Here is a 55,187-nt window from a genome sequence, read left to right as displayed (position 1 = left end):
GCAGCGTGGTGCCGGTCGTGCTCGACGGCGACGCGCCCGCCTGGCTGGTCCTCGGCTACCGCGAGCTGCACCAGGTCACCGGCGACCCGGTGCTGTTCAGCCGGGACTCCGAGCTGTGGAACCAGTGGGAGGACATCCCCGACGACTGGCCGCTGCTGCCGATGATCGGCCGCCGTCAGCCGTCCATCCTCTACACCGTCGGCGAGCGGCACCGGGAGCGGGCCGCGATGCTGGGGAACGCGCTGGAGGCGGTCGACCCGACCGAACTGCGCGGCCACTCCGAGCGGTTCGCGGACGAGCTGATCGACGCGATCTGCCCGCGCGGGTCCGCGGACGTCATCGGCGAGTTCGCGATGCTGCTTCCGGTGCGGGTGCTGGCCCGCCTGTACGGGTTCCCCGACGACAAGGGTCCGGCGCTGGTCACCGCGCTCAACGACATGATCGACGGGCGGGAGCGGGCGCTCGCCGGTCAGACGCACCTGTTCACGTCGATGACGGAGCTCGTGGCCCAGCGGCGCAAGGAGCCCGCTCAGGACGTCGCCTCCCGGATGCTCGCCGACACCTCGGGCTTCACGGACGAGGAGATCGTCCAGGACCTGATGGTGATGATGGCGGCCGGGCACCAGCCGACCGCCGACTGGATCGGCAACTCGCTGCATCTGATGCTCACCGACTCCCGGTTCGCGGCCTCGCTGTTCGGCGGCCGCAACAGCATCGCCGAGGCGATGAACGAGGTGCTGTGGGAGGACACCCCGACGCAGAACGTGGCGGCGCGGTGGGCGTCGCGCGACACGCAGCTCGGCGGGCGCCGCATCCGGGCCGGCGACATGGTGCTGCTGGGCCTCCAGGGCGCCAACTCCGATCCGCAGGTGCGCACCGACGGCTCGCTCACCGGCGGCAACAGCGCGCACTTCTCCTTCGGTCACGGGGAGCACCGCTGCCCGTTCCCGGCGCAGGAGATCGCCGAGGTGATCGCCCGGACCGGCATCGAGGTGGTCCTGGACCGGCTGCCGGACATCGACCTGGCCGTGCCGGCCACCTCCCTGACCCGCCGCCCGTCGCCCTGGCTGCGCGGCCTGTCCGAGCTCCCGGTCACCTTCACACCCACCCCCGCCCTTGGAGGCTCGCTCGCATGACGGCTGGTACGGACCTCACCGCGACGGACACCGAAGAGACCCGCATCCCCCTCGACCCGTTCGTCTCCGACCTGGACACCGAGAGCGCCGCGCTGCGGGCCGCGGGGCCGCTGGCCGCCGTGACCCTGCCGGGCGGTGTGGACGTGTGGGCGGTGACGCATCACGCCGAGGCGAAGAAGCTGCTGACCGACCCGCGGCTGGTGAAGGACATCAACGTCTGGGGCGCCTGGCGGCGCGGGGAGATAGCCCCGGACTGGCCGCTGATCGGGCTGGCGAACCCGCCCCGCTCGATGCTCACCGTGGACGGCGCCGACCACCGGCGGCTGCGCACCCTGGTCGCCCAGGCCCTCACCCCCAGACGGGTGGAGCGGATGCGGGACCGGATCACGGAACTGACGGAGACCCTGCTCGACCAGGTGGCCGCGCAGCCCGGCGACAGCGTGGACCTGAAGGCGGTGTTCGCCTACCCCCTGCCGATGTACGTGATCGCCGACCTGATGGGGCTGGCGGAGGAGCGGCTGCCGCGGCTGAAGGAGCTGTTCGAGAAGTTCTTCTCCACGCAGACCCCGCCGGAGGAGGTCGTCGCCACGCTGACCGAGCTGGCCGGGATCATGGCCGAGACGGTCGCGGCCAAGCGGGAGAACCCGGGCGACGACCTGACATCGGCGCTGATCCAGGCGTCGGAGGACGGTGACCGGCTCACGGACGAGGAGATCGTCGCCACGCTCCAGCTGATGGTGGCGGCCGGGCACGAGACCACGATCTCGCTGATCGTCAACGCGGTGGTCAGCCTCTCCACCCATCCGGACCAGCGGGAGCTGGTGCTGTCCGGGCAGGCGGACTGGTCGGCCGTGGTCGAGGAGACGCTGCGCTGGTCCACGCCGACCTCGCACGTGCTGATCCGCTTCGCCACCGAGGACGTGCCCGTCGGGGACAAGGTGCTGCCCGCCGGGGACGCACTGATCGTGTCGTACGCGGCGATCGGGCGGGACGAGCAGGCGCACGGGCCGACGGCCGGCGTCTTCGACATCACCCGGGAGAGCCCCAACCGGCACATCTCCTTCGGGCACGGCCCGCACGTCTGCCCCGGCGCCGCGCTGTCCCGCCTCGAGGCGGGCGTCGCCCTGCCGGCGCTGTACGCGCGCTTCCCGAAGCTGGACCTGGCGGTCCCGGCGGGTGAGCTGCGCAACAAGCCGGTGGTGACCCAGAACGACCTGTACGAGCTGCCGGTGACGCTCGGCGGGTGAGAGACGCGGGTGGCGGACGGCCCTCCCCCCGGACCGTCCGCCACCCGTCCCGGTGACCTGTCTCAGCGACGCGTCTCAGCGGACGGACGAGATTGCGCCCGTGTTTCCCCCAGCCGTTAGGCTCCGGTCGTGGCTGAGATCCGGATTCCTGCTGACATCAAGCCCGCCGACGGTCGTTTCGGTGCGGGTCCCTCCAAGGTGCGGACGGAAGCGCTGGACGCGCTGGCCGCGACCGGCACGTCCCTGCTGGGCACCTCCCACCGCCAGGCGCCGGTGAAGAACCTGGTCGGCCAGGTGCGCGAGGGCATCCGCGAGCTGTTCCAGCTCCCCGACGGCTACGAGGTGATCCTCGGCAACGGCGGGTCCACCGCGTTCTGGGACATCGCGACCCACGGCCTGATCGAGAACAAGTCGCAGCACCTCAGCTTCGGCGAGTTCAGCTCCAAGTTCGCCAAGGCCGCCAAGCTCGCCCCGTGGCTGGCCGACCCGGACGTCATCTCCGCCGACCCGGGCACGCACCCGGAGGCGGTCGCCGCGGCGGGCGTCGACGTGTACGCCCTCACCCACAACGAGACCTCCACCGGCGTCGCCATGCCGATCAAGCGCGTCGCCGGCGCCGACGAGGGCGCGCTGGTCCTGGTGGACGCCACCTCCGGCGCGGGCGGCCTGCCGGTCGACGTCGCCGAGACGGACGTCTACTACTTCGCCCCGCAGAAGTCCTTCGCCTCCGACGGCGGCCTGTGGATCGGCGTGTTCTCCCCGGCCGCGATCGAGCGCGCCGAGCGGATCCACGCGAGCGGCCGGCACGTCCCGGAGTTCTTCTCCCTGCCGACGGCGATCGACAACTCCCGCAAGAACCAGACGTACAACACCCCGGCGCTCGCCACCCTGTTCCTGCTGAACCAGCAGCTGGAGTGGATCAACGGCCAGGGCGGCCTGGACTGGGCGGTCCGCCGCACCGCGACCTCCGCCCGCACGCTGTACGGCTGGGCCGAGGACATCAAGTACGCCAACCCGTTCGTCACCGACCCGGCGAAGCGCTCGGCCGTCATCGGCACGATCGACTTCACCGACGAGGTCGACGCGTCCGCCGTCGCCAAGGTCCTCCGCGCCAACGGCATCGTCGACACCGAGCCGTACCGCAAGCTGGGCCGCAACCAGCTCCGCGTCGCGATGTTCCCGGCGATCGACCCGGCGGACGTCGAGGCCCTGACGAAGTGCGTCGACTACGTGATCGAGCAGCTGTAATCCCGCTGACGTGAGAAGGGCGCCCGGTGATGATCCACCGGGCGCCCTTCGTCGTCCTCGGCGCACCGCGAGCCCCGTTCAGCCCCTGCGCCGGCGCCTGCTCAGTCCGAACAGGGCCGCGACCACCAGGGCGACCGCCAGCGCTCCTCCGACCTTCACGGTGCCGCCGTCCCCGGAGGCGCCGCCGTCCGCGCGGGAGCCGGAGCCGCCGCTGGAGCCGGAGCCGCCGTCCTCGTCCGCGCCGGGAGCCGGACGGCTCACCACCCCGCTCCGCTCCCCCTCGCTGCCGAACAGCAGCCGCGAGCCGTCGGCCGAGTACGTCACCGACTCGCCCTGCCCCTGGAGCGGCACGCTCAGCCGCCCCTTGCGCTGCAGCTTCCCGCCGTTCCAGGCGTAGTGGATGCCGCCGAAGTAGCCGCGCACCGCGAGGTCCTGGCCGTCCGGGGAGAGCGCGGCGTCGGTGGTCCACAGCTCGACGGGGGCGATGGGCCTGAAGACGTTGTCGCCCTCCGGTGAGAGCTTCGCCGGGCCCTCGTAGAGGTGCCCGCCGTCCTCGTGCTTGTCGATGAGGTACACCCGCCCGGTCTTCGGGTGGACGACCATCGCCTCGGCGTCGCGCGGGCCGTCGGAGTACTTCACGACGTACTGCGTGGCCTGGACGGTCGCGTCCTGGAGCCGCTGCGGCTCGGGGAGTTCGTAGATCCACACGTACGGCCAGGTGCCGCCGAGGTTGTCGCCGGTGTCGGCGACGAAGAGGCGGTTGCCGGGGCCGACGGAGATCGCCTCGACGTCCCGGGGCGTGCCGATGCCGGTGAGGGTGAGACGGGCGACGGTGTCGCCGGTGCCGCTGTCGACGGCGTAGAGGTAGGGGCCGTCGTCGCTGTCGTTGTGGGTCCAGTAGACGCCCGGGTGCTGCCGGGAGGCGGCCAGCCCGCTGGACTCGGTGATGCGCGGGTCGTTGATCGTGAACCCCTCGTCCCCGTCGTCGTTGTCGGCGGCGGAGGCGGGCACGGCGAGCGCGGCCGTCAGCAGGGTCGCGGCGAGCAGGGCGAAGGGTCTGCGCATGAGCCAAGACTGCCATCAGCGCGGGCCCCCGGGTGCGGGTGTCAGGGCTCACATCGCGTCGAACGCGCTGATCCACCATGATGATCGGGTGCTCAGGTTCATGCCCGTAGGTGACTCGATGACGATCGGGAGCGCGGGTGAACACACCTGGCGCTACCGCCTGTGGCAGCACCTGTGCGCCGCGTACGGCGGCCCCTTCACGCTGGTCGGCCCGCGCGAGACACTGCACGACCCGTCCACGGACGAGCCCACCTCGTACGCGTACGCCGACCCGGACTTCCCCCGGGCGCACCTGGCCGGCTGGGGCGAGGGCTGGTGCCACATGGCGCCGCTGATCGGCGACGCGGTGCGGTCCTGCCGGGCGGACGTGCTGCTGGTGTCGCTGGGCCTGATCGACCTGGGCTTCTACACCAACGCCGAACAGACCGCTGACAACGTGCGCGCGTTCGTCGCCGAGGCGCGCGCGGCCCGCCCGAAGGTGCGGATGGCGGTGATGCCGGTGGTCCGCAACATCCGGGTGGACGCGGACGAGACCTTCGCGGGGCAGGTCGACCGGTTCAACACGCTGCTGGGCGAGACGGTCGCCGACCTGGACACCGCGGCCTCCCCACTGCTGCTCGTCCCGCCGCCCGCGACGTACGACTTCCACGTCGACACCTACGACGGCACGCACCCCAACGAGAGCGGCGAGCACAAGATCGCGGGGGCGTTCGCCGAGGCGATGTGGCAGGAGTGGTCGCTGGGCGGGCCGTACAAGGCGGCCTGACCGTCCCCGACCGGACCGCTTCCGACGCCTGGCGCGTGAAGCGCTTGCATGGAGCGCACTCCAACACGTTGGCTGGACGTCCATGAGGTACACGCAGCTCGGACGCACAGGACTCAAGGTCAGCCGGCTCGTCCTCGGGACGATGAACTTCGGTCCGCAGACCGACGAGGCCGACAGCCACGCCATCATGGACGCGGCCCTCGACGCCGGCATCAACTTCTTCGACACCGCCAACGTCTACGGCTGGGGTGAGAACAAGGGCCGTACCGAGGAGATCATCGGCAGCTGGTTCGCCCAGGGCGGCGGCCGCCGCGACAAGGTCGTCCTCGCGACCAAGGTGTACGGCAACATGGGCGCGGACGGCGAGGCGTGGCCCAACCACGACAAGCTGTCCGCGGTGAACATCCGGCGCGCGGTGGACGCCTCGCTGAAGCGCCTGGGGACCGACCACATCGACCTGTACCAGTTCCATCACATCGACCGGGCCACCCCGTTCGACGAGATCTGGCAGGCGGTCGACGTCCTGGTCCAGCAGGGCAAGATCCTCTACGTCGGCTCGTCGAACTTCCCCGGCTACAAGATCGCCCAGGCCAACGAGACCGCCGCCCGGCGCGGCGGCACCATCGGACTGGTCAGCGAGCAGTGCCTGTACAACCTCGCCGAGCGGCGCGCGGAGATGGAGGTGATCCCGGCCGCGCAGGAGTACGGGCTCGGGGTCATCCCCTGGTCGCCGCTGCACGGCGGTCTGCTCGGCGGGGTCATCAAGAAGGAGGCCCAGGGCGGCCGCCGCGCCTCCGGGCGGGCCGCGGACACCCTGGCCGACCCGGCGGCGCGCAAGCAGATCCAGGCGTACGAGGACCTGCTGGAGAAGCACGGCGTGGAGCCGGGCGAGGCGGCGCTGGCCTGGCTGCTCACGCGTCCTGGGGTGACCGGGCCGATCGTCGGCCCGCGCACGCGTGAGCAGCTCGACTCGGCGCTGCGCGCGCTGGAGCTGGAGCTGAGCGAGGAACTGCTGGCCTCGCTGGACGAGATCTTCCCGGGCCCGGGTCCGTCCCCGGAGGCCTTCGCCTGGTGACGGCGGACAGGCCGTGACGGCCCGGCGGCGGCGCTACCTCCCGAGCGCCGCCGCCAGGGCCACCACGACGAACATCAGCACGAGCGCACCGGCCATGATCCGGTTCCGGGTCTTCGGGTCCACGCCGTCGAGCCTAACCGGCCGCGCCGAGTGCCCGGCGGGCGACCGCCTCGTAACGGGGCTGCTCGCCCGGAACGCCCGACCTGGGCAGGTGGCTGCGCACCAGCACCAGCTCCTCCACGATCCAGGTGCGGCTGCGGAAGTCGTCCAGCGCCGCGAGGTACGGCCGTACGTCCACGGCGTCGCGGCTGCGCGCCACGGTCAGGTGGGCCTTGTAGCGCCGGTGCTCGTCCATCTCGATGCCCGCCTTGCGCCCGGCCGCCTCGGAGCGCTCGGCCAGCAGCCGCATGGTGTGCAGGTCGCCCGACGCCCCGGTCCACAGCGCGCGCCCCCGGCCGAACTGGCCGCCGCCGGACAGCGCCAGCGGGAACGGCTCGGTCCGCGCCGCGGCCCGGCCCAGCCGGGCGGTCAGCTCGGGCACGGTGTCGTCGTCCACCTCGCCGTAGAACGCGAGCGTGAAGTGCCACCCGGCCCGCTCGGTCCAACGCAGCCCGTCACCCCCGCCCAGCGCCCGCAACCCGCCCACCTCGGCGTCCAGCGCCCCGATCACGTCCTCGGGCGGCAGCACGGCGGCGAAGAGTCTCATGCCTCCAGTGTCCCGCGTGCCCTGGTCGCCGTGCGTATCGTTGTTCTGCGCGGCTGTACGCATCGAGCGTCGGCCGGGGAGGAGCGCCACGATGACCGTCCTCGAAGACAGGATCGAGATGGCCGAGAGCGGCGATGAGCTCACGCTCGACATGATGTTTGAGTGGCTGGAGAAGATGCCCGTCCCCGAGGGTTACAGGACCGAGATCGTCGGGGGGCACATCTTCATGACGCCGCAGCGGGACACTCACTGGGACATCATCGCGGACATCTACGATCAACTGCGTGCGAAGTACCCGCGCAAGCGCCTGAAGTCCGACGTCCGCATCGATTACCCGGGGCACCTCAACGGCTTCGCCTCCGACGTGACCCTGCTGGCCGAGGGCGCCACCCAGAACAGCAAGGGACGGTGGCGCTGCGAGGATGTCGTCTTCATCGCCGAAGTGATCTCACGGAAGACCGCGGACAACGACTACGGGCCGAAGAAGGACGCATACGCCGCAGCCGGTGTGCCCGTGTACCTGATCGTCGATCCGTACACCGGCGAGTGGCACCTGCACACGCTGCCGAAGGACGGGAAGTACCACGGCAGCGTGTGCTTCGACTTCGGCATCGACATCGACCTGACCAGGACGGCCGTCGACCTCATCCTCCGAACCGACGACTTCCCCCGCGGCTGATGACGGGCCGGGGCCCGGCGGCTCATGCCGCCGGGGCCAGGGCCTTCGGGTGGTCGCGGGGGACGAAGCGGACGACCGGGTGGCCGTGGTGCCAGTGGACCGCGAGGCGCAGGCCGCCCGCGCGGGCCAGGATCAGGCCGATGACGGCGGCCGCGGTCATCGCGATCGCGCCGCCGGCCGCGAAGCCGACGCGGGCGCCGTAGGTGTCGGTGACCCAGCCGACGATCGGCGCGCCGACGGGGGCGCCGCCGAGGAACACCATCATGTACAGGGCCATGACGCGGCCCCGCACCGACGGGTCGGTGGACATCTGCAGGCTGGTGTTGGTGGTGACGTTGACCGTCATCGACACCAGGCCCAGCGGCACCATGATCAGCGCGAACATCCACAGCTCGGGCGACGCGGCGGCGAGGATCTCCAGCGCGCCGAAGGCCAGCGCGGCCATGATCAGCAGCCGTAGCCGGGCCGTGCCGCGCCGGGCGGCGAGCAGCGCGCCGGAGACGGAGCCGACCGCCATCAGCGTGTTGAACATGCTGTAGACGCCCGCGTCCCCGTGGAACACGTCGTCGGCGAAGGCCGACAGGTACACCGGGAAGTTGAAGGCGAACGTGCCCATGAAGCCGACCAGCACGATCGGCCAGAGCAGGTCAGGCCGTCCGGCCACGTAGCGCAGACCCTCGCGGAGCTGTCCCTTGCCGCGCGGGGCGCGCTCCACGGGGTGCAGCTCACGGGTGCGCATCAGCATCAGGCCGGTCAGCGGCGCGGCGAAGGACAGGCCGTTCAGCAGGAACGCCCAGCCCGTGCCGACGCCGGTGATCAGCAGACCCGCGACGGCGGGGCCGACCAGCCGGGCGGACTGGAAGTTCGCGGAGTTCAGGCTGACCGCGTTCTGCAGCTGCCCGGGGCCGACCAGCTCGGACACGAAGGACTGGCGGGCGGGGTTGTCGACGACGGTCGCGAGGCCGAGGGCGAGGGCGGCGACGTAGATGTGCCACACCTCGACGAGGCCGGTCAGGGTGAGGACGGCGAGCGCGATCGACGTGAGCGCCATCGCGGACTGGGTGACCATCAGCGTGGGCCGCTTGCGCAGCCGGTCGACGAGGACTCCTCCGTAGAGGCCGAACAGCAGCATCGGCAGGAACTGCAGCGCCGTGGTGATGCCGACGGCGGCCGAGGAGCCGGTGAGGCTGAGCACCAGCCAGTCCTGGGCGATGCGCTGCATCCAGGTGCCGATGTTGGACACGACCTGGCCGAGGAAGAACAGGCGGTAGTTCCTGATCCTCAGCGAGGAGAACATGGAGTTCTTGCGGGCGGGGGCGTCGAGGGCGGTCTTGGTGTCGTAGGGGTCAGGTGCGGGGGCGGAAGCTGCTCCGGATCCCGTACTCAAAAGGTTCGCCTCCTGTGACTGCCGGGGGTGGTCAGATGTGCGCCAGTTTCTCCAGCACGGGGGCGGCGGCGCGCAGGGTCGCCCACTCGTCCTCGTCGAGCTCCTCGACCAGCGTGGCGAGGAACGCGTTGCGCTTGCGCCGGCTCTCCTCGAGCATCGCCTCGGCCCGCTCGGTCTGCGTGACGACCTTCTGACGCCGGTCGTCCGGGTGCGGCTCGAGCCTGACCAGGCCCTTGGCCTCCAGCAGCGCCACGATGCGGGTCATCGACGGCGGCTGGACGTGTTCCTTGCGGGCGAGCTCGCCCGGGGTGGCACTGCCGCAGCGGGCCAGGGTGCCGAGCACCGACATCTCGGTGGGGCTGAGCGACTCGTCGACCCGCTGGTGCTTGAGACGGCGGGAGAGCCGCATCACTGCGGAGCGAAGGGCGTTCACGGCGGCGGCGTCGTCGCCATGGCTGAGGTCCGGCATGTTCTTTAGCGTAACTCATTACTCTCGCTAAAGACCACCCGGTTCGGCCCGCCCCGCCCGTGAGTCACGCCACTCCCGCCCCAGGAGCGACACCTCCAAGGGCCGCACCGCACGGGCGAACCGGACGGGCCACGCGAAATCAAGACAGCCCCCCGCCGAGATCACCCATATGAGTGATCGATGCACGAAATGCCACGCGCCGCACCGTGAGGTGCGGCGACTCTCGTGGGCATGGGGACCGACGTGCTCAGCCTGCGGATAGACCATGAACTGCTCGAACGGCTCCGCGACCATGCCGCCAAACGCGGCATGAGCGTCCAGGACTATGTCGTCCGGACGCTCATGCGCGATGACTTCGACCAGCGCTTCCGCGCGGCCGTCGAGGAGACGGAGAAGTTCTACGGAGTCACCTGATCCCGCGCTCCCCCGGCGGGGATCAGGTCAGACCCAGCGCCGGCATCAGGTAGTAGAAGGCGAAGACGGCCGCCACCACGTACATCGCCGGCGGGACCTCCTTGCCGCGGCCCGCCGCGAGGCGCAGCGCCACGAAGGTGAGGAAGCCCATCCCGATGCCGTTGGTGATCGAGTAGGTGAACGGCATCATCACCATCGTGATGAAGGCCGGGATCGCGATGGTGTGGTCCGCCCAGTCGATCTCCTTGATCCCGTTGGCCAGGATCAGGAAGCCCACCGCGAGCAGCGCCGGGGTGGCCGCCTGGGACGGGACCATGGTGGCGATCGGCGTGAGGAACAGCGCCACGGCGAACAGACCGCCGGTGACGACGTTGGCGAAGCCCGTCCGCGCGCCCTCGCCGACACCGGCGGTGGACTCCACGAACGCGGTGGTGGCGGAGGCGGAGCTGGCGCCGCCCGCGGCGACGGCGACACCGTCGATGAACAGCACCTTGTTGATGCCGGGCATCTGGCCCTCGCCGTCGGTGAGCTTGGCCTCGTCCGAGACGCCCATGATCGTGCCCATCGCGTCGAAGAAGCACGACAGCAGCACGGTGAAGACGAACAGCACGCCGGTCAGCACGCCGACCTTGGAGAATCCGCCGAACAGGCTGACCTGGCCGATCAGGCCGAAGTCGGGGGTGGCGACCGGGTTGCCGGGCCACTCGGGCGAGGTCAGACCCCAGGACGGCACGTCCGCGACGGCGTTGATCAGGACGGCGACGACGGTCATCACGACGATGGAGACGAGGATCGCGCCGGGCACCTTGCGCACGATCAGCGCCAGCGTGAGCAGCGCGCCGAGCACGAACACCAGCACCGGCCAGCCGTTGAGGTGGCCGTCGGCGCCGAGCTGGAGCGGGACGGTGGTCTGGGCGGCGTCCGGGATGCGGGAGACGAAGCCCGAGTCGACGAGCCCGATCAGCATGATGAACAGGCCGATGCCGATGGCGATGGCCTTGCGCAGGCCGTAGGGCACGGCGTTCATCACGCGCTCGCGCAGACCGGTGGCGACCAGGATCATCACCACGAAGCCGGCCAGCACCACCATGCCCATGGCGTCCGGCCAGGACATGCGGGGCGCGAGCTGGAGCGCGACCACCGAGTTCACGCCGAGGCCGGCGGCCAGGGCGATCGGGACGTTGCCGATGACGCCCATGAGCAGCGTGGTGAACGCGGCGGTCAGGGCGGTCGCGGTGACCAGCTGGCCGTTGTCCAGCTGGTTGCCGTACATGTCCTTCGCGCTGCCCAGGATGATCGGGTTCAGCACGATGATGTACGCCATCGCGAAGAAGGTGGCGAAACCGCCGCGGATCTCGCGGGGCAGGGTGCTGCCGCGCTCGGTGATCCGGAAGTAGCGGTCGAGGGCGCCGGACGCGGCACCGGACCCCGGCTGCTCGGGGGTGGGCGCCTTGGCGGGGGCCGACGTGGACATGTGCAGGGACCTCATCACCGGCGGGCTCCCCCCGGAGCCGAGCCTTTGGTGTTTTCTACGAATAAAAGCGGTCAGAGGCAAACGGATTCAGTATGAACATATAACGCCGTCCACACCATCTCCGCGCGTAGACAGACCGAGGCCGGTGTGATTCGCGCACCACCGCGGGGCTCACCCGGCGCGAGAGCGAGGGCCGTCCGATGCGGGGCGCCACGCCCCCGGCGCTCCTCGTAAGCTGTCCGCATGGCGAAGTGGACCCCCAAGCACGAGGCGCCGGAGCCCCTGGAGGGCCCCGTGGTCGCCACCATCACCGGCGGCACGATCGTCTGGTTCGTCCTCTTCCTGGTGCAGCTGCCGTTCTACGGCTGGTTCGACGAGCGCGGGCACACCTGGTGGGTGTGGACCTGCCTGGCCGGCGGCGGTCTCGGCCTCATCGGCGTCTGGTACGTGCGCAGGCGCGACGCCGCGATCAAGCGGGCGCGGGCCGAGGAGGCCGACGCGGCGGCGGACCGCACCTCCGCCGCGCACACCGACTGATTCCGGCCAACCCGGCGCCCTGACACGGCAGTTGTTGGAGCTACCACCGTGGTAGGACCCCGGTACGACGGCTGTCCTCCCCTGGTCGGAACTTCCCCTCTCCAGCGGGTGAGGCACCGGATCCGCACGTACCGTCGAATGCATGACGCATCTCGATGCGGGCGACCGGACCGATGCCGTCCGGCCTGCCACGGCCACGTCACCGGTGACCGGTCTGACCTCGGCGGAAGTGGCCGAGCGGGTGGCGCGCGGACAGGTCAACGACGTACCGGTGCGCAGCAGCCGGTCGGTCTGGGACATCGTCCGCGCGAACGTCTTCACCCGGTTCAACGCGATCATCGGCGTGCTCTGGGTGATCATGCTGATCGTCGCGCCGTTCCAGGACAGCCTGTTCGGCTACGTCATCCTCGCCAACACCGGCATCGGCATCGTCCAGGAGTGGCGGGCGAAGAAGACGCTGGACTCGCTCGCGCTGATCGGCGAGGTGCGGCCGACGGTGCGCCGGGACGGGGTGTCCGCCGAGATCGGCACGTCCGAGATCGTGCTGGACGACCTCATCGAGATCGGGCCGGGGGACAAGGTCGTCGTCGACGGGGTGGTCGTCGAGGCGGACAACCTGGAGATCGACGAGTCGCTGCTCACCGGTGAGGCCGACCCGGTGCTGAAGCGTCCCGGGGACCCGGTGATGTCCGGCAGCTTCGTCGTCGCGGGCGGCGGCTCCTTCCAGGCGACCCGGGTGGGCCGCGAGGCCTACGCGGCGCAGCTCGCCGAGGAGGCGTCCCGCTTCACCCTGGTCCGCTCCGAGCTGCGCAGCGGCATCTCCACGATCCTCAAGTACGTCACCTGGATGATGGTGCCGACCGCGATCGGCCTGATCGTCAGCCAGCTCGTGGTGAAGGACAACGAGCTGAAGGACTCGATCGCCCGTACCGTCGGCGGGATCGTGCCGATGGTCCCGGAGGGACTCGTCCTGCTCACTTCCGTCGCCTTCGCGATCGGCGTGATCCGGCTGGGCCGCAAGCAGTGCCTGGTGCAGGAGCTGCCCGCGATCGAGGGCCTGGCCCGCGTGGACACGGTGTGCCTGGACAAGACCGGCACGCTCACCGAGGGCGGCATGGACGTCACCGAGCTGCGGGTGCTGGGGGACGCGGACGAGTCGTACGTACGGATGGTGCTGGGCGAGCTGGGCTCGGCGGACCCGCGGCCGAACGCGTCGCTGCGGGCGATCATCGCGGCGTACCCGGACACCACCGACTGGCGGCTCACCGACACCCTGCCCTTCTCCTCGGCCCGCAAGTACAGCGGCGCCACGCTCGACGAGGGCGACGGGCGGCCGGTCACCTGGCTGCTGGGCGCCCCGGACGTGCTGCTCCCCCACGGCGACCCGGCGCTGGGAGAGACCGAGCGGATGAACCGGGAGGGCCTGCGGGTGCTGCTGCTGGCGCGCGTCCGCGAGGGGGCCGACGTCGACGACCCGGCCGCCGTGGACGGCATACGGGCGGTCGCGCTGGTGGTGCTGGAGCAGCGGCTGCGGCCCGACGCCGCCGACACCCTGCGCTACTTCGAGGAGCAGGACGTCAGCGCGAAGGTGATCTCCGGGGACAACGCGGTGTCGGTGGGGGCGGTCGCTTCCAAGCTCGGTCTGTCCGGCACGGCGGTGGACGCGCGCCGGCTGCCCGCGGAGCGGGAGGCCATGGCCGACGAGCTGGAGGCCGGCACGGTCTTCGGGCGGGTCACCCCGCAGCAGAAGCGGACCATGGTGGGCGCGCTCCAGTCGAAGGGCCACACGGTCGCGATGACCGGCGACGGTGTGAACGACGTGCTGGCGCTGAAGGACGCGGACATCGGCGTGGCGATGGGATCGGGTTCGGAGGCCACCCGCGCGGTCGCGCAGATCGTGCTGCTGAACAACAGCTTCGCCACGCTGCCGTCGGTGGTGGCCGAGGGGCGGCGGGTGATCGGCAACATCACACGGGTCGCCACGCTGTTCCTGGTGAAGACGGTGTACTCGGTGCTGCTGGCGGTGCTGGTGGTGGTGTCGCAGGTGGAGTACCCGTTCCTGCCTCGCCATCTGACGCTGCTGTCCACGCTGACCATCGGCGTCCCCGCCTTCTTCCTCGCCCTCGCCCCCAACAAGGAGCGCGCGAGGCCGAACTTCGTCCGCCGGGTCATGCGGTACGCGGTCCCGGGCGGGGTGCTGGCGGCGCTGGCCACCTTCGCCACGTACATGCTGGCCCGCAGCCACTACAGCGGCCCGGGCTCGCTGGACGCGGAGACCAGCGCGGCGACGCTCACGCTCTTCCTGATCTCCATCTGGGTCCTGGCGATCATCGCCCGCCCCTACACCTGGTGGCGCATCGCCCTGGTCGCGGCGATGGCCGGCGCGTTCCTCCTGGTCCTGGCCGTCCCCTGGCTCCAGGACTTCTTCGCCCTGCGCCTGGTCGGCATGACGATGCCGTGGCTGGCGGTGGGCATCGCGGCGGTCACGGCGGCGGTCCTGGAGTTCCTCTGGCGCTGGGTGGACCGCAGATTCCCCGTCTGAGACGGGTCGATCGGGCGTTATGCCCGGTACATGGGTGACCATGGGAGTCTGCCGCCGCAGGTGATCGGAGACGGAAGACCTCATGAAGCTGCTGTCCCGGAAGAAGTCCGACGAGTCGCAGACGCGGTCGAGCAGGGGCGAGCTCGCGGCTCAGCTGGCCGCGCCGGTGCGCCGGTTCCTGGCGACCGAGGCGGGCAGCTCCGGGCTGATGCTGCTCGCGGTGGCCGTCGCCCTGATCTGGGCGAACTCCGGCTGGTCGGAGTCGTACTTCTCCCTGTGGCACACCGAGGCGTCCGTCGCGGTCGGCGACGCGGAACTGGCGATGGACCTGGGGCACTGGGTCAACGACGGGCTGATGGCGCTGTTCTTCTTCGTCATCGGCCTGGAGGTCCGCTACGAGCTGTCCGTCGGCTCGCTGAACGACCGCCGCCGCGTCATGATCCCTGGCCTCGCGGGCGTCGGCGGCATGGTCGTGCCGGTCCTGCTCTACCTGCTGATCGCGCCCGGTTCGGAGGCCGCGGGCGGCTGGGGCATCGTCATCGGCACCGACACGGCGTTCCTGCTGGGCGCGCTCGCCATGGTGGGCCCCCGTTTCACCACCCAGCTGCGGGTCTTCCTGCTGGCCATCACGGTCATCGACGACATCGTCGCGGTCACCGTCATCGGTGTCGTCTACTCCGGGTCGATCCGGGTGCCGGAGCTGATCGGGGCGCTGGCGCTGGGCGCGGTCCTGTCGTCGCTGTCCCGGTTCGACGTGTGGCGGGCCGTCCCGTACGTGCTGGTCGTGCTGGTGATGTGGTACCTGACCCTGAACGCCGGGCTGCACGCGTCCATCGCCGGCATGCTCGGCGGTCTGCTCATCCCCGCGCGCGAGCCGTCCCGTGAGGGCGTCGAGCAGGCGGCGCGGCTGTTCCGCGCGTTCCGCCAGTCGCCGCGCGCGGACGTGGGGAAGACCGCGCGCAAGGGCCTCCAGAAGGCGGTTTCGGTCAACGAACGCCTCCAGATGTATCTGCACCCCTGGTCCAGCTACGTCGTCGTCCCGGTGTTCGCCCTGGCCAACGCGGGCGTCGACCTGCGCGGCGGCGTCCTCACCGACGCGCTGGGCTCCGCGCTCACCTGGGCCGTGGTGGTCGGTCTCGTCGGGGGCAAGTTCATCGGCATCTGGGGCGGCACACGGCTCGGCACCCGGTTCGGCCTGGGCGAACTTCCCCCTGGGGTGGATCAGGGCCATGTCCTGGGCGGCGCGGCCCTGTCCGGCATCGGCTTCACCGTCTCCCTGCTGATCGCGGGCCTCGCCTTCGACGACGAGCCGGAACTGCTCGCCCGGGCGACCGTCGGCGTGCTGCTCGCGGCGGTGATCGCCACCCTGCTGGGCTGGCTGGCGTTCCGCGTCTCCACGATGCTCGGCGGCAAGACGGACGCCGACCTGCCCCGCTACCTGGACCGCCTGGTCGACCCGGAGACGGACCACATCCTCGGCCCGGCCGACGCGCCGCTCACGCTGGTCGAGTACGGCGACTTCGAGTGCCCCTTCTGCGCCCGCGCCACCGGCGTCACCAAGGAACTGCGCAACCGCTTCGGCGACCGCTTCCGCTACGTCTTCCGGCACCTCCCCCTCCCCGACGTCCACCCGCACGCCGAACTGGCCGCACGCGCGGCGGTCGCCGCGGACGCCCAGGGCCGCTTCTGGGACATGCACGACCTGCTGTACCGGCACCAGGACCAGTTGGAGTACGAGGACACCGTCGTCTACGCCATCGACCTCGGCCTCGACATGGAGAAGTTCCTCGACGACCTGGAGTCCGACTGGGTCGCCGAACGCGTCCGCCGCGACGCCCGCAGCGCGGAGGCGAGCGGGGTCCAGGGCGCGCCGACGTTCTTCATCGGCAACCGCAGGCACACGGGGCCCTACGACGCGGAGACGCTGGCGCGGGAGCTGGAGCAACTGGAGTACGAGGGGTCGGGGGCGACGCCCACGGACCGGAGCGGCTGAAGTCAGCCCCTCCGGCGTTTGAGGAGCGGGGTCCGGGGCGGAGCCCTGGGCGGATCAGTCGAACCAGCGGTCCCTCGCCAGTTCCTCCGTCCGCGACGGATCCTCCAGCAGCGCCGCCACCTCGAACCGCCGAGGCCACTGCCCCGCCGCCCAGGCGAGACCCGCCGCCACGCCCTCCAGGGTGGACGCGTGCAGCACCCCGTCGTCGGTGAGGCGCCAGTCGAGTTCCACGCCGTCCACGACGAGCTCCTCGTGCTCGACGTACGTGGACGGGGTCCGCGGCCCCAGCAGGACCCGTACGGGCTCCGGCACCTCGTGTTCCGTGCCCTCGGAGTCCACCCGTCCCGTGACGGACTCGCTGAGCCGCCGTACCTGGAACAGCTCCGCCAGTTCGGCGGCCCGCGCCGGGCGGACCGGGAGCAGCGGTACCCCGGAGGTGAACGGCAGCAGGTCGGGCGAGTCGACGACCACCGCCTCGGAGGCGTCCACCACCTCCACCCGCCCGTCGACCACCGCGCGCAGCTCGTCCGGCAGGGTCACCTGCTCCGGGTCCAGCTCCGCCAGCGCCCCGTACAGCCCGTGCAGCTGGGCCGCCGTGACCGGGCGGTCGGGGTCGGCGAGGCGTTCCAGGAGTTCCGCCGCGCCGCCCGGCTCGTCCAGCAGCGCCGCGACCGACGTGCGCACGCCCAGCGCCCGCAGCACCTGCTCGTCGTCGAAGCCGGTCGCGTCGGCCTCGTCGTACAGGCCGCGCAGGAGCGGGTCGCCGCCCGCCGCCCGCAGTCCGGCCGGGCGGCGGCCGCCGAGCACGGGGTGGCCGCGCAGCCACCACGCCGTGTACGGCCGTACGGTCTCGTGGGTGCCGTCGTGGAGCAGGATCCGCACCGGCTCGACCAGCGCGTCCCGCAGCGGGGGCCGGGACAGCAGGGCGAGCGCCTGGGGCCAGCGGTCGTCGTCCACGAGGTCCAGGTCGCGTACGGCGACGATCTCGGTGGCGACGGGCGGGACGGGCGCGTCGGGGAAGCGGTCGAGGATGTCCTCGGCCCACACGTCGACGGCGTCCAGCAGCCCGGGATCGTCCGGCTCGGCGTAGTCGCTCTCGCGCGGCTCCAGCTCGTCCGGGTCGAGGACGACGTCGGTGGCCCGCACCAGCCCGAGGTCGACGAGCACCCCGCACGCGGCCAGCGGCTGCTCGCCCCACCTCCCGGCCAGTTCCGCGTCCACGGCGGCCAGCTCGCCCTCCCGCATGACCTGCGCGAAGGGGCCGCCGGGGAAGACGAGTTCGCAGGCCGGGGAGAGTTCGCCGTCCTCGTCGGGCAGGGCGAGCGCGCCCAGCCAGGGCTCGTCGCCGGGCTCCAGGCCCGCGTCCCGCACCAGCGTCAGGACGACCTCGACGAGTTCGTCGGCGTCGAGGGCGTCCTCCTCCCAGTTCACCCCGCCCTCGTCGTCGAGGGAGGCGGCGACGGCGGCCCGCACCTGCGGGGTGGTGAGCACGGCGCGCGGGGTCGCGGGCAGCGCGCCCAGCTTCTCCAGCAGCGGATGCGCGGCGTCCGGGTGGGCGACCTTCAGACCGAGCCGGGCCGGCAGCTCGGCGTCGAGGGTCGCGTCCGGGGTGGGCAGCAGCACCTGCCGGGGGCCGATCGTGGTGCGTCCGTCGGCGAGCGGCACGGGGAGTCCGGAGAGCCGGTCGGGGTCGACGCCGGCGAGGCTGTCGTAGAGCCGCCGCCACCAGTCGGGGGACTTCTCCAGGCCCGCGAGCCGGTCGACCGCGTCGGTCAGCGGCACCCGCGCGACCCCGAGGGTGCGCAGCTCGGCGCGCCGTTCAAGACCGGCGGGCAGCAGTGTGGGCAGCACCTCCGCCAGCACCCGTACGGTGTCGGCGCCCGCGCCCTCGGCGATCTCGGCGTCGCGCGGGCGCAGCGCCTCGGGCAGCCCGGAGTCGTCGTCGGCGACGGGCGCGGCGGCGGGCGGCAGGAAGGCGGTGCGCGGCAGCCGCTCCAGGATGGCCGCCCGCAGGGCGCCGTCCAGTTCGCCCTTGCCGAGCGGTCCGGGCACGAGGTCGATGGCGCCGGCGGTCACCGGACGCCAGTCGGCGAGGAGTCCGGCGTAGGCGTCGGCTGCGCGCTGCACGAGGAAGTCGGTGAGCGGTCCTGGCGCGGCGTGCCGGCGGGTGGAGTCCAGCGGCAGGGAGGCGATGAGCAGGGCGGGCACGCCGAGCGGCTCGTCGCTCGGCGTGGGCGCGTGCACGACGGGGGCGGTGCGCGGCCGGGCGGGGGCTCCGTCGGGGCCTACGGGGACGGCCCAGGTGACCGACCAGTGCGGGCGCAGCCGCTCCTCGACGGGCCGGTCGGCGAGCAGGCCCGGGGTGAGGTCGCCGTGCGCGGCGGCGGTGCGCCAGCGGGTGACGCCGTCGCGGGAGTCGGTGACGACGGTGAGGTCGCCGTCGGTGCGGCGGCTCACGGTGCGGGGCGCGTCGTCGCCGATCTCGACGACGACCTCCTCCAGGCCGGGCAGGGCGAGCAGCAGGGCGTCGTCGACGGCGTGCAGCAGCCGCTCGGCGAGGTCGGCGGCGGCGGTGTCGCGCAGCGGCAGGATGACGGCGGTGTCGTACGGGTCGGGGGCGGTGCCCTCGGCGGCGAAGGGGAGCCGCAGCAGCGGTACGTGTCCGTCGCGGCGGCGGATCTCGTCGCCGAGGCCGGGGCTGTGCCGGGCGGTGTCCCGCGCGAGGTCCCGCGCCTCCGCGAGGGACCAGCGCACCCCGCCGTGCCGGCCGACGGCGGCGGGCTCGTCGGTGACGGCGAGCACGGCGGCGAAGCCGACGCCGAACCGTCCGACGGCCCGGTCGGGGGTGTCCCGCTTGGCGGAGGCGCGCAGCGTGGACAGCGACTCGACGCCGGCCGCGTCCAGCGGGGCGCCGGTGTTCGCGGCGACGAGGACCCCGTCGCGGAGGGTGAGCCGGAGACGGCCGGGCACGCCGGCGCGGGCTGCGGCGTCGGCGGCGTTCTGCGCGAGTTCGACGACGAGCCGGTCCCGGTAGCCGCCGAGGACGAGGTCCTCCTCGGCGTTGGCGTCCTCGCGGAACCGCGCGGGGCTGGTGGCCCAGGCGTCCAGGACCCCACGCCGCAGACGCGCCGTACCGAACGGGTCGGCACCCTCGGCGGCGGGCCGCACGAACTTGCTCACGTTGACTCTCCTCATCGGGCCCTGATCTGCGTGAGGTCGAAGGTACCGCTCCGCGACACCACGGGGACGCGGTGTCCGGGACGCCGCCCGCCTTGTGGATGATCAGCGGTGTGCTGCTCGAATCGCTGTCCGTCGCCGCGCTGGCCGTGGTGCTGGTGTGTGCCGTCGTCCGTCCCTTCCGCTGGCCGGAGGCGGCGTTCGCGGTGCCCGCCGCCGGGGTGGTGGTCGCGACGGGCGCGATCAGCACGGACGCGGTGCGGGAGGAGGCCGGGCGGCTCGGCCCGGTGATCGGCTTCCTCGCCGCCGTCCTGCTGCTCGCCAAGCTGTGCGACGAGGAGGGCCTCTTCCACGCGTGCGGCACCTGGATGGCCCGCTGGTCGCACCACCGCCCGCGCAAGCTGCTGGGCGCGGTGTTCGCGCTGGCCTCGCTGATCACCGCGGTGCTCAGCCTGGACGCGACGGTGGTGCTGCTGACGCCGGTCGTGTTCGCCACCGCGACCCGCATGGGCGCGCGCCCCGCCCCGCACGTCTACGCGGGCGCGCACCTGTCGAACACGGCGTCCCTGCTGCTGCCGGTGTCCAACCTGACGAACCTGCTCGCGTTCACGGCGACCGGCCTGACCTTCACCCGCTTCGCGCTGCTGATGCTGCTGCCCTGGCTGGCGGCGATCGCCGTGGAGTACATGGTCTTCCGCCGCTTCTTCGCCGCCGACCTCGCGGCGGCGCCCACCGCGCCGGACACGGGGGACGAGCCGGTGGAGATGCCGCTGTTCGCGCTGGTCACGGTGGCGGCCACGCTCGCCGGGTTCGCGGTGGCGTCCGCCGTCGGGATCGACCCGGCGTGGGCGGCGGCGGCCGGGGCGGGCGTGATGGCGGTACGGGCCCTGACCCGCCGCCGCACCAGCGTCGTACGGCTGCTGCGCGCGGTGGACCTGCCGTTCCTGGCGTTCGTGCTGGCGCTTGGCGTGGTGGTGCGGGCGGTGCTGGACCAGGGGCTCGGCGACGCGCTGGACGCGGTCCTGCCCGACGGCACCGGGCTGCTCTCCCTGCTGGCGGTCGCCGCGCTGGCGGCGCTGCTGGCCAACCTGATCAACAACCTGCCCGCCGTGCTCGCCCTGGTCCCGCTGGCCGCGCCGTCCGGCCCCGGCGCGGTCCTCGCCGTCCTGCTCGGCGTGAACATCGGCCCGAACCTCACCTACGCGGGCTCCCTCGCGACCCTGCTGTGGCGCCGGATCGTGCACCACCACGGGCACGAGGTGAGCCTGGTGCGCTTCACGCTCCTCGGGCTGGCCACGGTCCCGGCCGCGCTGGTGGCGTCCACGGCGGCGCTGTGGGTGTCGCTGGAGCTGTTCGGCACGTAAGCAGGTGCCCTGCGGGCCCGAAATACGGAGACCCACGCCACATTCGGATAGGGCCCTCGGTGACATGCTCCACAGGCCTCGACGGGTGTACTACCCGGAATAGTGAAGAAATGCCCGATTTCACATCGGACATAAGGGACGCAAGCCTGACCGATCGGCTTGAAATGGGGGTTTTGCCCCCTACGCGGGCCTCCGTCAAGAGACGTGCATCTCATGCCCTTTCTACGGCCTTTCGTCGTAGGTCACACCTTTGCGGCATTTGGGCGACGGCGGTTACCAAGGAACAGCCATCACGGCACGGACCACGTTCCGGTTCCGCGGATGGCATTCCCCCGTCCCCTCCCCCATGAGGTTTCGATGTTCGAGCGCGTCACGTCCCGTTTCCCCCGTATGACCGTCACCCGCACCCGCGCCGCCGTCATGGCAGCCGGTCTGGGCTCCACGGCCGTCCTGGGAGCCGGGGTCGCGGTCGCCGCCTCCGGCAACTCCGCCGCGTCCGGCACCGCCACGTCGGTCCAGGCGCAGGCCGCCGCGCAGGCCGAGGCCGCGAAGACGCAGGCCGTGAAGGGCTCCGCGGTGAAGAAGGCGACCGAGTCCGCCAAGAAGTCCACCGCGTCCTGGGTCTCCCCGGTCAAGAGCTACAAGCTGTCCGCGAGCTTCGCGCAGAACGGCGGCATGTGGGCCTCCAAGCACTCCGGCCAGGACTACGCCGTCCCGACCGGCACCCCGGTCGTCGCCGCGCACGGCGGCACGGTCGTGAAGGCCGGCGGCAACGGCGCGGGCGACGGTCCCGCGTACGGCAACGCCATCGTGATCAAGCACGGCAACAAGACGTACTCCCAGTACGCCCACCTGTCGTCCGTGAACGTGAAGGTCGGCCAGGTCGTGAAGACCGGCCAGAAGATCGCCCTGTCCGGCAACACCGGCAACTCCAGCGGCCCGCACCTGCACTTCGAGATCCGCACCACCCCGAACTACGGCTCCGCCGTCGACCCGGCGAAGTTCCTGCGCGCCAACGGCGTCAGCCTCTGACGCAGACGCCCGCGCGACACACGCCCCCGAGAGCGGCTCCGGCCGCCCTCGGGGGTTGTCGTGCGTTCAGCCCCGCTGCACGTAAGGAAGGAAACGCGCCCACGCGTCGGGGGCGAAGGCCAGCCGGGGGCCGGTGGTGTCCTTGGAGTCCCGGACGTGGACGGTCCGGGGGGTGAGGGCGAGTTCGACGCAGGAGTTGCCGTCGGTGCCGTCGCTGTAGCTGCTCTTGAACCAGTTCAGCTCACTGCTCATGTCTCTCCCAGCAGTAGGTGCTCGATGAAGGCCAGCGACTCCCGGGGCGAGAGCGCCTGCGCGCGGATGGTGTTGTACCGCAGCTCCAGAATGCGCAGCTGTTTCGGATCGGAAGTCGGCCGGCCGTAGAACGCACCGTCGGATCGCCCCGTCGCCGCGCCGTCCGCGAACTTCAGCACTTCGATCCTGCCGTCCACCCCCGGGTGGGCTTCGGTCTTCGTCGGCATCACCTGAAGCGTGACGTTGTGCAACTGCCCCACTTCCAGCAGGCGTTCGAGCTGGCGTCGCCAGACCATTGTGCCCCCGACCTCCCTCTGGAGCGTCGCCTCTTCCAGCACGAAGCTGATCGAGGGCGCCGGGTCGCGCTCGTACACCGACCGCCGTGCCATGCGGGCGGCCACCATGCGCTCCACGTCGTCGGCGGCGTACGGCGGCTGCGCCGCGCGGAAAAGCGCCCTGGCGTGCTCTGGCGTCTGCAACAGGCCGTGGATGCTGGTGCACACGTACACGCCGATCTCGACCGCGCGCTCCTCCAACTTGGCGAGCGCCCTGACCGTTTTGGGATACCGGACCTTCTTCACGTCCTCCCACGCGGCCGACAGCAGGCCCCCCGCCTCCAGCAGTTCGTCCGCCCGGTCCAGGAACTCCTGGCGAGGAATCCGCTTCCCGCTCTCGATCTTGTAAATCATGTCCTCGCCGTACCCGACGGCCCGCCCGAAGTCGGGCACCCTCAGCCCTGCCGCCTCGCGGCGCAGCTTGATCTGGCGGCCCACGGTCGTGATGACCGCGACGCCCCACTCGTCGTCCGGATCAACCTCCCAGCCCGGCTCGTCCGCCTCGTCGTCGTGCCGACCCGGCCCCGCCTCCACCGCCGTCATCCCGCACCTCTCCCTCGGAACCGTCCGTGACGCACCCCGGCGCCCTACCCGCACCAACGGCGGGTACGGCGCCGACGGCTACGGACAACCTCCGGACAGTGACCGGACACACACACCGTGTCAGCGGGTGAAGAAGTTGACGAGGTTGCCGTCGGGGTCGCGGAAGAGGAGGGAGCGGTTGCCCCAGGGCATGGTGGCGGGGCCGTTGACGACGTCGGTGAGGAAGTCGTCCAGTTCCTTGTGGACGCGGTCCACGTCGTCGACCTGGAACTCGACGATCGCGCTCGCGTTGGCCGCCGGGCGCGCTGAGCCGGGCGCGAACATCGGGACGGTCGCGGTGCCGGCGATCGCGAGGGTCGCGCCGTCGGCCCGCAGCTCGGCGAAGTGCTCGGTGGCCCAGGCGGCGGGCACGCCCAGGACGCGCTCGTAGAAGGCGACGAGGCGGGCCACGTCGGCGGTGACGATGCGGACGGATGCGAACTGCATGGGGTGACTCCTCGGCCGTACGACGATGACGTGCACGGCCGACGGTAGAAGCAATACCGGACAGAACCCGCCCGGTATCGGAATTAACGTGGTCCCCATGCCCCGACCCGCCGCCCGCGTCCTGACCCTGCTGGAGCTGCTGCAGTCGGGCGGCACCCGGACCGTGGCGGAGCTGGCCGGCCGGCTCGGTGTGGACGGACGGACCGTGCGGCGGTACGTGGACCAGCTGATCGACCTGGACGTGCCGGTGGAGTCGGTGCGCGGGCGCTACGGCGGGTACCGGCTGGGCCCTGGCTACCGCGTGCCGCCGCTGATGTTCGGCGACGAGGAGGCGCTGGCGGTGCTGCTCGGTCTGGTCGCCGGGCGCAGGGCGGGGCTGACGACCGCGCAGCGCACGGCGAACGAGACGGCGGCCGCGAAGATCCGCCGCGTGCTGCCCCGGCATCTGGCCGGCCGGCTCGACGCCCTGCTGGAGTCGCTGTCCTTCACTGAAGGGCTCGGGGACTTCGCGAGCCCGGACGCGGGCGTCCTGCTCACCCTGGCCGACGCCGTACGCCACCGCCGCCCCGTCTCCGTCCGCCACACCGACCGCGAGGGCCGCGGCGGCGACCGCACCCTGCACCCGTACGGAATCGTGGCGCACGCGGGCCGGTGGTACGTCACGGGGAAGGACGCGGACCGCGACGAGGACCGCACGTTCCGGCTGGACCGCATCACGGACGCGCGCACGCTGCCCGGCGCGTTCGAGGTGCCGGAGGACATGGACCCGGCGGAGCGCCTGGTGACGGGCTTCGCGACGGCCGCGTACCGCTACGAGGTGACCCTGCGCGTCCGGGCGACGCCCGAGCACCTCCGCACGCACCTGCCAGCGACGGTCGCGACCCTGGAGGACGACGAGCCCGGCTGGCAACGGGTCGAGATCCACGCGGAACACCTGGACTGGCTCCCACCCGTCCTGGCCGCCCTGGACCGCCCCTTCGTCATCGACGGCCCAACCGAACTCCGCACCCTGACGCGCGACTTCGCCGCCCGCCTCACGACGTACGCCGCCCGGACACCGCCGACAGAAGATCACCCGGGCGAATGAACGTCCCCAGCTCGGACGGAAGTTCGCACCCTGGCGCTCCTACGCTCGACGCCCCGGCCCTGAATTCCGTAGGAGCCCAGGAACCCCATGGTCAGCCCGCCCCACGAGGCAATGCACCGGATCTTCCAGCACGACCCGGGACTCTTCAGCCGCGTCTCCCGCTATCTGGGGGTCGACATACCTCGTCCGGTCACGGCAGCTGCCCTGCCGACCGACCTCACCGAGGCGAGTCCCGTCGAACGTCGGGTCGACACGCTCCTGCGATTCGACACCGCGGAGCAGGGCGCTTTTCTGCTCGCGATCGAGGCACAGGGCAAACGAGATGCGCACAAGCCCGCGAGCTGGGCGTATTACGTCGCCTATCTGTGGACGAAGTACCGCCTGCCTACCGCTCTCCTGGTGGTCTGCCAGGACCACGCGACGGCCAGGTGGGCGCAGACCGCGGTCAACAGCGGTCCTCGCGGACTGCCCACCCTCACCCTGCGACCCATGGTCGCCGGCCCGCACAACCTGCCGGTGATCACCGATCCGGACGAGGCCCGCGCCGACCTCGTCCTGGCCAGTCTCGCGGCCATCACACACGCTGCGGAACCCGAGGTCGATGCGATACTGAAGGCCCTGTCCACAGCGTTGCGGGACGCGCCCGAGGACATCGCGAGTCCCCTGATCGAATTCACCGCACAGGGCCTGGGCAAGAACCCGGCCCAGCACCTCTGGAGGAACCTGGTGGCCGTGGACCTTTCCTTCTACAAGTCCTACCTCGCGGAAGAGATCCGGGACGAGGGCCGCGCCCAGCGTGCCGCCGAAGACGTGCTGCTCGTCCTGGAGCAACGCGGTCTCGACGTGCCGGAGCACGTCCGGAGCCGTGTCGAGGACTGCCAGGACCCCGACGTACTGCGCCACTGGCTCACCCGTGCCGTGACCGTCCCGAGGGCCGAGGACATCTTCGGCGACGCGTGACCGCGCGGGCGCGGTGAGCGGCGGCACGCCCCCGTGGCGTGCCGCCCCCGGGTGGCGCTACGAGTGCCCCAGCTCCGCCGACGACGCGTCCTCCGTCGCCGGGACCGAGCCCGAGTCCGGGGAGGGGCGGAGGGGGAAGGGGTCGACGCGGGTCTCGTCGATGACCGGCGGGGCCGGCTGCGGGGGCTTCGGCATGACCGCGGCCTCCGAGTGGCCGCCGCAGCCGTAGGCGAGGGAGACGACCCGGCCGTCGGCCGGGGAGAACTCGTTGGCGCACACGCCGAACGCCTGGCCCAGCGAGCCGCCGATCGGGACGAGGAAGCCGCAGGACTCGCAGGAGGCGGGGGCGGCCTGCGCCATCGGGGTCTTCGGGCCGAACGCCTCCTCCCAGCGGTCGGCGGCGGAGTGCAGCCCGTAGCGGGAGAGGACGCGGGCGCGGCGCATGCCCAGTTCCTCGGCGACCGCGGTGATCGAGCCGCGGGACGGGGTGACGGTCTGCTCGGCGGGGCTGCCGCCGGTGACCTCGGCGTCCTCGGCGTCCGTGAGTTCCGCCAGGTCCTCGGTGAGCACCGAGTTCGGCGGCGGCTCGTCCGCGCCGGTGTAACCGGGTTCCAGGCGCGGGTCGTCGGCCTCGGTGGGCAGCAGGTCGCCGGGTCCCAGGTCGCCGGGGCGCAGCCGCTCGCTCCACGGCACCCACTCGGGTGCCAGGACGGCGTCGGGGCCGGGCAGCAGGACGACCTCGTCCACCGTGACGATCTTGGCGCGGGAGGCGCGGGCGACGGTGACGGCCCACCGCCATCCGCGGTAACCGAGCTCGCGGCACCCGAAGAAGTGCGTGACGACGCGGTCGCCCTCGGAGACCATCCCCTCGTGCTCGCCCACGACCCCGGGCGCGGCGGCCTCCTCGGCTGCGGCACGGGCGAGGTCGACGGCCTCGGCGCACAGACGGTCGGGGGTGCGGCTTCGCGTTGTCGCTGCGCTCACAGGTATCGCTTCTCTCCTACGCCGTCTCACGAGTGCGCCACTCCCAGCGCGGGGGGCGGACGGAGCGGACCGGGGGACCGCGTCGACGTCCGCGCCGCATCGTGCTCGGGCGCGCCCACCATCCATTCTGCGGGATGGCTGAGATACGCACGCTACCTGCTCGCGTGCGCTGGGCCTACACCGACGGTTGTTACGGAACGGCGCGCGCCGGTTTCGCGGGCGCGCGCGGGGCGGCGGCGGACGGTCCGCCGGGGCGCGCACCGCCCGCCCGCGTCCCGGCGCGTTCGGCCGTACAGTGGCACCGAAGGCCCCGTCCCCGGTGTTACGGCACTACGCACCGCCAACTCGGGGCACTATGACGTCGTGGCTACCGCGAGGACACCCCAGGACGCCACCGGTGCCGGTGGGACCCCGGGGGGCAAGGGACGCGGCCGGCGCCTCGGCTCGGTCCGGGCGGGCGGCCGTCTTCGTGCGTTCGGCCGGGCGCTGCAGTTCCCGGTGACCAGAACCGCTCGCGGCATCCGCAAGGTGACCCACGCGCACGGCGCGGGAGAGTCCGGCCTCGGCAAGCTGATCGAACTGCACGGGGTGAACGGCGCGGGCGACGTGATGATCACGGTCGCGCTGGCCTCCACCGTGTTCTTCTCCGTCCCCACCGACGAGGCGCGCGGGCGCGTCGCCCTGTACCTGGCCATCACGATGGCGCCGTTCACGCTCCTCGCCCCCGTCGTGGGACCGCTCCTCGACAAGGTGCCGCACGGGCGCAGGGCCGCCATGGCGGGCGCGATGCTGGCGCGGGCACTGCTCGCGCTGGTGCTGTCGGGCGCGGTGGTCAGCGGCGGCCTCGAGCTGTATCCGGCGGCGCTGGGCGTCCTGGTGGCGTCCAAGGCGTACGGGGTGGTCAGAAGCGCCGTCGTGCCGCGGCTGCTGCCGCCCGCCTTCTCGCTGGTGAAGGCGAACTCGCGGGTGACCCTCGGCGGGCTGCTCGCCACCGGCATCGCCGCGCCGATCGGCGCGGGGCTCCAGCAGATCGGGCCGCGCTGGCCGCTGTACGGGGCGTTCGTCCTGTTCGTGACGGGCATGCTGCTGTCGTTCCGGCTGCCGCCGAAGGTGGACTCCGCCAAGGGCGAGGCCGTGGCGCTGCTCGCCGCCGACGAGCGGCATCTGCACGGCCCGCACCGCAAGGCCGAGAAGCCGGGACTGCGCACGGTCGGCCCGGCGGTCACCCACGCTCTGGCCGCCAACGCGTCCATCCGCTGCCTCACCGGCTTCCTCATCTTCTTCCTGGCGTTCCTGCTGCGCGAGCATCCGATGACGGGTCAGAGCGCGGCGGTGTCACTGGGGATCGTGGGCGTGGCGGCGGGCGCGGGAAACGCGCTGGGCACGGCGGTCGGGGCGGGGCTGAGGTCCCGCGCGCCGGAGATCATCATCGTGACGGTGGTGGCGGTGGTGCTGGGGGCGGCGATCACGGCGGCGGTGTTCTTCGGCGCGGTGCTGGTGGCGTGTCTCGCGGCGGTCGCCGGGTTCGCGCAGGCGCTGGCGAAGCTGTCGCTGGACGCGCTGATCCAGCGGGACGTGCCGGAACAGGTGCGGACGTCCGCGTTCGCCCGGTCGGAGACGCTGCTCCAGATGGCGTGGGTGCTGGGCGGCGCGATCGGCATCGCGATGCCGCTGATCGGCGGTCTCGGGCTCGCGGTGGGCGCCGCGATCGTCGGCGCGGGCTGGCTGACGACCGTCCGCGGGCTGCTCCGGTCGGCCCGTCAGGGGCACGCCGGGCGCCCGCGAGTGGCGTAACCAGGGGCCACGCCGTACCCCGCGTGGCGGGCGGGGCACACCTGACCGATAGCCTTCCGCCATGACCACGTTGCAATCCGCTGTGCGACGCCGCCGCGCCGTCGCCGCCGCCGGCGCCGTATCCGCCGGACTGCTTCTTCTGTCCGCCTGCGACAAGCCCACGGCGATCTCCACGATCACGGTGGGCAGCGACTCGGTGAGCTCCGAGGCGACCTGCGGTGGCGAGGGCAAGGCCCTGACCACCGAGGCCCTCAACGAGTGCCTCCAGGACAAGGGCATCGACGAGATCAAGGTCGACCCGACGGAGACCGTGCGCTTCGGCGTCGACCCGGACATCGCGAAGAACGGCTGGACGATCCTGCTGAACGGCCAGCCGCTCGTCGAGTCCAGCAAGAAGACCTACCAGGCCATCCCGGGCAGCGTGTTCTTCAACGCCCAGTACGGCGCCCAGGGCGACTCGACCCTGGTGTCCGTGAAGGAGGGCGAGGACGAGGCCACCGGTCTGTGGTCCTTCCGGCTGAAGAAGGACGAGGACTGATCACGTCCCTCGCACGCGTTCTCGTGGCCACCGCGGTCCCCGCCGAGCGGGACGCGGTGGCCGAGGCGTTCCCGGGGCCGGTACGGGAGCGGGAGCTGCCCGGCGCGGTCGTGCACCGCGTCGCGGGCGGACCCGACCTGCTGGCCGCCGGGGTCGGCCCGGCGCTCGCCGCCGCGTCGACGGCCGCCGCGCTGACCGCCGCCGCCCTGGAGGGCCGCCCCTACGGCCTCGTCGTCTGCGCGGGCATCGGCGGCGGCTTCGCGCCGGACGCCCCCCTCGGGTCACTCGTCGTCGCCGACGCGATCACCGCGGCGGACCTGGGCGCCGAGACGGCCGAGGGGTTCCTGCCGGTCACCGAGCTCGGCTTCGGCACCGTCACCCACCATCCGCCCGCGCCCCTCGCCGCGGCGGCCGCCGCCGCGTCCGGCGCGCGCACCGGCACCGTCCTCACCGTGTCCACGGTGACCGGAACCGCCGCCCGCGCGGACGAACTGCGCGCCCGCCATCCCCGCGCCCTCGCCGAGGGCATGGAGGGCTTCGGCGTCGCCGAGGCCGCCGCCGCGCAGGACGTGCCCGTCCTGGAGGTGCGGGCGGTCTCGAACCCTGTCGGCCCGCGCGACCGCGCCGCCTGGCGCATCGGCGACGCCCTGGCCGCCCTCACCGAGGGCTTCGGGAAGCTCGCGCCCGTCCTGGAGAGTTGGAACACAGCATGACCCCCAGTGAGCAGCAGCGGCTGCGCATCGCCTACTCGCCCTGCCCGAACGACACCTTCGTCTTCGACGCCCTCGCCCACGGCCGCGTGCCGGGCGCGCCCGCCCTGGACGTCACCTTCGCCGACATCGACATCACCAACGGCATGGCCGAGCGCGGCGAGCTGGACGTGCTGAAGGTGTCGTACGCGGTGCTGCCGTACGTCCTGGACGCGTACGCGCTGCTGCCCTGCGGGGGCGCGCTGGGCCGGGGCTGCGGGCCGCTGGTGCTGACCCGGGAGCCGGGCGTGGACCTCACCGGCCGCACGGTGGCGGTGCCGAGCGAGAAGTCGACGGCGTACCTGCTGTTCCGGCTGTGGGCGGCGGACGTCGTGCCCGGCGGGGTGGGCGAGATCGTGGTGATGCCGTTCCACGAGATCATGCCCGCCGTGCGGGACGGGAAGGTCGACGCCGGTCTCGTCATCCACGAGGCGCGCTTCACGTACCAGAACTACGGGCTGCACAAGCTCGCCGACATGGGCGAGCACTGGGAGGACACCACGGGCCTGCCGATCCCGCTCGGCGCGATCCTCGCCCGGCGCGCGCTCGGCGAGGAGACGCTGACCCGGCTCGCGGACGCGGTCCGCGCGTCCGTGCGGGCGGCCTGGGACGACCCGGAAGCCTCCCGCCCGTACGTGATGGAGCACGCCCAGGAGATGGACCCGGCCGTCGCCGACCAGCACATCGGGCTGTACGTCAACGAGTTCACCGCCGACCTGGGCGAGGACGGCTACGCGGCCGTGCGCGGGCTGCTCACCCGCGCGGCGGCCGAGGGGCTGGTGCCGCCCCTCGGCCCGGACGCGCTGCGGTTCCCGTAGGCCGGTGGTCCCAGGGGGCCTGCCGGTGGCCCTGGGGGTCCCGGGGGTCTGGCCGGTGGTCCCGGGGGTCTAGACGTCGAGCTGGTCGGCGACCGCGCGGAGCAGTCCGGCGATCTTCTTGCCGGCCGCGCGGTCGGGGTAACGGCCCCGCTCCAGCGACGGCGTGATGTTCTCCAGCAGGGTCGTGAGGTCCTGCACGATCGAGGCCAGCTCGTCGGGCTTCTTACGCTGGGCGGCCGCGACCGACGGGGTCGGATCCAGGATGGTCAGGGAGAGGGCCTGGTCGCCGCGCTGTCCGGCGACCACGCCGAACTCCACGCGCTGCCCCGGCTTCAGGGCCTCGACTCCGGCGGGGAGGACCGAGGAATGCACGAAGACGTCGCCGCCGTCGTCACGGGAGAGAAAGCCGAAGCCCTTCTCGCTGTTGAACCACTTGACCTTGCCGGTAGGCACGTCTGTCCCTCGTCCTCGTACTCGTCGGGAAAACTGCATCGGAAAAACGGCTCTTGATAGCACTCGGGCGGGCCCGATGACCCGCCGGTACCAAGGCTAATGGTCTTCGAGCCGGTGACAAGACGTCACCGCGTCGTTCCCTCGCGCAGGGAACTACCCTGGTGCGGTGCGTGACAAAACCCAAGCGAATTCCGCCCAGCCCGGTGACGGTCTGGTCCGTGCAGGTGCCCTGGTCTTCTTCGTCGGCGCCGTGGCCACTCTGGTCACGGTCGCCCCGCTGTTCCTCGGAACGACGCCCTTTCCGACGTACATGTTCGGATTGAGCATGCTCATGGGCGTCGGATTCGCCGTCGCGGCCGCCGGTGTACTGCGTTCCGCCGCCGTGGGACGACGGCGGGCCCGGGCCGCCCGCGCGGTTTCCGGTCAGTTGTCCGAGCAGTAGTCCGAAAACCAGCGGGGGAATTCCGTCAGATCGGTGAGGACCGCGTCCGCGCCGGCTTCCCGGAGTTCCGCCGCGTCGCACGGTCCGGTGGCGACCGCGACCGACACCGCGCCCGCGGTGCGGGCTCCGCGCACGTCGCCGGTGTGGTCGCCGACGTACACGGACGCGCCGTGCTCGCGCAGCGCCAGCGCCTTCTGCTCGGCCCACAGGTCACCGATCACGGCGTCCGGCTCGATACCGAGGTGCGCGAGATGCAGCTTGGCGTTGGGCTCGTACTTCGCGGTCACCACGATCGCCCGCCCGCCGCGCGCCCGCACGGCGGCTATCGCCTCCGGCGCGCCGGGGAGGGCGAGGGTGGGGGTGATCGCGTACTCGGGGTACATGGCGCGGTAGAGGTCCGCGACCTCGTCGACCCGGTCGGCGGGGAACCAGTTGGCGATCTCCTCCACGAGGGGCGGGCCCAGGCGGCTGACGGCGAGATCGGCGTCTACGTGGGTCCCGGTGCGGGCGGCGAGGGCGAGGTAACAGGCGCGGATCCCTGGCCGGGAGTCGATGAGGGTCATGTCGAGGTCGAACCCGACGGTCGGAGCGGCGGTCCTGCCGGACGGGGCGGGTGGGGTCGCGTTGGCCATGTCCGCCATTGTCCGCGACGCGCTCCGCGGGGTCGGGTGCGGGCGGTCGGGGGCTGGTCGCGCAGTTCCCCGCGCCCCTGAAGGGCGCTGAAGCGCCCCACCGCCCCTGGAGGACCTCTGCGACGCCGGGTGCGGGGCGTCCGTGGCCGGTCACGCAGTTCCCCGCGCCCCTGGGGGCGTCGCCGACGCAGGTGCGCTGTAACGCTCTCAGCGTTGTCGCTGGGAGCGCCACACCAGGAACAGCGCCGACGTCACCGCCGCCGTGCGGATCACCCACGGCCATGTCTCCGTGAGCGCCGCGTTCATCTGGCCCTCGGCCACCGGCTCGCCCCAACGGCCCGCCGCGCGGCCCCAGAGCCAGACGATGCCGCCGGTCAGCGACAGCCCCGGCAGCACGACAACCGCCGCCTTCACCTCCCCCGGAGTCAGCCGTCGCGAGGCATACGCGATCAGCCACCCCAGGATCAGCGCGAACCAGTTGCCCAGCACCGCCCCCACGACGAGAGACGCCGCCGCGATCAGCAGCAGCGGATTTCTCCACCGCCGCGACGGCAGCCGCAGCAACCTCCGCCGTGCGGGGACCTCCTCGGTCGCCTCGGCAGCAGGCGCCGCCTCGGCCGCCGGCTCCTCCTCCTCCTTCGGCACCGGCCGCTTCAGCAGCTCAGGGATCTCCACCCCGCCCACGAACCCCGGCACCTCGTCCCCCACCCCGAAGGGACCGCTGTCCACCCGCCACCAGTCGGGCTGGCTCCCGCTGTCCCCGACCTCGTCGAGCCCGGCCCGGTGCGGCGGCGTCGGCGCTTCCACGGGAGCGGCGGGCGGAGGCGCAGCCGACGACCGAGGCCGGGGGACCACCTTCCGGAACACCCCGCCCGCCTTCGCCTCCCGTTGCACGGGAACAGCTGACGGCTGGTCCGCCGACGCGCCCGGCGCAGCCCCCGGACTCGCGCCCTCCGCCTTGGACACCACTTCCGTGGGCGTCCCCATCCGCGCGATGATCCGCCGCACCGCGGCGGGCGAATCCACCACCGCCTTGGCCCGGCGCCGGTCGATCTCGTCGCGCAGCTCCGCGACCAGCCGCATCCGCGCCGCCGACGGCAACTGCCGCTGCTGCGCCACGTCGCCGACGCGGCTCAGATACTCGTAGACGACCTGGTCACTCTCGATACCCACGAAGTCCCCTCCGGGACGGATGCGTCGGGACACCGTCGCCCGACGGTACCGCGAGAGCGGCGACCCGACCCAACTCCCGGCACGCCACGGCCGTACCCACCCGCTAACGTGAGGCGGATGAGCACCGAGGAGAACCCCGCGGCGGCCCCCCGATCCCTCGCCGAGGCGCTCCGGGGGCGGGACGACGCCTCCCTGGCCGCGCTCCTGCGCAGCCGGCCGGATCTCATCACGCCCGTGCCCACGGACCTGACCCAGCTCGCCACCCGGGCGGGCACGCGCGCCTCGGTGGTCCGCACGCTGGAGCGCCTCGACCGGTTCACGCTGCAGACCGCGCAGGCGCTGGCGGTGGCGTCGGACCCGGCGACGTACGACGAGCTGCTCGGGCTGATGGCGGGCGACGACGGCGACCCGGCGGTGTCCGCCGCGCTGCCGCGCGCCCTCGGCACGCTCCGCGAACAGGCCCTGGTGTGGGGCGGCGACGACCGGCTCCGTCTGGTCCGCACGGCCCGCGAACTGCTGGCGCCGTCGCCCCAGCACCCGTCGCCGACCGGTCTCGGCCCGACCGTGCGGGAGGCGGGCGCCGGCATCTCGCCGGGCCGGATCCAGGAGATCCTGACGACGGCCGGGCTGCCGTCGACGCACGACTCCGTCTCCGCGCTGACCGCGCTGGCGGACCTCTTCAGCGACCCTGAGCGGATGTCCGCGCTGCTCGACCAGGCGCCGAGCGAGTCGGTGGAGGTGCTGGAGCGGCTGGTGTGGGGCCCGCCGTACGGGCAGGTCACCGCCGATCCGGCGCCCCGGCTGCGCTGGCTGCTGGACCGGGGGCTGCTGCTGCCGACGGCGCCCGGCACGGTCGTCCTGCCCCGTGAGGTGGCGCTGCGGCTGCGCGCCGGGCGGGCGCACCGGACGACGGAGCCGGTGCCGCCGCCGGTCGAGGCGGCCGCCGCGCACAGTCCCCGGATCGTGGACGCGACGGCGGCCGGGCAGGCGTACACGGCGCTGGCGACCGTCGAGGAGCTGCTGAAGGACTGGCACGAGGGCGGGCCGGCGGTGCTGCGGGCCGGCGGGCTGAGCGTGCGGGACCTCAAGCGGACCGCGGTGGCACTGGACGTGCCCGAGCCGGTGGCCGCGTTCTGGGTCGAACTGGCCTACGCGGCCGGGCTGCTGGCGTCCGACGGCGAGGCCGACGAGCGGTACGCGGCGACCCCGGCGTACGACGAGTGGCGGGAGCGGCCCTCCGGGGAGCGGTGGGCGCGGCTGGCCACGGCGTGGCTCGCGGCGACCCGGACGCCGGGGCTGGTCGGAGAGCGGGACGCGAAGGACCGCACGCTGTCCGCGCTCGGCCCGGGCCTGGACCGCTCGGCCGCCCCGGAGGTACGGCACCGGGTGCTGGCCCTGCTGGCGGGACTCCCGGAGGGCGCCGCGCCGAACACCGAGTCGCTGCTGGCGCGCCTGCGGTGGGAGCGGCCCCCGCGCGCGGACCGCACCGGGGGCGGCGCGCCCTCCCCGTACGCGCGCCGGACGCCGGCACAGTCCGCCGAGGGGGCGCGGGGCACCACGGCCCGCGGGGCCACGGCACCCGGGTATCCGGCCGACGGCGGCAGCGGTGCGGGCGGGGACGAGGACCTGCGGTCGCGGCTGGCCCGCTGGACGCTCGCCGAGGCGGAGATGCTCGGCATCACCGGGCGCGGCGCGCTCTCCTCGCACGGGCGCGCGCTGATCGGCGCGCCGCCCGCGCCCCGGCACGCGGACGCGGAGACCGAGCCGAAGGGGCCGGGCGACAAGCTGCCCGTGCACCACCGGCAGACCCCGCCGCCGCCCGCCCTCTCCCCCGCCGAGCAGGCAACCGCCGCCGCGACGGCCGCCCGGTTGCTGGAACCCCTGCTGCCCGAGCCGTTGGACCACGTGCTGCTGCAGGCCGACCTGACGGCGGTCGCGCCCGGCCCGCTGGAGCGGCCGCTGGCCGACATGCTGGGCGTGCTGGCGGACGTGGAGTCGAAGGGCGGGGCGACGGTCTACCGGTTCACGCCCGCCTCGGTACGGCGCGCCCTGGACGCCGGGCGGTCCGCCGCCGACCTGCACGCCTTCCTCGCCGCGCACTCGCGTACGCCGGTGCCGCAGCCGCTGACGTACCTGATCGACGACGTGGCCCGCCGGCACGGGCATCTCCGGGTGGGCGCGGCCTCGTCCTACGTACGGTGCGACGACGACGCGGTGCTGAACGAGATCCTCGCCGACAAGCGCGCCGCCGGTCTGGGGCTGCGGCGGCTCGCCCCGACGGTGCTGGCGGCGCGGACCGACCCGGCGGCGCTGCTGGAGGGGCTGCGGGCGATGGGGTTCGCGCCGGCCGCGGAGTCGGCGGAGGGCGATGTGCTGATCGCCCGCGCGGACGCGTACCGGACGCCTCCGCGGACGCCTCCGGAGCCGGTGCCGGACGGGCCGCCGGTGCCCGACGACACGTTGCTCGCTGCCGCGATCCGGGCGGTCCGGGCGGGGGATCTCGCGTCCACCGCGCCGCGGAAGCCGGTGGGCGGGGAGGCGGGGGGTGCGGGTCCGGGGGAGTTGCCGCGTACGTCGGCGGCGGACACGTTGGCGACGCTGCAGGCGGCTGTTCTGACCAACGAGACGCTGTGGATCGGGTACGTGAACGCGGAGGGGGCGGCGAGTCAGCGGGTTATCGCGCCTCTTCGGGTCGAGGGTGGGTTCGTGACGGCGTACGACCACACTGCGGATGAGGTGCGGACGTATCCGCTGCACCGGATCACGGGGGTCGCGGAACTCGCGGAGTGAGGCGGCGCGTGGGTATGTGCGGGTTCATCGGGGTCGACCGCGGAGTTCCCCGCGCCCCTGGGGGTGTCGCCGTCACGCGCCTGTGAGAAGACTCCAGGCCCGGTCCGGAATGTGATCAGGCAAACTGGACGTTTGGCCGTGCAGTGCCCGTGCCGAGCCCGTCGCAGAAAGGCAGCCGCGCGTGAATGGTCCGCTCATCGTCCAGTCCGACAAGACCCTGCTCCTCGAGGTCGACCACGAGCAGGCCGACGACTGCCGTCGCGCCATCGCGCCGTTCGCCGAACTGGAGCGCGCCCCCGAGCACATCCACACCTACCGGGTGACCCCGCTGGGCCTGTGGAACGCGCGGGCCGCGGGTCACGACGCGGAGCAGGTCGTCGACGCGCTGGTGCAGTACAGCCGCTACCCCGTGCCGCACGCGCTGCTCGTCGACATCGCCGAGACCATGGACCGCTACGGCCGGCTCAGCCTGGTCAAGCACCCCGCGCACGGCCTGGTCCTCACCACCACCGACCGCCCGGTCCTGGAGGAGGTGCTGCGCTCCAAGCGCGTCGCCCCCCTCGTCGGCGCGCGTATCGACCCCGACACCGTCGCCGTGCATCCGTCCGAGCGCGGTCAGATCAAGCAGACCCTGCTGAAGCTGGGCTGGCCCGCCGAGGACCTCGCCGGGTACGTGGACGGCGAGGCGCACCCGATCGAGCTGGTCGAGGACGGCTGGGCACTGCGCCCGTACCAGAAGCAGGCCGTGGAGAACTTCTGGCACGGCGGCTCCGGCGTGGTCGTCCTCCCGTGCGGCGCCGGCAAGACGCTGGTCGGCGCGGGCGCGATGGCGCAGGCCAAGTCGACCACGCTGATCCTCGTCACCAACACCGTCTCGGCCCGCCAGTGGAAGCACGAGCTGGTGAAGCGGACGTCGCTCACCGAGGAGGAGATCGGCGAGTACAGCGGGACGAAGAAGGAGATCCGCCCCGTCACCATCGCCACCTACCAGGTGCTGACGACGAAGCGGAAGGGCGTCTACCCGCACCTGGAGCTGTTCGACTCCCGTGACTGGGGTCTGATCCTCTACGACGAGGTGCACCTGCTGCCCGCGCCCGTCTTCAAGTTCACCGCCGACCTCCAGGCGCGGCGACGGCTCGGCCTGACGGCGACGCTGGTGCGGGAGGACGGCCGCGAGTCGGACGTGTTCTCGCTGATCGGCCCCAAGCGGTTCGACGCGCCGTGGAAGGAGATCGAGGCGCAGGGCTACATCGCGCCCGCCGACTGCGTCGAGGTCCGCGTCAACCTCACCGACTCCGAGCGGCTGGCGTACGCGACGGCCGAACAGGAGGAGAAGTACCGCTTCTGCTCGACGACCGCCACCAAGCAGCGCGTCACGGAGGCGATCGTCCGCCGTTTCGCGGGGCAGCAGATCCTGGTCATCGGCCAGTACATCGACCAGCTCGACGAACTGGGCGAGCACCTGGACGCGCCGGTCATCAAGGGCGAGACGTCCAACGCCCAGCGGGAGAAGCTGTTCGAGGCGTTCCGGCAGGGCGAGCTGAGCGTGCTGGTGGTGTCGAAGGTCGCGAACTTCTCCATCGACCTGCCGGAGGCGACGGTCGCCATCCAGGTGTCGGGCACGTTCGGCTCCCGCCAGGAGGAGGCGCAGCGCCTCGGCCGTGTGCTGCGGCCGAAGGCGGACGGCCACCAGGCGCACTTCTACTCGGTCGTCGCCCGCGACACCATCGACCAGGACTTCGCGGCGCACCGCCAGCGGTTCCTGGCGGAGCAGGGGTACGCGTACCGGATCGTCGACGCGGACGAGCTGCTCGCGGAGAGCTGACGCCCCGCGGGGCTCACCCCTCGGGGAGGTTGAACACCAGCGCGATGACGGTCAGCCAGGGCAGCAGCGACAGCCCGGCCAGCCAGAGGCGCGGCACCGCCCAGCGGCGGGTATGGGGCAGCAGCCACGCGGCGGCGCAGGCGGCCACCCCGAGCAGCCCGCCGAGGAACAGGGTGCCGTACACGACGTGCAGGGCGGTCGTCAGCGCCGTCGAGCAGTCGTCGGGGCCGCAGCTGTCCGTCGCCATGACGGACAGTCCCCCGAACAGCAGCGCGAGCGGCGCCAGCATCACGCCGAGCACGGTGGCGACCGCCGGCGCCACGTACGCATGGGGGTCGCGCTCGTTCGTGTTCATACGGCCAGTGAAGCGGCCCCGGTGTGTCCGGGACACCGGAGCCGTTACTCAACTGTGCGGGTGTATTCGTACTCATTCCCTGCTCACGGTCACTACTTCGGGTCGCGGGCGAAGGAGGCCGTCGACCAGACGTAGCCGAGTACGACCAGCGCCACGCACCAGGCCACGGCCAGCCATCCGTCGTTGCCGATCTCGCTGCCGAGCAGCAGCCCGCGCAGGGTCTCGATGGCCGGCGTGAACGGCTGGTACTCGGCGACCGGCCGGAACCACCCCGGCATCCCGTCGACCGGGACGAAGGCGCTGGACAGCAGGGGCAGGAGGATCAGCGGGGTCGCGTTGTTGCTGGCGGCCTCCGCGTTGGGGGCGCCGAGGCCCATGCCGACCGCGATCCAGGTGAGCGCCGTCGCGAACAGCACCAGCAGCCCGAAGGCGGCCAGCCACTCCAGCGCGGTGGCGTCGGTGGAGCGGAAGCCGATCGCCACCGCCACCAGGCCCACGACGACCACGCTGAGGACGGCCTTCAGCACGCTGCCGACCACGTGCCCGACGAGCACCGAGCCGCGGTGGACGGCCATCGTGCGGAAGCGGGCCACGATCCCCTCGGTCATGTCCATCGACACGGACACCGCGGTGCCGATGGCGGTGGAGCCGACGGTCATCAGCAGCAGCCCCGGCACCAGGTACGCGACGTACGCGGACCGGCCGCCGCCGCCCAGCCCCGCGCTCATCACGTCCCCGAAGACGTACACGAAGAGCAGGAGCAGCATCACCGGCGTGAGCAGCAGGTTGAGGGTGAGAGAGGGATAGCGGCGCGCGTGCAGCAGGTTGCGGCGCACCATCGTGGACGAGTCGCGCAGGGCGAGGGACAAGGACTGCGGGGCGCTCATCGGACGGTCTCCTTCGAGGGAGCGGACGACGGGGCGGGGACGCCGGCGCCTTCGGTGCCGGCTCCTTCGGTCAGGGCGAAGAAGACGTCGTCGAGGTCGGGGGTGTGCACGGTCAGCTCGTCCGCCTCCACGCCGGCGGAGTCCAGCAGGTCGAGCACTGCGCGCAGTTCGCGCTGGCTGCCGCCGCTGGGGAGGGACAGGGTCAGCGCCGCGTCGTCCGGGGCGGCCCCGGTCAGGACGGCGGCGGCCGACCGGTAGCCGGCCGGGTCGGTGAAGCGGAGCCGTACGTGCCCGCCGGGGACGATCCGCTTCAGCTCCTCCGCGGTGCCCTCGGCGGCGATCCGGCCGTCGTGCAGCACGGCGATGCGGTGGGCGAGCTGGTCGGCCTCCTCCAGGTACTGGGTGGTGAGGAAGACCGTCACCCCGCCGTCGACCAGCTCGCGGATGATGCCCCACATGGTGTGACGGGAACGGGGGTCGAGTCCGGTGGTCGGCTCGTCGAGGAAGATGATCCGCGGGTCGCCGACCAGGGTCATGGCGATGTCGAGCCGGCGCTTCATGCCGCCGGAGTAGGTGGACGCGGGTTTCTTCGCCGCGTCCGCGAGGTCGAAGCGCTCCAGCAGCTCGGCGGCGACGCGCCTGCCCTCCCGGCGGGGCAGGTGGTGCAGGTCGGCCATCAGCAGCATGTTCTCCTCGCCGGTGATCAGACCGTCGACGGCGGAGAACTGTCCGGTGACGCCGATCGCGGCCCGCACGGCCTGCGGGTCGGCGGCGAGGTCGTGCCCGCCGACCCGCAGGTCGCCCGCGTCCGCGCCGACGAGCGTGGAGAGGATCTTGACGACCGTGGTCTTGCCCGCGCCGTTCGGCCCGAGCAGGGAGAAGATCGTGCCTTCCTCGACGGCGAGGTCGACCCCGTCGAGGACGACCTTGTCGCCGTACGCCTTGCGCAGCCCGTGTGCCGCGATGGCCGAGCCGGTCATGTGCGCTCCTTCGGGTCATTGTTTCTGACACCGAAAACGCTACGTTGCGTTCATGAGAACGGCAATAAACTTGTTGCATCCAAACACTGTTTATACAGCTCAGCACAGTTAAATCGTTGCAACGTTTTGAGATTTAACGCAACAGGAGCACTGCATTTCGTTGCAATACAAAGGGAGTGAACGCTATGCTCGACTCCCCCATCGCCCACGAAGGAGACCCGCGTTGCCCGGAGGCAGGCTCACTCAGCAGGAGCGCCAGCAGATCGCGTCGGGGCTGGCCGACGGGCTGGCGTACGCGGAGATCGCGCGGCGGCTCGACCGTCCGACGTCGACGGTCACGCGGGAGGTCATGCGCAACGGCGGCCCCACCGCCTACCGCCCCGAACTGGCACAGCGCGCGACCGAGCAGCGCGCCCACCGGCGCAGGCGCGGCGCGCGGCAGGCGAAGGCGGCGCCGGACGCGTACGGGCGGGACCCGGAGGCGGTGCGGGCGTTCGAGGAGACGCTCACGACCGTCTTCATCGCCTCGGGCACGCCCAGGATGATGGCCAGGGTCATGGCCTGTCTGACCCTCAGCGACTCCGGCAGCCTCACCGCCGCCGAGCTGGCGGAGCGGCTCCAGGTGAGCCCGGCGTCGGTGTCGAAGGCGGTCGCGTTCCTGGAGAGCCAGGACCTGGTGCGGCGCTTCCGCGACGAGGGGGGCCGACGGGAGCGCTACGGCTTCGACGAGGACATCTGGTACCAGTCGATGGTCGCCAGCGCCCGGTCGACCGCGCAGATCGCGGCGACCTCACGGGAGGGCGTGGACGTCATGGGTCCCGGCACGCCGGCGGCGACGCGGCTGGAGAACGCCGCGCGGTTCCTCGACTTCGTCTCCGAGACCATGATCCGGGCGGCGGAGGAGGCGCGGGACCTGCTGCACGGGAAGCCCCACGACAGTACGGAGCAGGGTTAGCGGCGGCGGACGCCGGCCTCCGGGCCGTACTCGCCGAGGAGGATCACGTCGAAGGCCGCGCCGAGGAACACCTTCACGGCGCGCAGGGCGTCACCGACGCGGTGCGGGTGACTGCCCTCGGCCGGGGCGGCGCCGCTCGGGCGGACCGGCGGACTGGTGGGGTGGACGGTGGCTGCGCTCATGCACTCATGGTCGCTCCGTGACCCCGGTCCGGGCATCGGCCCACGGGACCGGACCGCCGGGCCGCCGTGTACGTCCGCGGAACGAGCCGTCCCTCTCAGGCAGGACGGGGTGACCCCTAGGGGGTGGGAAAACCGTTTGGACCACCCTCGCCCCACGACCTAGAATCTCCGCTCTCTTCCCGCCTCCCTCTCGGAGCGCCGCCGTCCGGACGGAAACCGGCCGGCATTCCTTCCTCGCAGCACACCCGGCAGCAGGTCCCTCGGAGGCACTCCCTTGTCCGCGTCCACGCCCGTAGACGAGCCCGCGTACGACCCCGTGGACGGTCCGGTCGTCCCGGCCGACGACCCCCTCGCCCGCGAACGCTCCCACCTCGCCGCGTCCCGCGCCGCCCTGCGCGCCATGCGGGAGGACGTGGAGGCGCTCGACATCCGCGACGTCACAGCCAACTGGGTGAACGCGGCGGTGCTGCAGCACCAGATCGAGGAGCGGATCAAGGCGCTGGCCGACCTCAGCGACACCCCGCTGTTCTTCGGGCGCCTCGACTATCTGCACGCGCCGGGCGCGGAGCAGGCGGAGGGGGCGGAAGGAGAACGCTTCTACATCGGGCGCCGGCATGTGCACGACGCGGACGGCGACCCGATGGTGATCGACTGGCGTGCGCCGGTGTCGCAGCCGTTCTACCGGGCGTCCAAGAAGGACCCGATGGACGTGGGGCTGCGCCGCCGCTTCGGCTACACCGGCGGCGACCTCACCGCGTACGAGGACGAACACCTCTCCGACCCGGCCGAGGCGGCGACCACCAGCAAGCTGCTCCAGCAGGAGATCGAGCGCCCGCGCGTCGGCCCCATGCGCGACATCGTCGCGACGATCCAGCCCGAGCAGGACGAGATCGTACGGTCGGGGCTGTCGGGCAGCGTGTGCGTGCAGGGCGGCCCCGGCACCGGAAAGACGGCCGTCGGCCTGCACCGGGTCGCGTACCTGCTGTACGCCCACCGCGAGCGGCTGGCCCGCACGGGCACGCTGGTCGTCGGCCCGAACCGCTCCTTCCTCCACTACATCGAGCAGGTGCTGCCGGCCCTGGGCGAGCTCACCGTCGCCCAGGCGACGGTGGACGACCTGGTGGCGCACGTGGAGGTACGCGGCACGGACGACGCGACGGCGGCGACGGTCAAGGGCGACGCGCGCATGGCGGAGGTGCTGCGGCGGGCGCTGTACTCGCACGTGACGATGCCGACGGAACCGGTCGTGGTGGTGCGCGGCTCGCGCCGCTGGCGCGTCCCGGCGTACGAACTCCAGGCGATCGTGCGGCAGTTGCTGGACCGGGACATCCGCTACGGGGCCGCCCGTGAGGCGCTGCCGCAGCGGATCGCGCACGCGGTGCTGGTGCAGATGGAGCGGGCGGGCGAGGCGCCGGACGACCGGGTGCAGGACGCGGTGGCGCGCAACGCGGCGGTGAAGGCCGCGGTGAAGGCGGTGTGGCCGGCGGTGGACCCGGCGAAGCTGGTGCTGCGGCTGCTGGGGGACGCGGAGTTCCTGGCCGAGCACGCGGAGGGGCTGCTCGACGAGCAGGAGCAGAAGGCGGTCCTCTGGGCGAAGCCGGCGCGGTCGGTGAAGTCGGCGAAGTGGTCGGCGGCGGACACGGTGCTGATCGACGAGGCGGCGGACCTGATCCGGCGGACGCCGTCACTCGGGCACGTGGTGCTGGACGAGGCGCAGGACCTGTCCCCCATGCAGTACCGGGCGGTGGGCCGCCGCTGCACGACCGGCTCGGCGACGGTCCTCGGCGACCTGGCGCAGGGCACCACGCCGTGGGCGACGCGCAGTTGGGAGGAGGCGCTGTCCCACCTGGGGAAGCCGGACGCGGTGGTGGAGGAGCTGACGGCGGGTTTCCGTGTCCCGACGGACGTCATCACGTACGCGTCGCGCCTGCTGCCGCACATCGCGCCGGGGCTCACGCCGGTGGCGTCGATCCGCGAGAACCCGGGCTTCTTCGAGGTCCGCGACGCCTCGGGGACGGACGAGGTGCTGGCGGCATGCCGCGAACTGCTCACCCGCGAAGGCTCGGTGGGCCTGATCGCGGCGGACCCCCGCATCCCCGCCCTGACGGAGGCCCTGGCCGCGGCGGGCCTCCCCCACGTGTCCCCCGGCGAGGAGACAACGGAGTCGACCCGCCTCACCCTGGTCCCGGCCTCCCTGGCGAAGGGCCTGGAATACGACTACGTCCTCCTGGACGAACCCCGGGCGATCGTCGACGCGGAACCGGACGAACGCACGGGCCTGCGCCGCCTGTACGTGACGCTGACGCGAGCGGTGTCGGGCCTGCTCATCACGCATGGGGCGCCGTTGCCGGCGCAGTTGACGTAGACGCCCGCCCCCCCCACCGCGAACGCGCCGCGGACCGACCCACCTGGCCCTGGCCCACCGCGGACGCGCCGCGGACGGCCCACCCGTCCCCCGTCCCGCGGGCAGTCGTGCCTCCCCCCGTGCCTTGAGGGCCTGGGAGGTACCCCCAGGCGGCACGGGTGGGCGCGGACGGTATCCCGCAAGCGCCGGGCTGCGCGAACACCCCCGCCCCGCGTCAGAGGCGCCTCAGCCTCCCAGCACCGTCCGCCACCGAGCCACGGCCTCCGCCGACACCGGCCCCGTCCAACCCTCCGGCCGCGCCGCGCCCCCGATGTGGAAGGCGTCCACCCCCGCGTCCAACAACCCCGGCACGTGCTCCAGCCGCAACCCGCCCCCCACCAGCAACTGCTGCCCGTACCCAGGCTCCCCGCGCCGCGCCGCCTCCGCGCACAGCACCGGCAGCCCCGCGTCCACCCCCTCCGCCGACCCGGCGGTCAGGTAGGTGTCCAGACCAGGAAAGTCCGCGAGCTGCTTGCGCACCGTGTCCCGGTCCGTCGCGTGGTCGATCGCGCGGTGGAACGTCCACCGGCACCCCTCCAGCTCCGCCGCGACCCGTTCCACCGCCGCCAGGTCCACCTGGCCGTCCGCGTCGAGGAAGCCGAGGACGAACTCCTCCGCCCCCGCCTCCCGCATCTCGCGCGCCGCCGCGACCAGCCGTTCCACCGCGCCCGCCGCGAAGCCGTCCGCGAGCCGGATCATGACCCGGACCGGGATGTCCACGGCCGCGCGGATCGCCGTCACCGTCGGTGCCGCGGGGGTCAGCCCGTCCGCCGCCATGTCGGTGACCAGCTCGAGGCGGTCCGCACCTCCGGCCTGGGCGGCGACGGCGTCCTCGACGTCGAGGGCGATCACCTCCAGGACTGCACGCTTGCTCATGGGGCCCCATTCGTCGGCTCGGAACGGCTCCTACAGGTCTAGTCCAATCCAAGCCTACGCCCGGTCCCGGCCCCGGAAGCGCCCCACCCACCGCTCAGCCGAAGATGTTCAGCTCCGCCGCGTCGACGCCGGCCAGCTCGTACGACACCCCGTCCACCGGGCGCCCCGCGTACAGCCGCATCAGCGTGGGCCCGTCGCCGATGAAGCGGGCCGGGGGCCGTTCCCCGGACGCGTCGCCCAGCCGTACCGGCTCGTCCGCGTCGTCCAGGTCCGCGTGCAGCGGCACATGCCCCCGCGCGCTGGTGACCTGCGCCAGCAGCGCGAGCGCGAACGGCAGGCCCGAGCCCGCGTACGCCCCCGGCTCCCCGAGCGCCACGCGCACGTCCCCGGCGTGCACCCACTCGCCGAGCGCCACCCCGTCCAGCAGCCCGCCCGCCTTGGCGATGACAGGACCGGCCTCGGTCATGCCGCGTTCCAGTTCGTCGAGGACCTCGGCATTGGTCCAGCCGGCCCGCTCGTCGATGTCCCGCTGGTTTGCCTCCGGCGAGAACACGTCCTTGTCGTACCGGCTCTCCACCACCCGCGCCAGCGCCGCCGAACAGTGCGCCAGCACGTCCCGCACCGTCCAGCCCGGACACGCCGTCACCGGCAGCGTGAAGTCGCCGTCGCCGCGAGGTCGCAGCAACGGGAGCAGCGCGTCCCGCTCGACGCTCAGCAGCCGGCCCGGCAGCTCGGGGTCCCGTACCTCGTGCACATCCGCAGGAGTCGTCATGCGCCCACGCTAGTCGCGAGGCCCCGGGCACGAAACGAGGTTGCGCCGGAGCGCCTCGCCCCGAGAGGGTGCCGGGATGACCGTCCCCCACGGGAGTTGATGTGCCGTACCCTCACACCCCCGCCGTCTCCGCGTTCCGCCTCACGGACGACAAGGCCGGGCCGTACGGCATCACGGCCGGCCCCGACGGCGCGCTCTGGCTCACGCTGGTGCACAGCGGCGGCGTCGCCCGCCTCACCCTCGACGGCGCGTACGAGGAGTACGCCCTGGACGCGCCCGACTGCCGTCCCACGGTGATCGCGCCCGGACCGGACGGCGCCCTCTGGTTCACCCGCTTCCAGGACCACCGGATCGGCCGCGTCACCGTCGACGGCGTCGTGACGTCCGTCCCGCTGCCGTCCGCCGGCGGCGGGCCGTACGGCATCACGGCGGGGCCGGACGGCGCGCTCTGGTTCACGGAGACGACCGGTGACCGCGTCGGCCGGATCACCGTCGACGGGCAGATCACGGAGTTCGCGCTCCCGGTCGCGGGCGGCTTCCCCTCCGCGATCACCACGGGCCCGGACGGCGCACTGTGGTTCACACTGAACGGCGCGAACGCGATCGGCCGCATCACCGTCGACGGCGACACCGCCGTGTATCCCTTGCCCACGGACGCCGCCGGGCCGGTCGGCATCGCCGCCGACGGCGACGCCGTCTGGTTCACCGAGATCCTGGCCGGCCGGATCGGCCGGATCACGCCGGACGGCCGGATCACGGAGCTCCCGCTCCCCGACCGCTCGGCCAAACCGCACGCGATCGTCGCCGCCGCCGACGGCGAGTGCTGGTTCACGGAATGGGGCACGGGCCGCGTCGGCCGCGTCACCGGGACCGGCGAGATCACCGAACACGCCCTTCCCGACCCGTCCTCCGAACCCCACGGCATCACCGTGTGCCCGGACGGCGCCCTGTGGACGGCCCTGGAGACGGGCGGGGTGGCGCGGGTGGACCGACGGCTGCGGTGAGGGTGAGGCCGGTCGGCCTCACGTACGCCCCCCTTTACACCCCGCTCGGCAGACTGCCACCGCCCGTCTGCTGCACCGGAATCATGACCGCGCGCGCGTCGGCCTTCCCCGGCCTGAACATCAGACTCGACGGCTGCGCGGTCCGGCGGTCGGACACCACGATGCCGCCGCGCCACTTGCCCGAGGGGTCCTGGTAGCGGAACTGGAGCTTCTTCAGCCGCTCCCCGAACTCCTCCCGCAGTGGGCGGTACGCATCGTCGCAGTGCACGTTCCACGTCACGTCGCCCAGGTAGGCGTGACAGGCGACGGGGAAGAGCAGGGAAGACACCACCAGGTCCGCGAGCTGCAGCAGCGTGTGCGTGTCACTGTGCCCGAAGACGGGGGACTCGATGACGCCTTTGAGCAGGTCACCGCCCGCGCGGTACTTGCGAGTCGTGACGCAGTGGACGTTCGGCGCGTTCTTCGACTTGGTGCGGCAGTCGAGGATCATCACGCCGCACGAGTGACTGTCCAGCAGCTGGGCCTGGAAGGTCTCCGTGAGGCTTCCCACCGAGGTGCTGTACACCCCCGTCTCGTTCACGGCGTGACCCTCCTGTTTCACCCACACCACCCGGGCCAGCACGCGGGCGTTGCAGCGCTCCAGCAGGCCGAGGACCGAGTCCACGAGGAGCGTCGCAGCCCGGCGCCGGTCCCGGTTCCCCACGCGGATGTCCTTACGGACGTCGGCCCCCTTGACCTCCGTGTGGATCACCTCGGAGAGATGCCGGGCACGGCCCAGCTCGCGGCCGGTACGTCTTCTTGACGGTCAGGAAATCCCAGGTCAACTGCTTGATGCAGGAGTCGTGGACGGTGAAGCCACCGACGACGAGAACCGGCGGTGCGTCCGGTCGCGAGGGGTCGAGGGTCTGACCGTTCCCCGCCTCGTCGATGTAGCACAGGTACAACGAGCCTCCCGGAAAGCACTCGGGCCGCTCCCGAAGGAGCGGCCCCAGGACCTGGTGAGCCATATGTACCGTGCTTTGTTTGCTGCCCCGATGCTGCCGAGAACGACATCGACCGGTCAAGCCGATCGTCACAGTCGGTTGACATGTGCGCGCAGTGAGTAACGCGGTGCAGGTGTGGGGCAACCCGGCGACGGCGGCTCACCATGGAGACGACGGCGCACGGAAGCAGCACCGGGAAGAATGACGGCATGGCCGACACCCAAGACCTCCGCGCCCGTTTCGTCCGTGCCCTCGAAGGGGCCCGGGGTTCCTCGGAGGGGCCCGACCCCGTGCCGTACGCGGAGCATCTGATCGCCCGCTGGCAGGAACCGCAGCGGCGGTACCACACGCTCGATCACCTCACCGCGGTCCTCGACCGCGTCGACGAGCTGGCGGACCACGCCGACGACCCCGACGTCGTACGGCTCGCCGCGTGGTTCCACGACGCCGTGTATCTGCCGGACCGGTCCGAGAACGAGGAGCGGTCCGCGCGGCTCGCCGAGCGCGCGCTGCCGGAGGCCGGGGTGTCCGCGGAGAAGACCGAGGAGGTCGCCCGCCTGGTGCGGCTCACCGTGACGCACGACCCCGCCGACGACGACCGCGACGGCCAGGTGCTGTGCGACGCCGACCTAGCGATCCTCGCCGCCGCGCCGTCGGCGTACGCCGCCTACACCGCCGCCGTCCGCGAGGAGTACCACTTCGTGCCGAACGACGCCTTCCGCGAGGGCCGAGCCGATGTGCTGCGCCAACTCCTCGGCCTGCGCCGCCTGTTCCGCACCCCGTACGGCCAGGAGCACTGGGAGGCCACCGCCCGCCACAACCTGCGCGGCGAGCTGGAAATGCTGTCGACCCCGCCCCCGCCCTCCGCCTAGCCTCCCCGTCATGCATGCATCCGGAGCGGAACAGGTGGAGGCGGCCGTCGCGGACAGCGTGGCGGTCCTGGGGGCGGTCACCGACCGCGACTGGACGGGAGTCCGGGCGGGACGGCTGGAGTGGAACTGCCGGGAGACGGCGGCGCATGTCGCCAGTGATCTGATCGCGTACGCGGGTCAGCTCGCGGGACGGGCGCAGAACGCCTACGTTCCCTTCGAGATCACGCTCGACGGCACCGACGACGGCCTGGACCCGGCAGACAACCCCGGCCTCCTCCACGTCATCACCACCACCGGCGCCCTCCTCGCCGCCGCCGTCCGCACCACCCCCCGCTCCGTGCGCGCCTTCCACCCCTACCCCTTCCGGCACGCGAACCGCGAAGGCTTCGCCGCGATGGGCATCGCGGAGGTGCTGCTGCACACGCACGACATGACCGAAGGGCTCGGAGTCTCCTACGAACCCCCCGCCGAGCTGTGCGAGTTCGTGCTCACACGGATCTTCCCGCGCGTGAAGCCGGGCCCCGCGCCCTGGCCGACGCTGCTGTGGGCCACCGGCCGCGGCGAATTGGAGGGGCGGGAGCCGGTCAGCGGCTGGCGCTGGTGCAACAACCCCGTCCTGCGCTCCGAGCGGCTCGACCTGGAGGGCGTCACCCCCGCGGTCGCCGCGAGCCTGGCACTGGCGGGCGACGGCGGCTTCACCTGGGCGGGCGGCGCCCCCGCCGACGGCACGCGGGTGGGCGCCGGCATCGGCGTCACGCAGTACGAGGAGGGCGCGTACCACCCCGAGTGGGGCATGTACGTGCTGGTCCGCCGGGAGGACGACCGTGCGGTGGGCGCGATGGGCTTCCACGGCGCGCCCGTCGACGGACGGGTCGAGATCGGCTACGACCTCGTCGTGGAGGCCCGCGGCAACGGCTACGCGACCGAGGCCCTGCGCACCCTCTCGGCGTGGGCGCTCGCACAGGACGCCGTGCACACCGTGGTGGCCGTCGTCGAGGAGACCAACGTGGCGTCGCAGAAGGTCGTCACCCGCGCCGGGTTCACCGAGGTGTCCCGGCACGAGAACCAGATCACCTACGAACTGCGCGCCTGATCCGGGGCCCGCCCCGTCCGCTTGCGCCGCCGCAGCCCCGCCCCGTGCAGCAGCCGCACCACCTCGCGGCTGCTGACCTCCACCGCGCCCGCGCGCACCGCGTCCGCGTACCGGTGCTCCGGGATGTCGTAGTGGTCGCGTTCGAAGGCGCGGCCGGGCACGCCCAGGGCGGCGGCGAAGAGGTGCAGCTCGGCGTAGGAGACGTCGCTCACCAGGTGGGACCAGAGGCGGCCGTGGCCCGGCCAGGTGGGCGGGTCGATGTACACCGTCACGAGGCGCCCGTCTCGCCGAGTCCGCCGACCGCCGCGACCTTCACGCCCGCCTTGTGGCACACCCAGTGCGGGTCGGGGCCCAGCTCCGGCTCGACCTCCAGCGCGTGCGGGTCGCCGCTGCCGCACACCGGGCACAGCGGCCAGCGTCCGTACCGCTCGAGCAGGGCGTCCTGCACGTCCTGCGCGACCAGACCGGCCAGGAAGCCGGCGCCCTCCGGCCACTGCTCGACCCACCAGCGGCGGTGCGACACGGATTCCTCGACGAGGGACACCACGTCCGCCTCGGCGACCCCGCGCGCCATGAGGTCGGCCAGCACGAGGGCACGCGCCGCGTGCAACGCCTGTTCCAGGGGCGGAGGGGGGCCGGGTTCACGCTGGGGGTCCATGTCCCCATTGTGCGCACTCTTGACCAGGAGCCCGCGACGAAAATATCTTTCATTTCGTGACCAATGACGTGAAGGAAATTTTCGGGAGCGCCGGCGCCTCACCCGCTCCGCCCGCGCCCGCCGCCCTCGCGGCCAAGGTGCGCACGCTCGCCCCGTCGATGACGCGCTCCATGCAGCGCGTCGCCGAGGCGGTCGCCGACGACCCTGCCGGCTGCGCGGCGCTCACGGTCACCGGCCTCGCCGAGCTGACCGGCACCAGCGAGGCCACCGTCGTCCGCACGGCGCGCCTGCTCGGCTACCCCGGCTACCGCGACCTGCGGCTCGCCCTCGCCGGGCTCGCCGCCCAGCAGCAGTCCGGGCGCGCCCCCGCGATCACCACCGACATCGCCGTGGACGACCCCATCGCCGATGTCGTCGCCAAGCTCGCCTACGACGAGCAGCAGACCCTCGCCGACACGGCCGCCGGACTGGACACCGTCCAGCTCGCCGCCGCCGTGACCGCCCTCGCGGGCGCCCGCCGCACCGATGTGTACGGCGTCGGCGCGTCGGGGCTGGTCGCCCAGGATCTCACCCAGAAGCTGCTGCGCATAGGTCTGCTGGCGCACGCCCACAGCGACCCGCACCTCGCGGTGACCAACGCCGTGCAGCTGCGCTCCGGTGACGTGGCGATCGCCATCACCCACTCCGGCACCACCGGCGACGTCATCGAGCCGCTCCGGGTGGCCTTCGAGCGCGGCGCCACGACGGTCGCGGTCACCGGCCGCCCCGACAGCCCCGTCACGCAGTACGCCGACCACGTCCTGACCACCTCCACGGCCCGCGAGAGCGAGCTGCGCCCGGCCGCGATGTCCTCCCGTACGGGCCAACTGCTCGTCGTGGACTGCCTGTTCGTGGGTGTCGCCCAGCGCACCTACGACGCCGCGGCGCCCGCCCTCTCGGCGTCGTACGAGGCGCTGGCGCACCGGCACCGGGCGACCCGCAAGGGCCCGTGAGGGCGGACCCTGCCGCGCACCGGCCGTGTGCGCGCCCCCGCCGTACCCCTTCCGAGCCGCCGGCCCCGACCGAAAGAACACCGCCCATGACCTCCACCTCCCGCGACCGTGATCTGCGCTCCCAGCTCGAGACCCTGACCACCGAGGCGTTCCGGCCGGAGCTGGCGGACGTCGACCGGCTGCCCACGCCGGAGATCGCGCGGCTGATGAACGCCGAGGACGCCACGGTCGCGGGCGCCGTCGCCGGGCAGGTGCCGGCGATCGCCGCAGCGATCGACGCCGTGGCGGAGCGGATGGCGCGCGGCGGGCGGCTGATCTACGCGGGCGCGGGCACGGCGGGGCGGCTGGGCGTGCTGGACGCCTCCGAGTGCCCGCCGACCTTCAACACCGACCCGTCGCGGGTCGTCGGCCTGATCGCGGGCGGCCCGTCGGCCATGGTGAACCCGGTCGAGGGCGCCGAGGACTCCCCCGAGTTGGCCGAGTCCGACCTCGCCGCGCTCGGCCTCACCGCCGACGACACGGTGGTCGGCATCTCCGCCTCGGGCCGCACCCCGTACGCCGTCGGCGCCGTCACGTACGCCCGGAAGCTCGGGGCGCTCACCGTGGGGCTGTCGTGCAACCGGGACAGCGCGCTCGCGGCGGCGGCCGAGCACGGCGTCGAGGTGGTCGTGGGCCCCGAGTTCCTCACCGGCTCCACCCGCCTCAAGGCCGGCACGGCGCAGAAGCTCGTGCTGAACATGATCTCGACGATCACGATGATCCGGCTCGGCAAGACGTACGGGAACCTCATGGTCGACGTACGCGCCTCCAACGAGAAGCTGCGCGCCCGCTCCCGCCGGATCGTCGCCCAGGTGACGGGCGCGGACGACGCGTCCGTGGAACGCGCGCTCGCCGCCACCAACGGCGAGGTGAAGAACGCGATCCTGGTGCTGCTGGCCGGGGTGGACGGACCCACGGCGGCCCGGCTCCTCGACGAGGCCGACGGCCATCTGCGGGCGGCGCTGGCGGCCGCGGGGGGCTGACGGCGCGGGCTGGGATACTGGAGCCGTCCCCCACCCGGAGAATCCACCATGAACCACGCACAGCTCACCGCCCTCGGCCGGGCGCTGCGTGTGCTCGGTGAGCACGGCGAGGCGCTCTCCGCCGACACCCCGGACGCCAGGCTGCACGAGGTGCGCGACGACCTGCGGCGGGCGCTCGACCTGCTGGAGGACACCGTGACCACGGCGCCGCCCACCACGCGCTGCGCCGAGCACCCCACGGGGCCGGTCGACGAGAGCGCCCCGGACCTGTGCCTGCTCTGCGAGACGCGGCGCCGCGCCGCCCGCCGCGCCGAGTTCAACGGCCCGGCCCCGCAGACCCGCCCCGCCGGCCCCGCCCCCTCCCGTTACGGCGTGCGCGGCGACCGCCCGCAGCCGCAGCAGCGGTGGCTCCCGGAGATGTGGAACGGCCAGGCGTGGCAGCTCTGCGGCACCCCCCGCCGCGACCGCCGCGAGGCGGAACTCTTCGTCAAGGCCCAACTCCGCTCCCCGCGCCCGGCCATGGCCTACCGCGTCGTCCACGAGTTCACCGACTACGAGGTCCTCCGGGTCTGGGGCAACCCGGTCCACGTGGACATCGAGCCGATGGGGAACCTCTGAGCGCCCCCTCCGGCGCAGAACGGCGGTCACTGTCCCGAGGTGATCGGGACAGGGGCCGCCGTTCCCCTGAGGCACCCGCGGGCGTCACGGCCACCGACATCGGCCGGGGCCTCCCGGGGGGCCGCCCCCGGACACCGAACGGCGGCCACCGTCCCGACGCCCTCGGGACAGTGACCGCCGTTCCGCTCACGCGCCCGCGGGCGTCACGCCTTGACCGGCTCCGCCGCCTCGGGCGCGCCCTCGGCGACGAGGGACTCCGCCCCGGCGGCGCCCCGCTGCTTCGGGATGAACGCCGCCACCACGAAGCCCAGCAGCGCCGCGCCCGCGCCGAGGGCGAGGACCGTGCGGAACGCGTCCTCGGACGGCAGCGCGTACGTGCCGAACCGCGTGGTCATCTGCGCCAGCACCACACCGGCGACCGCGCTCGCCACGGACGTGCCGATGGAGCGCATCAGCGTGTTGAGGCTGTTCGCGGCGCCCGTCTCGGAGGCGGGCACGGCGCCCATGATCAGGGTCGGCATGGCGCCGTAGCAGAAGCCGATGCCGGCGCCGATGACGCAGGACGCGAGCACGAAGTGCCAGACCTCGCTCATCAGCGCGACGTTCAGCCCGTAGCCCGCGGCCACGATCAGCGCGCCGATCATCAGCGTCACCTTCGGCCCCCGCGCGCGGGTGACCAGCGCGGAGACCGGGGCCAGCGCCATCATCACCAGGCCGGACGGCGCCATGACCAGACCGGCGCTCAGCAGCGACTGGCCGAGGCCGTACCCGGTCTGCTCGGGCAGTTGCAGCACCTGCGGGATGACCAGCGACATGGAGAACATCGCGAAGCCGATCGCCACCGAGGCAAGGTTGGTGATCAGCACCTGCGGGCGTGCGGTGGTGCGCAGGTCCACCAGCGGACCCTCGGTGCGCAGCTCGAAGAAGCCCCAGGCGAGCAGGACGACGACGGCCGCGGCGAACAGGCCGAGCGTGGTGCCGCTGGCCCAGCCCCAGTCGCCGCCCTTGGAGATAGCCAGCAGCAGCGAGACCAGTCCGGCCGCCATGCCGACCGCGCCCACCAGGTCGAACCGTCCGCCGGTCCGCACCGTCGACTCGGGCACCAGCGCCAGGACCAGCACCAGCGCGACGGCGCCGAGCGCGGCGGAGGTCCAGAACAGCGCGTGCCAGTCGAAGTTGTCGGCGATCAGCGCGGCGAGCGGCAGGCCGAGCGCGCCGCCGACGCCGAGCGAGGCGCTGATCATCGCGGTGGCGGAGCCGAGCCGCTCCGCGGGGAGCTCGTCGCGCAGGATGCTGATGCCCAGCGGGATGACGCCGGACGACAGGCCCTGGAGGGCGCGGCCCACGATCATCGGGGTGAGGCTGTCGCTGAGACCGGCGACGACGGAGCCGACGATCAGCATGACCATGCTGATCAGCAGCATGCGCCGCTTGCCGTACATGTCGCCGAGCCGGCCCATCACGGGCGTGGCGACGGCGGCGGCCAGCAGGGTGGCGGTGACGGCCCAGGCGGCGTCCGACGCCGAGGCGTTCAGATACTGCGGCAGCTGCCCCACGATCGGGATCACGAGCGTCTGCATCAGCGAGACGACGATCCCGCTGAGCGCCAGCACGGGTACCACGGCACCCGTCCTCGGCGGCGCGGCGGTGCCGGTCGTGACGGATTTTTCGGGTGCGTCGGACATGAAGGAGGTCTCCGGAAGAGGCTGTTCTGCTTGACTCAGGCAACTTTATGCTCCTTGATTGAGGCAAGCAAATGAAAACTGCGTGACAGTCACATGACATGGAGCACGCACGAAAAGGCGCGGCGCCCTCCGCAGGAGGACACCGCGCCACGCCCGGCAGCCGGGCCGGACTCAGCTCAGCGACGTGAGCGACGCCGCGTCGTACGAGGTCAGCTCGTCGAAGCGGCCGGCCAGCACCTTCGCCGCCCACTCCGGGTCCTGGAGCACCGCGCGGCCCACCGCGACCATGTCGAACTCGTCGCGCTCCAGGCGGTCGAGGAGGTCGTCGATCCCGCGCAGCCCGGCGCCCTCGCCGAGGAACGCGCGGCCGAACTCGCCGTCCAGGCCCACCGATCCGACCGTGATCGCCGGACGGCCCGTCAGCTTGCGGGCCCAGCCGGCCAGGTTGAGGTCGGAGCCGTCGAACTCGGGGAGCCAGTAGCGGCGCGTGGACGCGTGGAAGGCGTCGACTCCGGCCGTGGCGAGCGGGGTGAGGACCGCCTCCAGCTCCTGCGGGGTCTCGGCGAGCCGGGCGCCGTAGTTGTCGGACTTCCACTGCGAGAAGCGGAAGACGACCGGGAAGCCGGGCGACACGGCCGAGCGCACGGCCTGCACGATCTCCACGGCGAACCGGGTGC

At 72.6% G+C, this 55,187-nt stretch carries 53 protein-coding genes (2 of these 53 only partly in view); 29 read left to right on the top strand and 24 right to left on the bottom strand.

Going from position 1 to position 55,187, the window contains the following annotated elements:
• The 3 genes from ACQY0Z_RS09090 to serC all read left to right on the top strand — a co-directional run.
• On the top strand, window positions 1-1,136 hold the 3' portion of the coding sequence (locus tag ACQY0Z_RS09090) for a cytochrome P450 (RefSeq protein ID WP_189896175.1). Its footprint begins 97 nt before the window's first position; the window shows 1,136 of its 1,233 coding nt (coding positions 98-1,233); its start codon lies beyond the left edge, outside the window; the stop codon is at window positions 1,134-1,136.
• Complete coding sequence (locus ACQY0Z_RS09085; RefSeq protein ID WP_439812067.1) at window positions 1,133-2,383, top strand: cytochrome P450 family protein; 1,251 nt, start codon at window positions 1,133-1,135, stop codon at window positions 2,381-2,383. The genes ACQY0Z_RS09090 and ACQY0Z_RS09085 overlap by 4 nt, the downstream gene beginning before the upstream one ends.
• Window positions 2,384-2,512: 129 nt before the next feature.
• Window positions 2,513-3,631, top strand: a complete 1,119-nt coding sequence (gene serC / locus ACQY0Z_RS09080) for a phosphoserine transaminase (RefSeq protein WP_254586741.1) — start codon at window positions 2,513-2,515, stop codon at window positions 3,629-3,631.
• 78 nt (window positions 3,632-3,709) lie between these two features.
• Here the strand turns inward: serC and ACQY0Z_RS09075 are convergent, their stop codons facing one another.
• A complete protein-coding gene (locus ACQY0Z_RS09075) occupies window positions 3,710-4,696 on the bottom strand; it encodes a WD40 repeat domain-containing protein (RefSeq protein WP_254586740.1) in 987 nt (328 codons plus the stop codon).
• An 88-nt stretch (window positions 4,697-4,784) separates the two neighbouring features.
• Between ACQY0Z_RS09075 and ACQY0Z_RS09070 the strand changes: the two genes are divergently transcribed.
• Complete coding sequence (locus ACQY0Z_RS09070; protein WP_189896182.1) at window positions 4,785-5,462, top strand: GDSL-type esterase/lipase family protein; 678 nt, start codon at window positions 4,785-4,787, stop codon at window positions 5,460-5,462.
• An 82-nt stretch (window positions 5,463-5,544) separates the two neighbouring features.
• Complete coding sequence (locus ACQY0Z_RS09065; RefSeq protein ID WP_381729432.1) at window positions 5,545-6,537, top strand: aldo/keto reductase; 993 nt, start codon at window positions 5,545-5,547, stop codon at window positions 6,535-6,537.
• Window positions 6,538-6,670: 133 nt separating this feature from the next.
• Here the strand turns inward: ACQY0Z_RS09065 and thpR are convergent, their stop codons facing one another.
• Window positions 6,671-7,243, bottom strand: a complete 573-nt coding sequence (gene thpR / locus ACQY0Z_RS09060) for an RNA 2',3'-cyclic phosphodiesterase (RefSeq protein ID WP_189896184.1) — start codon at window positions 7,241-7,243, stop codon at window positions 6,671-6,673.
• Between the two features lie 91 nt (window positions 7,244-7,334).
• Here thpR and ACQY0Z_RS09055 point away from each other — a divergent pair, with 91 nt between their 5' ends.
• On the top strand, window positions 7,335-7,922 hold the full coding sequence (locus ACQY0Z_RS09055) for a Uma2 family endonuclease (protein ID WP_347224991.1): 588 nt from the start codon (window positions 7,335-7,337) through the stop codon (window positions 7,920-7,922).
• A gap of 22 nt (window positions 7,923-7,944) precedes the next feature.
• Here ACQY0Z_RS09055 and ACQY0Z_RS09050 read toward each other — a convergent pair whose 3' ends face one another.
• Both ACQY0Z_RS09050 and ACQY0Z_RS09045 read right to left on the bottom strand, forming a co-directional pair.
• Window positions 7,945-9,309, bottom strand: a complete 1,365-nt coding sequence (locus ACQY0Z_RS09050) for an MFS transporter (protein WP_254586737.1) — start codon at window positions 9,307-9,309, stop codon at window positions 7,945-7,947.
• 31 nt (window positions 9,310-9,340) lie between these two features.
• Window positions 9,341-9,778 carry a MarR family winged helix-turn-helix transcriptional regulator gene (locus tag ACQY0Z_RS09045; RefSeq protein ID WP_019524522.1) on the bottom strand — a complete coding sequence of 146 codons (438 nt, stop codon included), beginning with the start codon at window positions 9,776-9,778 and terminating at the stop codon, window positions 9,341-9,343.
• 231 nt (window positions 9,779-10,009) lie between these two features.
• Between ACQY0Z_RS09045 and ACQY0Z_RS09040 the strand changes: the two genes are divergently transcribed.
• Complete coding sequence (locus tag ACQY0Z_RS09040; RefSeq protein WP_037778541.1) at window positions 10,010-10,192, top strand: hypothetical protein; 183 nt, start codon at window positions 10,010-10,012, stop codon at window positions 10,190-10,192.
• Between the two features lie 22 nt (window positions 10,193-10,214).
• Here ACQY0Z_RS09040 and ACQY0Z_RS09035 read toward each other — a convergent pair whose 3' ends face one another.
• Window positions 10,215-11,666 (bottom strand): NCS2 family permease, encoded by a 1,452-nt coding sequence (locus ACQY0Z_RS09035; protein WP_189896187.1) that lies wholly within the window; start codon window positions 11,664-11,666, stop codon window positions 10,215-10,217.
• Between the two features lie 243 nt (window positions 11,667-11,909).
• Between ACQY0Z_RS09035 and ACQY0Z_RS09030 the strand changes: the two genes are divergently transcribed.
• The 3 genes from ACQY0Z_RS09030 (at window position 11,910) to nhaA (ending at window position 16,738) form a co-directional block, all read left to right on the top strand.
• Window positions 11,910-12,203, top strand: coding sequence for a DUF2530 domain-containing protein (locus ACQY0Z_RS09030; protein ID WP_189896189.1), 294 nt, complete (start codon window positions 11,910-11,912; stop codon window positions 12,201-12,203).
• Between the two features lie 142 nt (window positions 12,204-12,345).
• Complete coding sequence (locus tag ACQY0Z_RS09025; RefSeq protein WP_189896191.1) at window positions 12,346-14,745, top strand: cation-translocating P-type ATPase; 2,400 nt, start codon at window positions 12,346-12,348, stop codon at window positions 14,743-14,745.
• An 82-nt stretch (window positions 14,746-14,827) separates the two neighbouring features.
• Window positions 14,828-16,738, top strand: a complete 1,911-nt coding sequence (gene nhaA, locus ACQY0Z_RS09020) for a Na+/H+ antiporter NhaA (RefSeq protein WP_189896193.1) — start codon at window positions 14,828-14,830, stop codon at window positions 16,736-16,738.
• 54 nt (window positions 16,739-16,792) lie between these two features.
• Here nhaA and ACQY0Z_RS09015 read toward each other — a convergent pair whose 3' ends face one another.
• Entirely contained in the window at window positions 16,793-19,918 is a 3,126-nt protein-coding gene (locus tag ACQY0Z_RS09015; RefSeq protein WP_439812066.1) for a sacsin N-terminal ATP-binding-like domain-containing protein, read from the bottom strand.
• 98 nt (window positions 19,919-20,016) lie between these two features.
• Here ACQY0Z_RS09015 and ACQY0Z_RS09010 point away from each other — a divergent pair, with 98 nt between their 5' ends.
• Together ACQY0Z_RS09010 and ACQY0Z_RS09005 are read left to right on the top strand one after the other, a co-directional pair.
• A complete protein-coding gene (locus ACQY0Z_RS09010) occupies window positions 20,017-21,279 on the top strand; it encodes an SLC13 family permease (RefSeq protein WP_439813353.1) in 1,263 nt (420 codons plus the stop codon).
• 357 nt (window positions 21,280-21,636) lie between these two features.
• Window positions 21,637-22,311, top strand: coding sequence for a M23 family metallopeptidase (locus ACQY0Z_RS09005; protein WP_439812065.1), 675 nt, complete (start codon window positions 21,637-21,639; stop codon window positions 22,309-22,311).
• Between the two features lie 66 nt (window positions 22,312-22,377).
• Here ACQY0Z_RS09005 and ACQY0Z_RS09000 read toward each other — a convergent pair whose 3' ends face one another.
• From ACQY0Z_RS09000 to ACQY0Z_RS08990, 3 genes are all read right to left on the bottom strand, one after another.
• Window positions 22,378-22,563, bottom strand: a complete 186-nt coding sequence (locus tag ACQY0Z_RS09000; RefSeq protein ID WP_161107993.1) for a DUF397 domain-containing protein — start codon at window positions 22,561-22,563, stop codon at window positions 22,378-22,380.
• Complete coding sequence (locus tag ACQY0Z_RS08995) at window positions 22,560-23,441, bottom strand: helix-turn-helix domain-containing protein (RefSeq protein ID WP_254586733.1); 882 nt, start codon at window positions 23,439-23,441, stop codon at window positions 22,560-22,562. Before ACQY0Z_RS08995 ends, ACQY0Z_RS09000 begins: the two co-directional genes overlap by 4 nt.
• A gap of 120 nt (window positions 23,442-23,561) precedes the next feature.
• Complete coding sequence (locus tag ACQY0Z_RS08990) at window positions 23,562-23,927, bottom strand: VOC family protein (protein WP_439812064.1); 366 nt, start codon at window positions 23,925-23,927, stop codon at window positions 23,562-23,564.
• Between the two features lie 97 nt (window positions 23,928-24,024).
• Here ACQY0Z_RS08990 and ACQY0Z_RS08985 point away from each other — a divergent pair, with 97 nt between their 5' ends.
• Window positions 24,025-25,014, top strand: coding sequence for a helix-turn-helix transcriptional regulator (locus ACQY0Z_RS08985; protein WP_439812063.1), 990 nt, complete (start codon window positions 24,025-24,027; stop codon window positions 25,012-25,014).
• 87 nt (window positions 25,015-25,101) lie between these two features.
• On the top strand, window positions 25,102-25,974 hold the full coding sequence (locus ACQY0Z_RS08980) for a hypothetical protein (protein WP_254586731.1): 873 nt from the start codon (window positions 25,102-25,104) through the stop codon (window positions 25,972-25,974).
• A 57-nt stretch (window positions 25,975-26,031) separates the two neighbouring features.
• On the opposite strand, the gene ACQY0Z_RS08975 is transcribed toward ACQY0Z_RS08980, so the two are convergent.
• On the bottom strand, window positions 26,032-26,958 hold the full coding sequence (locus tag ACQY0Z_RS08975) for a DUF3027 domain-containing protein (RefSeq protein WP_439812062.1): 927 nt from the start codon (window positions 26,956-26,958) through the stop codon (window positions 26,032-26,034).
• A 363-nt stretch (window positions 26,959-27,321) separates the two neighbouring features.
• Here ACQY0Z_RS08975 and ACQY0Z_RS08970 point away from each other — a divergent pair, with 363 nt between their 5' ends.
• The 4 genes from ACQY0Z_RS08970 (at window position 27,322) to ACQY0Z_RS08955 (ending at window position 30,857) form a co-directional block, all read left to right on the top strand.
• Window positions 27,322-28,752, top strand: a complete 1,431-nt coding sequence (locus tag ACQY0Z_RS08970; RefSeq protein WP_189896203.1) for an MFS transporter — start codon at window positions 27,322-27,324, stop codon at window positions 28,750-28,752.
• An 82-nt stretch (window positions 28,753-28,834) separates the two neighbouring features.
• Window positions 28,835-29,290, top strand: a complete 456-nt coding sequence (locus ACQY0Z_RS08965; RefSeq protein ID WP_189896471.1) for a DUF2771 domain-containing protein — start codon at window positions 28,835-28,837, stop codon at window positions 29,288-29,290.
• A gap of 23 nt (window positions 29,291-29,313) precedes the next feature.
• Window positions 29,314-30,003, top strand: coding sequence for a futalosine hydrolase (locus ACQY0Z_RS08960; RefSeq protein ID WP_254586730.1), 690 nt, complete (start codon window positions 29,314-29,316; stop codon window positions 30,001-30,003).
• Complete coding sequence (locus ACQY0Z_RS08955; RefSeq protein ID WP_439812061.1) at window positions 30,000-30,857, top strand: 1,4-dihydroxy-6-naphthoate synthase; 858 nt, start codon at window positions 30,000-30,002, stop codon at window positions 30,855-30,857. The genes ACQY0Z_RS08960 and ACQY0Z_RS08955 overlap by 4 nt, the downstream gene beginning before the upstream one ends.
• 69 nt (window positions 30,858-30,926) lie before the next feature.
• On the opposite strand, the gene ACQY0Z_RS08950 is transcribed toward ACQY0Z_RS08955, so the two are convergent.
• Window positions 30,927-31,310 carry a cold-shock protein gene (locus tag ACQY0Z_RS08950; protein ID WP_019523900.1) on the bottom strand — a complete coding sequence of 128 codons (384 nt, stop codon included), beginning with the start codon at window positions 31,308-31,310 and terminating at the stop codon, window positions 30,927-30,929.
• Between the two features lie 166 nt (window positions 31,311-31,476).
• Here ACQY0Z_RS08950 and ACQY0Z_RS08945 point away from each other — a divergent pair, with 166 nt between their 5' ends.
• Window positions 31,477-31,752: a hypothetical protein gene (locus ACQY0Z_RS08945; RefSeq protein ID WP_189896208.1), complete on the top strand. Its 276-nt coding sequence runs from the start codon at window positions 31,477-31,479 to the stop codon at window positions 31,750-31,752.
• On the opposite strand, the gene ACQY0Z_RS08940 is transcribed toward ACQY0Z_RS08945, so the two are convergent.
• The gene (locus ACQY0Z_RS08940; RefSeq protein WP_381724768.1) at window positions 31,734-32,384 is read right to left on the bottom strand and encodes an HAD family hydrolase; all 651 of its coding nucleotides are present in this window, start codon (window positions 32,382-32,384) and stop codon (window positions 31,734-31,736) included. The genes ACQY0Z_RS08945 and ACQY0Z_RS08940 overlap by 19 nt on opposite strands.
• A 207-nt stretch (window positions 32,385-32,591) precedes the next feature.
• Entirely contained in the window at window positions 32,592-33,557 is a 966-nt protein-coding gene (locus ACQY0Z_RS08935; RefSeq protein WP_439812060.1) for a hypothetical protein, read from the bottom strand.
• 117 nt (window positions 33,558-33,674) lie between these two features.
• Here ACQY0Z_RS08935 and ACQY0Z_RS08930 point away from each other — a divergent pair, with 117 nt between their 5' ends.
• Complete coding sequence (locus ACQY0Z_RS08930; protein WP_439812059.1) at window positions 33,675-36,347, top strand: helicase-associated domain-containing protein; 2,673 nt, start codon at window positions 33,675-33,677, stop codon at window positions 36,345-36,347.
• A 181-nt stretch (window positions 36,348-36,528) separates the two neighbouring features.
• Window positions 36,529-38,172: a DNA repair helicase XPB gene (locus ACQY0Z_RS08925; RefSeq protein WP_189896215.1), complete on the top strand. Its 1,644-nt coding sequence runs from the start codon at window positions 36,529-36,531 to the stop codon at window positions 38,170-38,172.
• 13 nt (window positions 38,173-38,185) lie between these two features.
• Here ACQY0Z_RS08925 and ACQY0Z_RS08920 read toward each other — a convergent pair whose 3' ends face one another.
• The 3 genes from ACQY0Z_RS08920 to ACQY0Z_RS08910 all read right to left on the bottom strand — a co-directional run bounded on the left by ACQY0Z_RS08920 (window position 38,186) and on the right by ACQY0Z_RS08910 (window position 40,394).
• Window positions 38,186-38,527, bottom strand: coding sequence for a hypothetical protein (locus tag ACQY0Z_RS08920; RefSeq protein WP_439812058.1), 342 nt, complete (start codon window positions 38,525-38,527; stop codon window positions 38,186-38,188).
• 92 nt (window positions 38,528-38,619) lie between these two features.
• A complete protein-coding gene (locus ACQY0Z_RS08915) occupies window positions 38,620-39,414 on the bottom strand; it encodes an ABC transporter permease (protein WP_439812057.1) in 795 nt (264 codons plus the stop codon).
• The gene (locus tag ACQY0Z_RS08910) at window positions 39,411-40,394 is read right to left on the bottom strand and encodes an ATP-binding cassette domain-containing protein (protein WP_254588478.1); all 984 of its coding nucleotides are present in this window, start codon (window positions 40,392-40,394) and stop codon (window positions 39,411-39,413) included. The genes ACQY0Z_RS08915 and ACQY0Z_RS08910 overlap by 4 nt, the downstream gene beginning before the upstream one ends.
• 223 nt (window positions 40,395-40,617) lie before the next feature.
• Here ACQY0Z_RS08910 and ACQY0Z_RS08905 point away from each other — a divergent pair, with 223 nt between their 5' ends.
• A complete protein-coding gene (locus tag ACQY0Z_RS08905) occupies window positions 40,618-41,349 on the top strand; it encodes a GbsR/MarR family transcriptional regulator (RefSeq protein ID WP_189896222.1) in 732 nt (243 codons plus the stop codon).
• Here the strand turns inward: ACQY0Z_RS08905 and ACQY0Z_RS08900 are convergent.
• A complete protein-coding gene (locus tag ACQY0Z_RS08900) occupies window positions 41,346-41,531 on the bottom strand; it encodes a hypothetical protein (RefSeq protein ID WP_189896223.1) in 186 nt (61 codons plus the stop codon). The genes ACQY0Z_RS08905 and ACQY0Z_RS08900 overlap by 4 nt on opposite strands.
• Before the next feature lie 274 nt (window positions 41,532-41,805).
• Between ACQY0Z_RS08900 and ACQY0Z_RS08895 the strand changes: the two genes are divergently transcribed.
• Complete coding sequence (locus ACQY0Z_RS08895) at window positions 41,806-43,896, top strand: HelD family protein (RefSeq protein ID WP_275981696.1); 2,091 nt, start codon at window positions 41,806-41,808, stop codon at window positions 43,894-43,896.
• Window positions 43,897-44,121: 225 nt separating this feature from the next.
• On the opposite strand, the gene ACQY0Z_RS08890 is transcribed toward ACQY0Z_RS08895, so the two are convergent.
• Both ACQY0Z_RS08890 and ACQY0Z_RS08885 read right to left on the bottom strand, forming a co-directional pair.
• Window positions 44,122-44,811, bottom strand: coding sequence for a copper homeostasis protein CutC (locus ACQY0Z_RS08890; protein ID WP_439812056.1), 690 nt, complete (start codon window positions 44,809-44,811; stop codon window positions 44,122-44,124).
• A gap of 94 nt (window positions 44,812-44,905) precedes the next feature.
• Window positions 44,906-45,583, bottom strand: coding sequence for a maleylpyruvate isomerase family mycothiol-dependent enzyme (locus ACQY0Z_RS08885; RefSeq protein ID WP_381729426.1), 678 nt, complete (start codon window positions 45,581-45,583; stop codon window positions 44,906-44,908).
• A gap of 101 nt (window positions 45,584-45,684) precedes the next feature.
• Here ACQY0Z_RS08885 and ACQY0Z_RS08880 point away from each other — a divergent pair, with 101 nt between their 5' ends.
• Window positions 45,685-46,587, top strand: coding sequence for a virginiamycin B lyase family protein (locus tag ACQY0Z_RS08880; protein ID WP_439812055.1), 903 nt, complete (start codon window positions 45,685-45,687; stop codon window positions 46,585-46,587).
• Window positions 46,588-46,621: 34 nt separating this feature from the next.
• Here ACQY0Z_RS08880 and ACQY0Z_RS08875 read toward each other — a convergent pair whose 3' ends face one another.
• Window positions 46,622-47,290, bottom strand: coding sequence for a DUF3800 domain-containing protein (locus ACQY0Z_RS08875; protein ID WP_254588436.1), 669 nt, complete (start codon window positions 47,288-47,290; stop codon window positions 46,622-46,624).
• A gap of 489 nt (window positions 47,291-47,779) precedes the next feature.
• On the opposite strand from ACQY0Z_RS08875, the gene ACQY0Z_RS08870 reads away from it, so the two are divergent.
• Both ACQY0Z_RS08870 and ACQY0Z_RS08865 read left to right on the top strand, forming a co-directional pair.
• Window positions 47,780-48,442 (top strand): HD domain-containing protein, encoded by a 663-nt coding sequence (locus ACQY0Z_RS08870; RefSeq protein ID WP_254588435.1) that lies wholly within the window; start codon window positions 47,780-47,782, stop codon window positions 48,440-48,442.
• Between the two features lie 34 nt (window positions 48,443-48,476).
• Window positions 48,477-49,535, top strand: a complete 1,059-nt coding sequence (locus ACQY0Z_RS08865) for a GNAT family N-acetyltransferase (protein ID WP_189896473.1) — start codon at window positions 48,477-48,479, stop codon at window positions 49,533-49,535.
• Here the strand turns inward: ACQY0Z_RS08865 and ACQY0Z_RS08860 are convergent.
• Window positions 49,517-49,807, bottom strand: coding sequence for a DUF4031 domain-containing protein (locus ACQY0Z_RS08860; protein ID WP_189896232.1), 291 nt, complete (start codon window positions 49,805-49,807; stop codon window positions 49,517-49,519). The two genes, ACQY0Z_RS08865 and ACQY0Z_RS08860, sit on opposite strands and share 19 nt — an antisense overlap.
• Complete coding sequence (locus ACQY0Z_RS08855; RefSeq protein ID WP_189896234.1) at window positions 49,804-50,193, bottom strand: hypothetical protein; 390 nt, start codon at window positions 50,191-50,193, stop codon at window positions 49,804-49,806. The genes ACQY0Z_RS08860 and ACQY0Z_RS08855 overlap by 4 nt, the downstream gene beginning before the upstream one ends.
• Before the next feature lie 56 nt (window positions 50,194-50,249).
• Between ACQY0Z_RS08855 and ACQY0Z_RS08850 the strand changes: the two genes are divergently transcribed.
• From ACQY0Z_RS08850 to ACQY0Z_RS08840, 3 genes are all read left to right on the top strand, one after another.
• Window positions 50,250-51,185 carry a MurR/RpiR family transcriptional regulator gene (locus ACQY0Z_RS08850; RefSeq protein ID WP_189896235.1) on the top strand — a complete coding sequence of 312 codons (936 nt, stop codon included), beginning with the start codon at window positions 50,250-50,252 and terminating at the stop codon, window positions 51,183-51,185.
• Between the two features lie 86 nt (window positions 51,186-51,271).
• Window positions 51,272-52,207, top strand: coding sequence for an N-acetylmuramic acid 6-phosphate etherase (gene murQ / locus ACQY0Z_RS08845; RefSeq protein ID WP_189896237.1), 936 nt, complete (start codon window positions 51,272-51,274; stop codon window positions 52,205-52,207).
• Between the two features lie 48 nt (window positions 52,208-52,255).
• On the top strand, window positions 52,256-52,825 hold the full coding sequence (locus ACQY0Z_RS08840; protein WP_439812054.1) for a hypothetical protein: 570 nt from the start codon (window positions 52,256-52,258) through the stop codon (window positions 52,823-52,825).
• A 203-nt stretch (window positions 52,826-53,028) separates the two neighbouring features.
• On the opposite strand, the gene ACQY0Z_RS08835 is transcribed toward ACQY0Z_RS08840, so the two are convergent.
• Together ACQY0Z_RS08835 and ACQY0Z_RS08830 are read right to left on the bottom strand one after the other, a co-directional pair.
• Window positions 53,029-54,510, bottom strand: a complete 1,482-nt coding sequence (locus tag ACQY0Z_RS08835; RefSeq protein ID WP_254586981.1) for an MFS transporter — start codon at window positions 54,508-54,510, stop codon at window positions 53,029-53,031.
• Window positions 54,511-54,681: 171 nt separating this feature from the next.
• Window positions 54,682-55,187, bottom strand: the final stretch of a protein-coding gene (locus ACQY0Z_RS08830) for an NADH:flavin oxidoreductase (RefSeq protein WP_189896243.1). Its footprint extends 622 nt past the window's final position; 506 of the gene's 1,128 nt are visible here — the last part of the coding sequence; its start codon lies off the right edge, out of view — the gene reads right to left on this strand; it ends in the stop codon at window positions 54,682-54,684.

This window comes from Streptomyces sp. P9-2, from assembly GCF_051903975.1.
Lineage (GTDB): Bacteria > Actinomycetota > Actinomycetes > Streptomycetales > Streptomycetaceae > Streptomyces > Streptomyces cellulosae.
Note: the sequence above shows the minus strand (reverse complement) of the source record. Positions and strands in the feature narration are given on the sequence as shown.

What these genes read in the sequence shown, in the direction of transcription:
- ACQY0Z_RS08995 (WP_254586733.1), bottom strand. Translation starts at nt 23,441, where the DNA reads ATGACGGCGGTGGAGGCGGGGCCGGGTCGGCACGACGACGAGGCGGAC.
- ACQY0Z_RS08980 (WP_254586731.1), top strand. Translation starts at nt 25,102, where the DNA reads ATGGTCAGCCCGCCCCACGAGGCAATGCACCGGATCTTCCAGCACGAC.
- ACQY0Z_RS08990 (WP_439812064.1), bottom strand. Translation starts at nt 23,927, where the DNA reads ATGCAGTTCGCATCCGTCCGCATCGTCACCGCCGACGTGGCCCGCCTC.
- ACQY0Z_RS08920 (WP_439812058.1), bottom strand. Translation starts at nt 38,527, where the DNA reads ATGAACACGAACGAGCGCGACCCCCATGCGTACGTGGCGCCGGCGGTC.
- ACQY0Z_RS08955 (WP_439812061.1), top strand. Translation starts at nt 30,000, where the DNA reads ATGACCCCCAGTGAGCAGCAGCGGCTGCGCATCGCCTACTCGCCCTGC.
- ACQY0Z_RS09005 (WP_439812065.1), top strand. Translation starts at nt 21,637, where the DNA reads ATGTTCGAGCGCGTCACGTCCCGTTTCCCCCGTATGACCGTCACCCGC.
- ACQY0Z_RS08915 (WP_439812057.1), bottom strand. Translation starts at nt 39,414, where the DNA reads ATGAGCGCCCCGCAGTCCTTGTCCCTCGCCCTGCGCGACTCGTCCACG.
- ACQY0Z_RS08910 (WP_254588478.1), bottom strand. Translation starts at nt 40,394, where the DNA reads ATGACCGGCTCGGCCATCGCGGCACACGGGCTGCGCAAGGCGTACGGC.
- thpR (WP_189896184.1), bottom strand. Translation starts at nt 7,243, where the DNA reads ATGAGACTCTTCGCCGCCGTGCTGCCGCCCGAGGACGTGATCGGGGCG.
- nhaA (WP_189896193.1), top strand. Translation starts at nt 14,828, where the DNA reads ATGAAGCTGCTGTCCCGGAAGAAGTCCGACGAGTCGCAGACGCGGTCG.
- ACQY0Z_RS09030 (WP_189896189.1), top strand. Translation starts at nt 11,910, where the DNA reads ATGGCGAAGTGGACCCCCAAGCACGAGGCGCCGGAGCCCCTGGAGGGC.
- ACQY0Z_RS09085 (WP_439812067.1), top strand. Translation starts at nt 1,133, where the DNA reads ATGACGGCTGGTACGGACCTCACCGCGACGGACACCGAAGAGACCCGC.
- ACQY0Z_RS08940 (WP_381724768.1), bottom strand. Translation starts at nt 32,384, where the DNA reads ATGGCCAACGCGACCCCACCCGCCCCGTCCGGCAGGACCGCCGCTCCG.
- ACQY0Z_RS09010 (WP_439813353.1), top strand. Translation starts at nt 20,017, where the DNA reads ATGATCAGCGGTGTGCTGCTCGAATCGCTGTCCGTCGCCGCGCTGGCC.
- ACQY0Z_RS09040 (WP_037778541.1), top strand. Translation starts at nt 10,010, where the DNA reads ATGGGGACCGACGTGCTCAGCCTGCGGATAGACCATGAACTGCTCGAA.
- ACQY0Z_RS08855 (WP_189896234.1), bottom strand. Translation starts at nt 50,193, where the DNA reads ATGGACCCCCAGCGTGAACCCGGCCCCCCTCCGCCCCTGGAACAGGCG.
- ACQY0Z_RS09055 (WP_347224991.1), top strand. Translation starts at nt 7,335, where the DNA reads ATGACCGTCCTCGAAGACAGGATCGAGATGGCCGAGAGCGGCGATGAG.
- ACQY0Z_RS09000 (WP_161107993.1), bottom strand. Translation starts at nt 22,563, where the DNA reads ATGAGCAGTGAGCTGAACTGGTTCAAGAGCAGCTACAGCGACGGCACC.
- murQ (WP_189896237.1), top strand. Translation starts at nt 51,272, where the DNA reads ATGACCTCCACCTCCCGCGACCGTGATCTGCGCTCCCAGCTCGAGACC.
- ACQY0Z_RS08885 (WP_381729426.1), bottom strand. Translation starts at nt 45,583, where the DNA reads ATGACGACTCCTGCGGATGTGCACGAGGTACGGGACCCCGAGCTGCCG.
- ACQY0Z_RS09045 (WP_019524522.1), bottom strand. Translation starts at nt 9,778, where the DNA reads ATGCCGGACCTCAGCCATGGCGACGACGCCGCCGCCGTGAACGCCCTT.
- ACQY0Z_RS09065 (WP_381729432.1), top strand. Translation starts at nt 5,545, where the DNA reads ATGAGGTACACGCAGCTCGGACGCACAGGACTCAAGGTCAGCCGGCTC.
- ACQY0Z_RS08900 (WP_189896223.1), bottom strand. Translation starts at nt 41,531, where the DNA reads ATGAGCGCAGCCACCGTCCACCCCACCAGTCCGCCGGTCCGCCCGAGC.
- ACQY0Z_RS08870 (WP_254588435.1), top strand. Translation starts at nt 47,780, where the DNA reads ATGGCCGACACCCAAGACCTCCGCGCCCGTTTCGTCCGTGCCCTCGAA.
- ACQY0Z_RS08835 (WP_254586981.1), bottom strand. Translation starts at nt 54,510, where the DNA reads ATGTCCGACGCACCCGAAAAATCCGTCACGACCGGCACCGCCGCGCCG.
- ACQY0Z_RS09035 (WP_189896187.1), bottom strand. Translation starts at nt 11,666, where the DNA reads ATGTCCACGTCGGCCCCCGCCAAGGCGCCCACCCCCGAGCAGCCGGGG.
- ACQY0Z_RS09025 (WP_189896191.1), top strand. Translation starts at nt 12,346, where the DNA reads ATGACGCATCTCGATGCGGGCGACCGGACCGATGCCGTCCGGCCTGCC.
- ACQY0Z_RS09075 (WP_254586740.1), bottom strand. Translation starts at nt 4,696, where the DNA reads ATGCGCAGACCCTTCGCCCTGCTCGCCGCGACCCTGCTGACGGCCGCG.
- ACQY0Z_RS08840 (WP_439812054.1), top strand. Translation starts at nt 52,256, where the DNA reads ATGAACCACGCACAGCTCACCGCCCTCGGCCGGGCGCTGCGTGTGCTC.
- ACQY0Z_RS08985 (WP_439812063.1), top strand. Translation starts at nt 24,025, where the DNA reads ATGCCCCGACCCGCCGCCCGCGTCCTGACCCTGCTGGAGCTGCTGCAG.
- ACQY0Z_RS08930 (WP_439812059.1), top strand. Translation starts at nt 33,675, where the DNA reads ATGAGCACCGAGGAGAACCCCGCGGCGGCCCCCCGATCCCTCGCCGAG.
- ACQY0Z_RS08890 (WP_439812056.1), bottom strand. Translation starts at nt 44,811, where the DNA reads ATGAGCAAGCGTGCAGTCCTGGAGGTGATCGCCCTCGACGTCGAGGAC.